The organism is Streptomyces sp. NPDC013457, from assembly GCF_043089925.1.
Taxonomy (GTDB): domain Bacteria; phylum Actinomycetota; class Actinomycetes; order Streptomycetales; family Streptomycetaceae; genus Streptomyces.
This window is the reverse complement of sequence record NZ_JBICBL010000018.1, coordinates 1-56,834: the sequence shown is the minus strand read 5'-3', so window position 1 is coordinate 56,834 and position 56,834 is coordinate 1. Positions and strand designations below refer to the sequence as shown.

Annotated in this window: 51 protein-coding genes and 8 pseudogenes; 19 read left to right on the top strand and 40 right to left on the bottom strand. The window is 68.1% G+C overall.

Going from position 1 to position 56,834, the window contains the following annotated elements:
- Positions 1–468 precede the first annotated feature (468 nt).
- Together ACF1G2_RS34385 and ACF1G2_RS34380 are read right to left on the bottom strand one after the other, a co-directional pair.
- Entirely contained in the window at positions 469–1,476 is a 1,008-nt protein-coding gene (locus ACF1G2_RS34385) for a hypothetical protein (protein WP_391802088.1), read from the bottom strand.
- A 602-nt stretch (positions 1,477–2,078) separates the two neighbouring features.
- The gene (locus tag ACF1G2_RS34380; RefSeq protein ID WP_391802095.1) at positions 2,079–2,948 is read right to left on the bottom strand and encodes a polysaccharide deacetylase family protein; all 870 of its coding nucleotides are present in this window, start codon (positions 2,946–2,948) and stop codon (positions 2,079–2,081) included.
- A 371-nt stretch (positions 2,949–3,319) separates the two neighbouring features.
- Between ACF1G2_RS34380 and ACF1G2_RS34375 the strand changes: the two genes are divergently transcribed.
- Positions 3,320–3,652 (top strand): winged helix-turn-helix transcriptional regulator, encoded by a 333-nt coding sequence (locus ACF1G2_RS34375; RefSeq protein WP_391802087.1) that lies wholly within the window; start codon positions 3,320–3,322, stop codon positions 3,650–3,652.
- Between the two features lie 342 nt (positions 3,653–3,994).
- Positions 3,995–4,123 carry a hypothetical protein gene (locus ACF1G2_RS34370; RefSeq protein ID WP_391802086.1) on the top strand — a complete coding sequence of 43 codons (129 nt, stop codon included), beginning with the start codon at positions 3,995–3,997 and terminating at the stop codon, positions 4,121–4,123.
- 61 nt (positions 4,124–4,184) lie between these two features.
- Here the strand turns inward: ACF1G2_RS34370 and ACF1G2_RS34365 are convergent, their stop codons facing one another.
- Entirely contained in the window at positions 4,185–4,940 is a 756-nt protein-coding gene (locus ACF1G2_RS34365; RefSeq protein ID WP_391802085.1) for a hypothetical protein, read from the bottom strand.
- A 188-nt stretch (positions 4,941–5,128) separates the two neighbouring features.
- Positions 5,129–5,743, bottom strand: coding sequence for a hypothetical protein (locus tag ACF1G2_RS34360; protein WP_391802084.1), 615 nt, complete (start codon positions 5,741–5,743; stop codon positions 5,129–5,131).
- 1,065 nt (positions 5,744–6,808) lie between these two features.
- On the opposite strand from ACF1G2_RS34360, the gene ACF1G2_RS34355 reads away from it, so the two are divergent.
- Positions 6,809–7,219 (top strand): hypothetical protein, encoded by a 411-nt coding sequence (locus ACF1G2_RS34355; RefSeq protein WP_391802083.1) that lies wholly within the window; start codon positions 6,809–6,811, stop codon positions 7,217–7,219.
- A gap of 1,212 nt (positions 7,220–8,431) precedes the next feature.
- Here the strand turns inward: ACF1G2_RS34355 and ACF1G2_RS34350 are convergent.
- From ACF1G2_RS34350 to ACF1G2_RS34290, 13 genes and pseudogenes are all read right to left on the bottom strand, one after another.
- Positions 8,432–9,469 (bottom strand): methyltransferase domain-containing protein, encoded by a 1,038-nt coding sequence (locus tag ACF1G2_RS34350; protein ID WP_391802082.1) that lies wholly within the window; start codon positions 9,467–9,469, stop codon positions 8,432–8,434.
- A 171-nt stretch (positions 9,470–9,640) separates the two neighbouring features.
- Positions 9,641–9,889: a hypothetical protein gene (locus ACF1G2_RS34345; protein WP_391802081.1), complete on the bottom strand. Its 249-nt coding sequence runs from the start codon at positions 9,887–9,889 to the stop codon at positions 9,641–9,643.
- Positions 9,890–9,987: 98 nt separating this feature from the next.
- Complete coding sequence (locus tag ACF1G2_RS34340) at positions 9,988–11,157, bottom strand: protein-L-isoaspartate(D-aspartate) O-methyltransferase (RefSeq protein ID WP_391802080.1); 1,170 nt, start codon at positions 11,155–11,157, stop codon at positions 9,988–9,990.
- 3 nt (positions 11,158–11,160) lie between these two features.
- The gene (locus ACF1G2_RS34335; protein WP_391802079.1) at positions 11,161–11,307 is read right to left on the bottom strand and encodes a hypothetical protein; all 147 of its coding nucleotides are present in this window, start codon (positions 11,305–11,307) and stop codon (positions 11,161–11,163) included.
- Between the two features lie 307 nt (positions 11,308–11,614).
- Positions 11,615–11,827 carry a hypothetical protein gene (locus tag ACF1G2_RS34330; protein ID WP_391802078.1) on the bottom strand — a complete coding sequence of 71 codons (213 nt, stop codon included), beginning with the start codon at positions 11,825–11,827 and terminating at the stop codon, positions 11,615–11,617.
- Entirely contained in the window at positions 11,824–11,994 is a 171-nt protein-coding gene (locus ACF1G2_RS34325) for a hypothetical protein (protein ID WP_391802077.1), read from the bottom strand. The genes ACF1G2_RS34330 and ACF1G2_RS34325 overlap by 4 nt, the downstream gene beginning before the upstream one ends.
- A gap of 174 nt (positions 11,995–12,168) precedes the next feature.
- On the bottom strand, positions 12,169–13,017 hold the full coding sequence (locus ACF1G2_RS34320) for a helix-turn-helix domain-containing protein (RefSeq protein ID WP_391802076.1): 849 nt from the start codon (positions 13,015–13,017) through the stop codon (positions 12,169–12,171).
- A 23-nt stretch (positions 13,018–13,040) separates the two neighbouring features.
- Positions 13,041–13,568, bottom strand: a complete 528-nt coding sequence (locus ACF1G2_RS34315; protein ID WP_391802075.1) for a DUF6879 family protein — start codon at positions 13,566–13,568, stop codon at positions 13,041–13,043.
- Positions 13,540–13,803, bottom strand: a complete 264-nt coding sequence (locus ACF1G2_RS34310) for a hypothetical protein (RefSeq protein ID WP_391802094.1) — start codon at positions 13,801–13,803, stop codon at positions 13,540–13,542. The genes ACF1G2_RS34315 and ACF1G2_RS34310 overlap by 29 nt, the downstream gene beginning before the upstream one ends.
- A gap of 174 nt (positions 13,804–13,977) precedes the next feature.
- Positions 13,978–15,012, bottom strand: a complete 1,035-nt coding sequence (locus tag ACF1G2_RS34305; protein WP_391802074.1) for a PASTA domain-containing protein — start codon at positions 15,010–15,012, stop codon at positions 13,978–13,980.
- 105 nt (positions 15,013–15,117) lie between these two features.
- A pseudogene (locus tag ACF1G2_RS34300) lies at positions 15,118–15,361 on the bottom strand (transposase); the annotation flags it as partial.
- A gap of 41 nt (positions 15,362–15,402) precedes the next feature.
- Positions 15,403–17,243 (bottom strand): annotated as a pseudogene (locus ACF1G2_RS34295) (TerD family protein).
- 111 nt (positions 17,244–17,354) lie between these two features.
- On the bottom strand, positions 17,355–18,647 hold the full coding sequence (locus ACF1G2_RS34290) for a helix-turn-helix domain-containing protein (RefSeq protein ID WP_391802073.1): 1,293 nt from the start codon (positions 18,645–18,647) through the stop codon (positions 17,355–17,357).
- Positions 18,648–18,833: 186 nt separating this feature from the next.
- On the opposite strand from ACF1G2_RS34290, the gene ACF1G2_RS34285 reads away from it, so the two are divergent.
- The 3 genes and pseudogenes from ACF1G2_RS34285 to ACF1G2_RS34275 all read left to right on the top strand — a co-directional run.
- Complete coding sequence (locus ACF1G2_RS34285; protein ID WP_391802072.1) at positions 18,834–19,295, top strand: hypothetical protein; 462 nt, start codon at positions 18,834–18,836, stop codon at positions 19,293–19,295.
- Between the two features lie 108 nt (positions 19,296–19,403).
- Positions 19,404–20,099 (top strand): class I SAM-dependent methyltransferase, encoded by a 696-nt coding sequence (locus ACF1G2_RS34280; RefSeq protein WP_391802071.1) that lies wholly within the window; start codon positions 19,404–19,406, stop codon positions 20,097–20,099.
- 71 nt (positions 20,100–20,170) lie between these two features.
- Positions 20,171–20,470: pseudogene (locus ACF1G2_RS34275) on the top strand (hypothetical protein); the annotation flags it as partial.
- A 98-nt stretch (positions 20,471–20,568) separates the two neighbouring features.
- On the opposite strand, the gene ACF1G2_RS34270 reads toward ACF1G2_RS34275, so the two are convergent.
- On the bottom strand, positions 20,569–21,111 hold the full coding sequence (locus tag ACF1G2_RS34270) for a flavoprotein (RefSeq protein WP_391802070.1): 543 nt from the start codon (positions 21,109–21,111) through the stop codon (positions 20,569–20,571).
- A 118-nt stretch (positions 21,112–21,229) separates the two neighbouring features.
- On the opposite strand from ACF1G2_RS34270, the pseudogene ACF1G2_RS34265 reads away from it, so the two are divergent.
- From ACF1G2_RS34265 to ACF1G2_RS34255, 3 pseudogenes are all read left to right on the top strand, one after another.
- A pseudogene (locus ACF1G2_RS34265) lies at positions 21,230–22,280 on the top strand (helix-turn-helix domain-containing protein).
- 147 nt (positions 22,281–22,427) lie between these two features.
- A pseudogene (locus ACF1G2_RS34260) lies at positions 22,428–22,837 on the top strand (transposase); the annotation flags it as partial.
- Between the two features lie 68 nt (positions 22,838–22,905).
- A pseudogene (locus tag ACF1G2_RS34255) lies at positions 22,906–23,094 on the top strand (IS30 family transposase); the annotation flags it as partial.
- Positions 23,095–23,308: 214 nt separating this feature from the next.
- Here the strand turns inward: ACF1G2_RS34255 and ACF1G2_RS34250 are convergent.
- The 5 genes from ACF1G2_RS34250 to ACF1G2_RS34230 form a co-directional block, all read right to left on the bottom strand.
- Positions 23,309–24,244, bottom strand: coding sequence for a polysaccharide deacetylase family protein (locus tag ACF1G2_RS34250; protein ID WP_391802069.1), 936 nt, complete (start codon positions 24,242–24,244; stop codon positions 23,309–23,311).
- A complete protein-coding gene (locus ACF1G2_RS34245; protein WP_391802068.1) occupies positions 24,234–24,947 on the bottom strand; it encodes a fumarylacetoacetate hydrolase family protein in 714 nt (237 codons plus the stop codon). The genes ACF1G2_RS34250 and ACF1G2_RS34245 overlap by 11 nt, the downstream gene beginning before the upstream one ends.
- A complete protein-coding gene (locus ACF1G2_RS34240; protein WP_391802067.1) occupies positions 24,944–26,125 on the bottom strand; it encodes an MFS transporter in 1,182 nt (393 codons plus the stop codon). Before ACF1G2_RS34240 ends, ACF1G2_RS34245 begins: the two co-directional genes overlap by 4 nt.
- A gap of 114 nt (positions 26,126–26,239) precedes the next feature.
- On the bottom strand, positions 26,240–27,589 hold the full coding sequence (locus ACF1G2_RS34235) for an amidohydrolase family protein (RefSeq protein WP_391802066.1): 1,350 nt from the start codon (positions 27,587–27,589) through the stop codon (positions 26,240–26,242).
- Entirely contained in the window at positions 27,579–28,352 is a 774-nt protein-coding gene (locus ACF1G2_RS34230) for a sulfite exporter TauE/SafE family protein (protein WP_391802065.1), read from the bottom strand. Before ACF1G2_RS34230 ends, ACF1G2_RS34235 begins: the two co-directional genes overlap by 11 nt.
- A 98-nt stretch (positions 28,353–28,450) precedes the next feature.
- Between ACF1G2_RS34230 and ACF1G2_RS34225 the strand changes: the two genes are divergently transcribed.
- Complete coding sequence (locus tag ACF1G2_RS34225) at positions 28,451–29,131, top strand: GntR family transcriptional regulator (protein WP_391802064.1); 681 nt, start codon at positions 28,451–28,453, stop codon at positions 29,129–29,131.
- 1,291 nt (positions 29,132–30,422) lie between these two features.
- Here the strand turns inward: ACF1G2_RS34225 and ACF1G2_RS34220 are convergent.
- A pseudogene (locus ACF1G2_RS34220) lies at positions 30,423–30,852 on the bottom strand (transposase family protein); the annotation flags it as partial.
- Positions 30,837–31,052 (bottom strand): LysR family transcriptional regulator, encoded by a 216-nt coding sequence (locus ACF1G2_RS34215; RefSeq protein WP_391802063.1) that lies wholly within the window; start codon positions 31,050–31,052, stop codon positions 30,837–30,839. The pseudogene ACF1G2_RS34220 and the gene ACF1G2_RS34215, both read right to left, overlap by 16 nt.
- A gap of 257 nt (positions 31,053–31,309) precedes the next feature.
- Between ACF1G2_RS34215 and ACF1G2_RS34210 the strand changes: the two genes are divergently transcribed.
- The 3 genes from ACF1G2_RS34210 to ACF1G2_RS34200 all read left to right on the top strand — a co-directional run bounded on the left by ACF1G2_RS34210 (position 31,310) and on the right by ACF1G2_RS34200 (position 34,182).
- Positions 31,310–31,888 (top strand): TetR/AcrR family transcriptional regulator, encoded by a 579-nt coding sequence (locus ACF1G2_RS34210; protein WP_391802062.1) that lies wholly within the window; start codon positions 31,310–31,312, stop codon positions 31,886–31,888.
- Positions 31,889–32,000: 112 nt separating this feature from the next.
- Positions 32,001–33,197 (top strand): Cmx/CmrA family chloramphenicol efflux MFS transporter, encoded by a 1,197-nt coding sequence (locus ACF1G2_RS34205; RefSeq protein WP_391802061.1) that lies wholly within the window; start codon positions 32,001–32,003, stop codon positions 33,195–33,197.
- A 109-nt stretch (positions 33,198–33,306) separates the two neighbouring features.
- On the top strand, positions 33,307–34,182 hold the full coding sequence (locus ACF1G2_RS34200) for an NAD(P)-dependent oxidoreductase (protein ID WP_391802060.1): 876 nt from the start codon (positions 33,307–33,309) through the stop codon (positions 34,180–34,182).
- 496 nt (positions 34,183–34,678) lie between these two features.
- Here ACF1G2_RS34200 and ACF1G2_RS34195 read toward each other — a convergent pair whose 3' ends face one another.
- Positions 34,679–35,311: a hypothetical protein gene (locus ACF1G2_RS34195; RefSeq protein WP_391802093.1), complete on the bottom strand. Its 633-nt coding sequence runs from the start codon at positions 35,309–35,311 to the stop codon at positions 34,679–34,681.
- Between the two features lie 151 nt (positions 35,312–35,462).
- Here ACF1G2_RS34195 and ACF1G2_RS34190 point away from each other — a divergent pair, with 151 nt between their 5' ends.
- Entirely contained in the window at positions 35,463–35,969 is a 507-nt protein-coding gene (locus tag ACF1G2_RS34190; protein ID WP_391802059.1) for a hypothetical protein, read from the top strand.
- Positions 35,970–36,038: 69 nt separating this feature from the next.
- Here ACF1G2_RS34190 and ACF1G2_RS34185 read toward each other — a convergent pair.
- Positions 36,039–36,272, bottom strand: a pseudogene (locus ACF1G2_RS34185) (DNA polymerase III); the annotation flags it as partial.
- A 38-nt stretch (positions 36,273–36,310) separates the two neighbouring features.
- On the opposite strand from ACF1G2_RS34185, the gene ACF1G2_RS34180 reads away from it, so the two are divergent.
- Positions 36,311–36,958, top strand: a complete 648-nt coding sequence (locus tag ACF1G2_RS34180) for an ABC transporter ATP-binding protein (RefSeq protein ID WP_391802058.1) — start codon at positions 36,311–36,313, stop codon at positions 36,956–36,958.
- A gap of 645 nt (positions 36,959–37,603) precedes the next feature.
- On the opposite strand, the gene ACF1G2_RS34175 is transcribed toward ACF1G2_RS34180, so the two are convergent.
- Together ACF1G2_RS34175 and ACF1G2_RS34170 are read right to left on the bottom strand one after the other, a co-directional pair.
- Positions 37,604–37,759, bottom strand: coding sequence for a hypothetical protein (locus tag ACF1G2_RS34175; RefSeq protein ID WP_391802057.1), 156 nt, complete (start codon positions 37,757–37,759; stop codon positions 37,604–37,606).
- Positions 37,760–38,068: 309 nt separating this feature from the next.
- A complete protein-coding gene (locus tag ACF1G2_RS34170) occupies positions 38,069–38,515 on the bottom strand; it encodes a hypothetical protein (RefSeq protein ID WP_391802056.1) in 447 nt (148 codons plus the stop codon).
- Positions 38,516–39,763: 1,248 nt separating this feature from the next.
- Here ACF1G2_RS34170 and ACF1G2_RS34165 point away from each other — a divergent pair.
- Positions 39,764–40,255, top strand: a complete 492-nt coding sequence (locus ACF1G2_RS34165) for a lamin tail domain-containing protein (protein ID WP_391802055.1) — start codon at positions 39,764–39,766, stop codon at positions 40,253–40,255.
- A 287-nt stretch (positions 40,256–40,542) separates the two neighbouring features.
- Positions 40,543–41,223 carry an HNH endonuclease family protein gene (locus ACF1G2_RS34160; RefSeq protein WP_391802054.1) on the top strand — a complete coding sequence of 227 codons (681 nt, stop codon included), beginning with the start codon at positions 40,543–40,545 and terminating at the stop codon, positions 41,221–41,223.
- Between the two features lie 163 nt (positions 41,224–41,386).
- On the opposite strand, the gene ACF1G2_RS34155 is transcribed toward ACF1G2_RS34160, so the two are convergent.
- The 4 genes from ACF1G2_RS34155 to ACF1G2_RS34140 form a co-directional block, all read right to left on the bottom strand.
- Entirely contained in the window at positions 41,387–42,388 is a 1,002-nt protein-coding gene (locus ACF1G2_RS34155; protein WP_391802053.1) for a hypothetical protein, read from the bottom strand.
- Complete coding sequence (locus ACF1G2_RS34150) at positions 42,385–42,624, bottom strand: hypothetical protein (protein WP_391802052.1); 240 nt, start codon at positions 42,622–42,624, stop codon at positions 42,385–42,387. Before ACF1G2_RS34150 ends, ACF1G2_RS34155 begins: the two co-directional genes overlap by 4 nt.
- Positions 42,625–42,902: 278 nt before the next feature.
- Positions 42,903–43,487, bottom strand: a complete 585-nt coding sequence (locus tag ACF1G2_RS34145) for a hypothetical protein (protein ID WP_391802051.1) — start codon at positions 43,485–43,487, stop codon at positions 42,903–42,905.
- 690 nt (positions 43,488–44,177) lie between these two features.
- Positions 44,178–44,360: a recombinase gene (locus ACF1G2_RS34140; RefSeq protein ID WP_391802050.1), complete on the bottom strand. Its 183-nt coding sequence runs from the start codon at positions 44,358–44,360 to the stop codon at positions 44,178–44,180.
- 46 nt (positions 44,361–44,406) lie between these two features.
- Here ACF1G2_RS34140 and ACF1G2_RS34135 point away from each other — a divergent pair, with 46 nt between their 5' ends.
- The gene (locus tag ACF1G2_RS34135; protein ID WP_391802049.1) at positions 44,407–46,629 is read left to right on the top strand and encodes a tyrosine-type recombinase/integrase; all 2,223 of its coding nucleotides are present in this window, start codon (positions 44,407–44,409) and stop codon (positions 46,627–46,629) included.
- Positions 46,626–47,186, top strand: a complete 561-nt coding sequence (locus tag ACF1G2_RS34130) for a DUF6262 family protein (RefSeq protein WP_391802048.1) — start codon at positions 46,626–46,628, stop codon at positions 47,184–47,186. The genes ACF1G2_RS34135 and ACF1G2_RS34130 overlap by 4 nt, the downstream gene beginning before the upstream one ends.
- Before the next feature lie 123 nt (positions 47,187–47,309).
- On the opposite strand, the gene ACF1G2_RS34125 is transcribed toward ACF1G2_RS34130, so the two are convergent.
- From ACF1G2_RS34125 to ACF1G2_RS34095, 7 genes are all read right to left on the bottom strand, one after another.
- Entirely contained in the window at positions 47,310–48,008 is a 699-nt protein-coding gene (locus tag ACF1G2_RS34125) for a hypothetical protein (RefSeq protein WP_391802047.1), read from the bottom strand.
- Between the two features lie 427 nt (positions 48,009–48,435).
- Positions 48,436–49,458, bottom strand: a complete 1,023-nt coding sequence (locus ACF1G2_RS34120) for a hypothetical protein (protein WP_391802046.1) — start codon at positions 49,456–49,458, stop codon at positions 48,436–48,438.
- A gap of 147 nt (positions 49,459–49,605) precedes the next feature.
- Positions 49,606–50,646 (bottom strand): ImmA/IrrE family metallo-endopeptidase, encoded by a 1,041-nt coding sequence (locus ACF1G2_RS34115; protein ID WP_391802045.1) that lies wholly within the window; start codon positions 50,644–50,646, stop codon positions 49,606–49,608.
- Positions 50,643–51,602, bottom strand: coding sequence for a hypothetical protein (locus tag ACF1G2_RS34110; protein ID WP_391802044.1), 960 nt, complete (start codon positions 51,600–51,602; stop codon positions 50,643–50,645). Before ACF1G2_RS34110 ends, ACF1G2_RS34115 begins: the two co-directional genes overlap by 4 nt.
- An 84-nt stretch (positions 51,603–51,686) precedes the next feature.
- Entirely contained in the window at positions 51,687–52,598 is a 912-nt protein-coding gene (locus ACF1G2_RS34105) for a hypothetical protein (RefSeq protein ID WP_391802043.1), read from the bottom strand.
- Positions 52,599–52,983: 385 nt separating this feature from the next.
- Positions 52,984–55,716: a Helicase associated domain protein gene (locus ACF1G2_RS34100; protein ID WP_391802042.1), complete on the bottom strand. Its 2,733-nt coding sequence runs from the start codon at positions 55,714–55,716 to the stop codon at positions 52,984–52,986.
- A 53-nt stretch (positions 55,717–55,769) separates the two neighbouring features.
- Positions 55,770–55,970: a hypothetical protein gene (locus tag ACF1G2_RS34095; RefSeq protein ID WP_391802041.1), complete on the bottom strand. Its 201-nt coding sequence runs from the start codon at positions 55,968–55,970 to the stop codon at positions 55,770–55,772.
- Positions 55,971–56,834 lie beyond the last annotated feature (864 nt).

The following is a 56,834-nucleotide window of genomic DNA, read 5'->3' as shown; positions in this document are numbered from 1 at the left end:
TCAGTCGGGCTCTGCTGTGCGAGGACTGAGAGCGGCAACGGTCGGCCGGGCTGTGCGACGCGTGCGGATACCGGCGCCGGGCCGAGGCGGCGATCGCGGAGGCCGGACTGGTCGCGGCCGCCTGAGGGGTCGAACTGACCGGCCCGGGCGACGTCTCCGCTGTCATCGCCGAGGTGCGGTCGACGATGGAATGCGAAGCCGCGGCCGCCCGCGCCAGTACCTGCGTGCCATCGAGCCTGCCGAACAGGAGGCCGCTGCACCGCGCTCGCCTACGGAGCCCTCTACCGCTCTCCGCCCCCTGAAGGCCAATCGCCTCCGGCCTCCTGACGCCGATGCCCAGACCCGGAACCCTTCCGCGGCACGGTCCTCCCGGACACTGAACAGGCATGGCTGGAGCGGAACAGAGCGGCGTTCGAGGTGGGCATCGGAGGCCCGGTCTGTAGCACCGGGCCTCCGATGTACACGAGATCAGAGCTGGGTGCTCATCGTCAGCGGCGCGATGTTCCCGTACTGGTCCGCCACGCTGCCGACCACGTTGATCTTGCCGTTGATGACGGCGATCCCCTGGACATGCGACTTCCTACCCCGGGTGTCCGGCACTGTCCGCAGCGACAGCCCGTCGGTGCCGCCGGTGAGGACCAGCGACTGCAGACGGGGCACGTCCTCGCCGACCGCGGTGATGCCTGTCGGTGTCAGCGCCACGGACGCCAGCCGGCCCGCCTCGCTCGGCGCCGTCACCTGCCGCCAGGCGGTGCCGTCGTAGTGCAGGACCAGCGAGTGACCCTGGTCCTCCTCGTCGAGTAGCGTCCGTCCGACCGCCCAGACGTCCTGCGGCCCACGGGCGACGATGTCCAACAGCTCCCCGTACAGGCCCGTGACGGGCAGCGGGACGGGGGTCCAGGCGGTGCCGTCGTAGTGCATGGCACGGGGCTGGTCGTCACCTCCGTACCCGATGGCCCAGACGTCGTCCGAGGCGGTCGCCTCCATGGCCGTGATGTTGAGCAGGTCGGCGGCGGCCGGGATCTCGACAGGCGTCCAGGTGCTGCCGTCCCAGTGCCGCAGGAGGGGCTTGGTCATCCCGGACTCAGGTATGCAGTACCAGCCCCCCGCCCAGGCCTCGTTCGCGGAGATGGCAGCGACGTGCTGCCCGGCCGAACAGTTCTCCGGCACGGGGATGTCGGCGGACTTCCAGGACGTGCCGTCCCAGTGTGACGCGGGGGCCACGTTGCCGGTGCTGTAGGTGCCGCCGACGACCCACACGTCCTGCGCAGAGGCGACGTCGACGTTGTTGTAGAACGCGTCGTCCTGCCCGCTGTCGGGCGTCGACACGACCTGCCACCCCCTGCCGTCCCGGTCATCCCGCCGGACGAGCACGGGCCGCTCGCCGCCGTTGGCCTGCCACTCATCCCCGACGGCCCAGGTCACATGCCCGTCGAGCGGGGCGACATCATTCAGATACCCCTGGGCGAAAGGCACCCCCTCAGCCACCCAAGCCTGCCCCGCACCGGCGGTTCCCACCCCCGCGAATAACACCGCGACTCCGGCGGCAACCCCAACAACTTGGGCCACTTGCATGCGCATACGTGTAACTCCATCCGTTCATAGCTGAGGACGTCGTCGTCTCATAGGTAACAATGCGCGAGTCCCAACGGAATGTGACACCTCTGCGCGAAGAATATTTCTGAGCCGCTGACGCTCGGAGGGGGTTTGTTGGTGTATCGGGGGCTTGTTGGCCTGGTGTGTTGTGGGTTTGTTGAGAGAAGCCGGGTGCACGGTTGTAGCGGGCAGTTCAGGGTGTGAGCTGGTTGTGTGTGGAGTGTGGCTGGGCTCGTTGTAGGTTTCGCTAGCGCGTAAAGGCTCGGTCGGTGTTTGCGTTGGTCAGCGCTCGCTGGCGGCGGCGCCGCCCAACGCGCCCGCCGCCTCCCTGCGCTCTCAGCCAGCACCGAAGACCTCCGCACCGCAGCACTATGCTTCCTCGACGTGATGGCGTTCCAGCGGCGCGAGGATCCGTCGCATCACGCTGGTGAACCCCATGCTCAGTGTGGCCGGGCGGCATCTGAGGCGGGTGTGCAGGCGTGTCAGGTGGTCGGGACCGTCGGGTCGTCGCTATGGGTCAGTGTGCGCAGGTCGACGACGTGGTAGCCGTGTTCGGTGTAGGCGTCCAGGATCGCCGGGAGTGCCAGGGTGTCGATGTTCTCGGTGCTCTCTTCGGTCGCGCCGATGTGCATCTGCAGGATGGCCCCGGGGCGCAGGGCTTCCACTGCCCGGTGCACGGCCAGGTCCACGGTCATGCCGCCGGCTGTGCCCTTCCACCCGTTGGTGTCGGTGGTGAACTCGATGTCCGCGTAGCCGAGGGCGTTGACCTCGGCGATGTGGGTGGGGCTGGTCTCGCCGTAGGGGAAACGGAAGAACGGCGTGAGGGCCTGCCCCGCCCCGGCTGCGCGCAGCGCCCGGTCGGTGGCCCGGACCTCCTCGCGTCGACCCGCTTCGGTCAGGTCAGCGAAGTACGGGTGACTGTAGGAGTGGTTGGCCAGCCCGTGCCCGGCAGCGGCGATCTTGCTCACCGCTTGCGGGTGGCGGTCCGCGAAGTCCCCGGTCAGGAAGAAGGTCGCCAGGACGCGGCGGCGGTCGAGCTCGGCCAGGATCGTGTCCAGGCCCGCTTCGTTCCACGCCGCGTTGAACGACACCGCCACCAGGCGCTCGCTCGTAGGGAACGTTCGGTTCTCCGACCCGAACAGCGACGACAGATCGCCCCCGGCTCCTAGGGCCGGGCCCGCGAAGGCGTGTACCGCCGGCGCGGGCACGGCCGCGGCGCCGGCCGGCACGGCACACACGACGGCCAACAGGGCGCCGGACACCGCGAACAGACGACGCAGGAGACGGCGACCAACGAGAGGAAGGATGTCGGTTCTCACACCACCGCCATCGGCATTTCGACACCCGCCCATGAACACATACCCCCAAGCGGGCGTGCACCACGGCAGCGATCGACTCCCCACCGCCCAAATGCACTCCGAAGCCGGGAGACAGCTGGCTCCGAGACGCCGGCCCGGTGCACCCGGCAAGCGACGGGGTACCTGACAATCACTTGGGGTCCCCGGGGACGGCGGTCCGGAACACCCCCGCTCGCGCGGGGATGGCTCCCTGGAGAGGGCGCCCCACCGGTTTCAATCCGGCTCCCTGATACGCACTTTGAAGTCAGCCAGTGACACGTGAGGAAGAGCCATGGCACGTTCCATTGGCACTGAACTCGAACAGCGCGGGGGCCGCGCCGGCATGCGCCCAGTCGACCGAGCTCGTCCGAGGCGTACTGGCACGGGTGGGTGACAAGTGGACGCTGCTGACCATCACTGCCCTGGCGTCCGGACCGCTGCGCTTCACCGCGGTGCATGAGCAGGTCGTCGGCATCTCCCAGCGGATGCTCAGCCAGACGCTGCGCGCCCTCACCCGCGACGGGCTGGTGACCAGGACCGCATACCCGGAAGTACCTCCGAGGGTGGAACATGCCCTGACGTCGCTCGGGCGATCACTGAGCGAGGCAGTGGAAGAACTCGTGCGCCGGGTCCGTGGTCACCAGAGCGACGTCGTCCGCAACCGCAACGAGTTCGACCAGGCGCCCACCGCGAACACAGCCAACCCACCCAACGTGTAGCCGTGACCCTTCACTCGCGACTGCCGCATCGCGATCTTCACAGTCCGAAGCACCGACGCCCCTGGCCTGTGGCTTCAAGCCCGGCCCGGTAGCGGCACCACACCCGGCCCTTCTCGCAGCACGGCGCGGCGGCCTCGATCATGCGTCCCCGGCGACTTGAAGCGCGAGTGCGCGGCACGCATAAGAGGTCGCGCGGAAAGGTCACGGGCGGCGGGTAGGCCGTGTGTCCCATCGGAAAAGTGCGTCCATGAGAGGGCTCCATTGCCGTTGTAGGTGACCACACACCAGACGAAACGACTCGGCGTCATGTGACACACGGGCAATGCGAGGTGCGTCTCACGCTTGCTGCTGAGCGGCCAGCGACGATGGGTCCAACTGCTGTCGACGGGGCCATACCCGGACGTCCTCAACCATCTGTTCCTGCGGCAGCCGGACGCGCGCACGGTCCTGGCGTTGCTGCGGGCGGCGTGAGGGCTCGACCCCGGAGCGCGTGCACCGGGGCGCGCCGCCGCGGGCCGCCCCCACGCGCGGTTCAGCAGACGGTGGTCACCTGCGGACGCATCACCCGCTGGAGCGGCGTCTGCGGCACGGCCTGCTCCAGTAGATTTACCAGCTCGGTCTCGCCCTTGCCGGACATCACTTCCGTCACCGGGAGGTCGATGATCTCGATGCCCTGCGTGTCGGCAGGCACGGTGGGCGCGGGAGCTTCCTGTACGGAGCCCTCGTACTCGCCCTTGTTGATCACGCCGCTGTCGAACGGCAGAGCCGAGCCGGCACCGAGGCCGACCCAGTGCGCGGGCTCGGTCGGGTCACCCTCGGAGCAGCGCTCGGGCTCCCAGTGCAGCGCGGCCACGTACGTGTGCCCCAGTTCCACGCGGGGCCGCTCGTGCAGGGCGAACTTGGCACGATCGGCGTCCTTGAAGACCCATCCCGAGGAGTCGCGGTTGAAGGTCTGCGGCGCGGGTGCGGCGGCCTGGGGGCTCGACCACAGGATCTTGTCGACGCGCATGGTGACCTGGCGGCCGATCATGCCCTCGCCGCGCTCGACCTCAGTGGCGTCCGCAGCGATCTCGGTCTCGGACATCGGGGTGACGACGGCGACGTAGTCGGCGTAGGTGACCCATTCGTTCGCGGAGCCACTCGGGTAGCGGTCCATCCCGTGACCCAGGACGAGTCCCGACTTCGGCAGCGCGCTGTCCGCGGGCGGCTCGGCCCGGGCCGTCCAGGCGGCGAGGCCCAGAACGGCGAGCACGGCACCGGATGCGGCTATTCCAGTGGTGTGACGCATGGTGCTTCCTTCTCGGTTGGGGCGGTGCCGTTGACGCGGCCGAGGTCGTCCTCGGGATGACGCACCGTGCGGCCGGGACCGCGCACGTTTTCGGGTGGCGCGGTGGTGGTGCGATCGCCGGGCGGTCCAGCGCCTCTCTGGGCCGGGGCGAGCCCGGAGGAGGCATGCGGGTTGTCCGGCCGCCCCTGTCAGTAGGTGGCGTTGATGTTGTTGATGTTGTTGGTGCCGAGGGTTGTCTCGTAGCCCTCGGCGATCATGCATCCCATCGCGGCCCGATCCGTCGCGGAGCGCTGGGGATAGGCATGGGACCCGTGCACCAGACCGACACCGTGACCCATCTCGTGGCAGGTGAGGCTCGGATCGATCCATCCACCGCCGCGGATGCGGATGTAGTGCTGGTCGCACTTGTATCCAGTCCCGTTGGGGTCGTTGCACCAGGCCATGCCGAGGACATCCGAGGGGAGGCCGGTGGAGCCCTCCTGCCAGATGTGGTCGGTCTCGGCGTCGCCGGAGAACGAGGGCGAGGAGTCGTAGCTGATGACGAGATCGGTTGGCGCGTAGTCTTCCGTGACCGTCTCGACGACATTGATCCGGTCGGGGGACTCGAGTTCGTACGTCCCGCCGCTGTCCATGTAGTAGGTCAAGGTTTCGTTGTCGGTCTGGCACACATCGGCGCTCGTGCAGGGGACCGAGTAGGTCTGCGTGGGCACCATGGTGTCGGTCGCGGCGAACGCGGTGCCCGTCAGCAGCACCCAGGACGCGGCCGCCGCCATGGCAACCCTGCCGCCGGAGGCTGTGCTCATGTATTACCTTCTGTCTCAAGATGACCGGCTTCGCGAGTGAATCGATCTCGGCCGGTCGTCGAGTGGTGTGGCGGACGAGCCCGTCAACGGGACGCGGCGCAGAGCAAGCGCGCCCCGCCTCCACGGCAGAGCAGGGCGGGGGGGCTGGTCGGCGACGACGGTGATCGAACCGAAGTCACCCGCCAAGGCAAGTCAGGGCAGGACTGTCCTGACGGTCAAGCCTCCACCGGGGGCATGGGCTTTGCCACTGGGAGTCTGGCACGGGAAGATTGTTACGGGTAGAAACCGGAGCGGTCATGGCGGCAATACGACTGCCGTCCTGGCAAATCCGGGGCTTATCGGTGGCGGTAGTGCGAGCATTCGCTGCTGCGTCCGGTGATGCTGACGCGTGAGCGCAAGCCGGACTGGCCCGGACGGGCGGCAGTTGTCGTGACAGTCAGGGCCGTCATCGTCAGCCTCAAGGACCGCGTCCCGGCGGCTTCACGAGGCAGGCAGGCCGCTTCTCTCGGATCGTCGAAGCCGGTGATGATGAAGCCGGCCCGCCGCTGAGCCGCCAGACGGCCGTCTCCCACCCCGGGCGCATCCGCTGATTACCGAAGACCTCGCCCCGGTTGACGACGGCCCCGGCACCCAGCTGTCCCTCGACCACGCTCGCGAGATGCGGCTGCGCCTGGAGCCGGTGATCGACAAGCTCAACGCCCGGTACGGGCTGTGCTGCTCGCCGCTTGGCTGGAGGCTACGGCCTCGCTGGAAGACCGGGCAGAAGAGCTCGGAGACCCGCGGCGCCGCTTGTCGAGCCGGCAACCCGCTTCGCGCGGTCCTACCTACGTGTGCCGGAGGCGTAGCGCACGACGGCCCCTCGGCCGACAGGATGGGTGGCTCCGCAGCAACTCGCGTACAAGGTACGGATCACGGGCACGCCCTGAAGCGTCAGTGTCGATCATGTTTACGGGTTGACAGTCTTATGGGACGCTGGGCCGCTTCCAGGCCGTCGGGGAACACGGTTCTCGGTACAGCAGCCAGGACACGACCCCGCCTGGTCCGCACGCGCGAGGAGTAGCGTCCATGCCCAACACCCTCCTGGCTTCCCGAATTTTGATTGCGATTACCAGTTATCCCGATCATCACGATCAGCGGCATTTCATCAACGGGGCCGATCGGCTGAGCGCGGATGAGGGACTCAGTTGCGGTACCACTCTGTGCGTTGCCGGCTTTGCCGCGCATCTCACCGGCCACACGATCCTCAACGAGGTGGAGGGAGTCGTAGCCATCCCTGTCAGCGATGGCACTTCCGTTTCCGGCGTTGCTGATGCACTCCCGGTCTCGGCCGTTGCCCGCCGCGAACTCGGGCTCGATGCCCGAGACACTGAGCTCCTCTTCAGTCCCTCGCGTACTTCCCAAGAAGCCCGGGCCGCCCTGCTGCAGCTCGTCGAAGGCGTCGACTCCATCGACTGGAGGGCCATCCTTCCCGAGTGACGAACGACTGATGGGCGGTACATTCAGAAGGTTGGCGGTTGGCTCTCGGGCTTGCGCACGACCCGGGCAAGCCTCGCGCCTGACGCTCAAGCGAGCGCTGTCACCCGCTGGGACTCTGACCACCCCGGGAGAAGCTCTCTCAGGCCGCCCCGGTGGAGGAGACTGAGCCCGAACGGAAACCGCAAATAGGCCGACAGGGCCGGCACCCGCCGGCACCCCACCCCTGTTTTCCTGTGGCCGACTGGACAGTGTGACGGTTGGGGGTTTCGCTGGATGTGTGCCGCGTTTGATGAGCGGTCGTGCGGCATGTGCGGGTCGGGCCCCTGGGGGTTCTAGTCGTCGCTGGAATCCAGGAGCCCGGCTCGCTGCACCGCCTGGCGCAAGGCTTGCATGCGCCGAGCGGTCCGTCGCGGTGCAGCATCAATCGCCGAAGACGGGCATGCCGCGCCCTGCGCAGGCGCGGCATGCAGGCCGGCTTTGATTTCGTCCAGCCGGACGGGGCGCCGGTCGGATCGGTCCTCGACATCCAGCTCCCGCACAAGAGGCTGCGCGTGCACCTGGGCCATGAATGGCGCCGGACTGGGACGCAGAGCACGAACCTGAGCTGGGGCTGTCCGGCCCGGTGGAACCGGACACCCTGATCCGCCGCTGGTATGTGCACCGCATCCGGCTGGACAGCGAAGGCACTGCCCGCCGAGTACACATCGGCACAGAGACATTCGCCTGGCCTACCGAGTGGTTGCCCCGGACACATGCGAAATCACCGATCGGGGTCTTTCCACCCCGGCGGTCGAGCGGATCGTTCAGGCCCGCAACGCTCCCTCCCCGACGCTGTGGACTCCAGGCCGGAAGCGGGAGGAACCGGCGCAGGATGCGCAGGCGCACAAGTTGCTGCGTCGGCTGCTCTACGCCCGTCAGACCGAGTCCACCGACCTGGCGGAAGAGGTGTGCGGCGAGATCACCGGACTGAAAGGGGTAACCCCGCAGGTCCAGCACCAGCTGGCCGTCGTCCCCGCGCCCGCGGGGGTAGCTCCTCGGCCTACACGGTCGACATCACCCTGTCGTTGTCACCGTTCCTCCGGTTCACTCCGGGGTTGACGTAAAGCGCAACCCCCTTCACTCCCGGAACGTCAACGGCCGCAATCTGTTACACCTCTCGCATCTCATGCAGCGGTCGCCCCTCCGGGCAGGAGGGGCGACCGCATTCCGGGGTCAGTACGTGAGGGCGAGGCGGCTTTCCCGCTTGGTGATCACGTGCCCCGGCTGGGTTGCCGGGTGGGATGCTGCCGGGGTGATGGTGAGGGTGGGAATCGCTGTGCGTGCTGAGCCCCAGGCGTCGATGTGCGTGATGAGGTCCTGGGCGAGCTTTGCGGCGTGAGGCCCATAGGCAGCCGCGCCGAGCCGGTGGGGCCGCTGCGAGTCGGCGTCTTCGCGGCGGACGATCAGGTAGGCGAGAGAGTCTCCGATCAGGACCGGGCTGCAGACGGGGATCGCCGGCCGTAGAACGTGTTCCCGGGCCATCGCGTCGGGCGTGACCTGCAGGCGGCATACGCGGTCGTCTGAGGCGGTGGCGCGCAGCCACACGCCGTCGAACGACTCCTCGCCGCCGATCCGCTGCTCGGACATGACCTCGATGCCGGTGGTGCTCAGGCTTGCTCCGAGCGCATCGGCGTCCACGGCCTGGTCCTCGTCGTGGATGACGCGGATCGTGTCGTCGGCGTTGAGTGGTGTCGTCTTCTCGCCGTCCTGCCCGATGACGGGGACGAAGCCGCACAGCTCCATCCCTTTCGATGTCAGGGTGTCGCCGCGGCGGCGCAGGGCTACGGAGCGGGTCTGGCCGCGCCACCGCAGTGGGAGGACGAGGCGCCCGCCCTCGGTGAGCTGCGCCCACCACGCCGCGGGCAGGTCCCACAGGCCGACGGCGGCGAGCATCCGGTCGTAGGGCGCGTTCTCGGGTGCGCCGACAAGACCGTCGCGCTCCATCACGTGGACGTGCTGGTACCCGGCGCGGTCGAGCATGGTCCGGGCGTGCAGTGCCACGTCGGAGTTGATGTCGATGGTGGTGACGTGTCCGCTGTCGCCGGTGAGTTCAGCGAGCAGTGCGGCGTTGTAGCCGGTGCCGGCTCCGATCTCGAGGATGCGGTCGCCGTGCTCGACTCCGAGCTGCCGCAGCATCATCCCGACGATGGAGGGAACCGAGGCGCACGAGAGGGGCAGGGGGCCGCCGAGCGGGTTGTCCTTGATGGACACGGCCTGGTCGGCGTAGGCCTCTTCGAGGTCGATGCCGGGGAGGAACGCCTCCCGGTACTCGGCGCATGACCTGCTCGACGTCGGCGGTCAGGCGCGCGCCCTGGAGGATGCCGTCGACGAGGCGGTTGCGCAGTTCGTCAACGGTGGGGGTCTGGCTCACTGGCCGTCCTTTCAGTTCAGAAGAAGGCATGTGTCCCACCCCAGGTCGGGATGAGGGGTGGTGAGGGTGTGCAGCGTGAGCAGAACGCCGGCGTTGCCTGTGAGTAGACCGGCGTTCTCAGGTATGTCGTGCCGCACCACGTGGGCATCGAGATGGGAGCGCATGGCGGGCAGTTCGTTGGCGATGGCCGGGGTTGTGGCGTCGGAGGCGATGCGGTCGCAGGTCAGCAGCAGACCGGCGGCTGCGCGTGGGAAGGCCAACAAGTTCCCGGGCAGCAGAGGTCGAATATCGTGATGCGAGCTGTGGGTGTGCGTCGGTCGCCTTCGGGAGGAGGCGACCGACACGTACCGACTGCTGTTCAGATGGTCCAGCTCGTTGCCGGGTCGTCGAGCCAGGCCTGCTGGCCGTCTGGGGTGATGGTCAGGCCGAACCGGTGGAATCCGGGGCGGCCCTGGTCTGTCCACCAGCGGTAGGCGGTTTCTGTCTCGTCCCACAGCGCGCGGGGGCCGGACTGGACGATCTCGAATTCCTCTGCCCCGGGCAGGTAGTCGGCCGATGCCCAGGAGGTGGTGTCCATGCTGTGCGTCCACAGCGTGTACGAGCCGTCGTCATACTGCTCTGTCCGCCAGAACACGTCCCGGACCCGGAGCCCGATGACGAACTGTTCCAGCCACCCACCACCGTCGACGGGGGAGAGCCGGGACGTGCTCCGTGTACCGTTCCCGGGCCATTGCATGCCGTGGAAGTAGGCCTCGTTCGGCGGGAAGTCTCCGCGCTGCTGGCGCAGTCTCATGAACGCGGAGGAGCGGGTGAAGTGGCCGCTCGCGGTGCCGCCGTCGTCGGCGACCATCAGACGCATGATCGCCTCGCCTCCGTACAGAGGCGCCCAGGGTGCGACGATCACCCCGCCGGGAACTGTCTGCTCGATCCACGCCGCCGGGACCTCGGTCACCGAGCAGGTCGCGATCACCCGGTCATAGGGGGCCCGGTCGGTGAACCCTGCCCTTCCGTCTGCGACGACGACCAGCGGAGACAGCCCTGCCTTGCGCAGATTCCCGACCGCGCCCTCGGCGACCTGCGCGTCGTACTCCACCGTGACCAGGTTCCCGGGCCCCACGCGGTGCGTCAGGAGCCCGGCGTTCCAGCCGCTGCCGGTCCCGATCTTGAGGACACGGTGCCCCTGCTTCACGTCCAGGTCCGCCAGCATGGAGAACACCATGCTCGGCTGGGACAGAGAGCTGCTCGGCATCGTGCCCAGCCCGTCACCCTGGTGACTGCCGTCGTCCCACTGCGTCGTGAGCGGGATATCCGAGTACACCGCCGCCACCCATCCGTCCGGGTCGGTAGCACGGTCGACCAGAGAGTTCTGCTGCGTGCCGGCCGCGATGCCCGGCCAGATCCTGTCCGGCGTGAACACATCGCGGGGGACAGCTGTGAACGCCGGCAGCCAGGCCGCATGCAAAGCGCCCGCCTCGACGAGCGCGGAGGCGAGCCCCTGAGGACCAGCCTCCCTGGTACGCGCGGTCACCGGCTACTTCTTCGCAGGGCCGGAGCCGTCGGAGCTGTTGCCGCCACTGGTCTCGCTACCACCGCCGCCGCCGTGACCGCGCCCGCTGCTGCCGTCATCCTGCTGACTGCCGCCCTGGCCGCTCCCGCTGCCGCCACCGTGCTTAGCCATGGAGTGCTCCTTCGTCTCGTGGATCCGATGGTGCCCAGGTCTCCCGTTTCGGGGAACAGGCGAACTGGGCCGGTCAGATCCGCTGCCGAAGGCTGCGGCAGCTCCGGATGCGTGTCTGTGGGGTCAGGCCAGGGCCGTGACTCCGACGAGGAAGTCCTTGGCGGCCTAGGTGTCGTGGCCGGGGACGAGGCCCTGGTGGGGCATGTCCGCGAGCAGGACGGCGACGCGTGCGAAGTTCTAGGCACGAGCTTCGCCGTTGACCTGGAATGAGACGGATGACGTCGCTGCTCCTTGGGTGTGACCTGGCTTATTGGACGGCCTGGATGTTGTCGGCTGCGGTGGTCCATTCGATCCCCGACGCGGGGCGAATATGGGCTACGCGGACGGTCCGCCCGTTGGTCTCTTCGTGGACGATTGCGGTGAGTTCGCCTTCGGCCTGGCTCGCGATGTCGCGCACGGTCTTGTGCAGCCAGGGGTGCTCGTCCTCGTGGAAGAAGGATCCGACGCCGACGCTGCTCACCGCAGGGTCTCCGCGTCGCTCTGGTGGACCTCCCTGTCGGAGCGCTCGAGGAACTTCGCAAGGCCGGACTCGGCGCGGGCGATGAGGTCCGGGCTCGGGATGCCGTACGGCTGCGGTTCCTCGTCGGGGCTGGCGAATGGCGTGCGGCGAGGGAGGGGCGCAGCCATGGGCTTCTCCTCGAGTGGAGTTGGGACAGCGGGGCCGCATCGCTGACGGGGTGCGGTGCAGCCGGCTGCTTCGGGGTAGCTGCCCGGAGGACCCGTGGACCCCGTGAGCGGCAGTCATCACGCTAGGGAGACCGGCGACTTGCTCTCAAGGAAGTTGCACGGGATTGCGCAACTTCACCCGAGGGCGTCGATCGCTGCGGAGATTCGTGAGCGGGCCTGCTCGCCGTAGACGGCCAGCTTCGACAGTCCTGCGAAGGCCTTTGCGTAGTCCTGGAGTTCACGTGGCTGGGTGATGTTGACCTCGGCGGTCAATGTCTCGACCACGGCGTGACGGTCGTCGTAGAGGTAGAACGCCTCCAACGGCCACACGGTGCGCTCGGCCCCGAAGGGGATGATGCCGAGGGAGAGGGACCTCAGGGGCATGACGGTGAGAAGGTGCCGGAGCTGGCCGGCCATCTCCGCGGGGCTTCCGATTCGGTGACGCAGTACCGCTTCTTCCATGACCACGGCGAAGCGGTGGCCGCCTTCGTACAGGAAGCGGCTGCGGGCGATCCGGGCAGTGACTGCCTCCGTCACGTCGTCAGGGGTGCCCTGGAAGCGAGTGATGGACCGCAAGAGAGCCGTGACGTAGGGGGCGGTCTGAAGGAAGCCGGGAACGACGTTGGAGACATAGGTGCGGCACAGGCGCGCCTGCTCGTGCAGGGCGTAGAAGTCCTCCTGCACCTTGCGCATGCCGTCGCGCTGGAGACGGCGCCACTCCAGATACATCGACTCAACGGTGCGGCTTGTGGCGATCAGGTCGGCGGTCTGGTCCTCCGCGCCGCAGGCCGCACACCAGAGGCGGATGTCGGAGTCGGACGGCGGGGTCTTGGCGTTGATGATGCGGGAGGTTTTGGCGGCGTTCCACCCACACCGGACAGCCAGCTCGTTGCCCTTGATCCCCGCGTCCTGCATCAGCTCGCGAAGGCGGGCCGCGACGGCCTCGCGGGCGGCCTGGGCACTGGACGAAGGGGACCTGGGCATGGGCTGGTTGTCCGGCGCTGCGGTCAGAGGGTGTACAGGTCGTGGGGGGTGCCGCGCTCCCACACCGCCTCGAAGGCGGTCGAGACCAGCTTGACCACGTCCGGGTCCTCGTTGAACTCGTGACCGGCCCAGTCCCCCTCACCGGTGAACCAGTGGAACAGCACGCGACGGTCGTCGATCAGCCACAGATCGTTTCCCGGCAGCATCAGGTCCGACGCACGGCTTCGCGGAAGCCAGCGCACCAGCTCGCCCGCGGCTACGTTCACGGGGGTGCCGGCGTGCTCGAACCGGATGTAGTCGGTGACCGGCTCCGAGACGATGCGGGCCCGGCGCATCACGACACCGCGCCCGACGGTCTCCCGGACCAGCGGCACCCAGCCGCCCCAGTCCGCAGTCGCGGGGTCTGCGTCAGGATGGATGCCCGTCCGCTTGAACTGCTCAAAGTCCGCGGTTTCGTCGCCGACGGAGTAGACGTCGCGCATCTCCAGGTGTACGGCCGTCCGCTCGGCGCCGCGCAGCAGTTCAGAGAAGTCCGGCACGTTCTGCGTCATCGCACGCCTTCCTCAGGATCGGCACCATGCGTGCCGGGATGCGGATCAAGGTCTCGTGGTCCGGGATGCCGGCGTCGTGTCCCTCCACCCAGGTCGTACCACTCACCTCGGCGGTGAGGGCGTCGCCGGCCTTCCACCCCTGAATCACCAGCTCGTTCCTCGTGTCGTCCACCCACACCGTCGGCGAACCGCCGCCCTGAGTGTTGGGGTCTATCCCGACGAACCGTAGCGCCATGACGATCTCCCATGTCCAGCCAGTTGCGCGCTTTTGCACGAACATTTCGCTCGGACCAGGGAACGTCAAGACGGTTGCAGGTCAAGCACGTTGGCCTCAGGCCGGAAACGATGAAGCCCCTGCTCCCGGATTTGCGCCGGGACCGGATCGCTCCGGGGGTGGGGGCTTCTGTGGTCAGCGGCGCCAGCGTTCCTGGCCGGTGCCCTTGCAGGTGTAGACGACGCCCTTCTTGCTGACCCCCGTCGATCCTGGTGTGGAGCAGTACGCGCCGGGCGTGACGGTGCCGGCGTCGCTCCCGCCGGACGACGAACCGCCCGACGAGGGGCTGCTGGAGTCGTCGTCATCGCCGCTCGGCGGCGTCGGGTCGGGGTGCAGCTCGGTGTACTCGGTCTTCGGGCATGCGGTCCCGGCGGCGGTCAGCTTGAGGTATGCCGTGGTCGTCTTCGGGTACTGGATCTCCTTGCCCTCTTCGGGCTCCTGGAAGCAGACCTTCCAGTTGTCGACGGAGGCGGGGAGCGTGACGTCGGTGTACGCGCTCTGGGGCTCGATCTCCTCGAAGCCGATCGGCTTGAGGGTCTCGGACGCCTTGACGAAGCTCTGGCCGACGACGTTCGGCATCTTCGGGTAAGGGATCGGCTCGCCGTCCTTGGCGGGGCACGGCCATTCCACGCGGACCACGCCGAAGTCCAGCGTGGGCTTGCCGCCCACCTTCTTCGCCTTCAGAGTCTGGAAGCAGACGCGCCAGTTGCCGTCATCCCACTGCCCGGCGTCCTGGTCCGAGGCGTCATGCGAGATCGAGTTGTACCCGGCTCCGTACGCCGCTGCACTGGCGTCCTTGAGGTTTTTGCCGACGAAGCTGGGCGGTCCTGTCGGGCTCGGCGAAGCGCTCTCGGACGGGGTGATCGTTGCCGAGGCTGTCGCTGCCGCCTTCGGCTTCGCGTCGGCCTTGTTGTCCTTCGGCGGGTCGCCGAGGAAGGGGGTCAGGAACCACAGGCCGGCAAGCACCGTGGCGATGATCTTCTTCGTCTGGCTCCAGCCGCTGAGCCACGCGAGCGCTATGCCGCCAGGCGGGAAGACGACCAGGGCTGTAATGATGACGGCTGGGTGCTGCCACCAGCGCCGGACCGGCGCCGGAGGATACGGATACGGCGGGTGGCCGTACGGCGGGGGCTGCTGCGGGTAGCCGTAGCCAGGCGGCGGTTGCGTCATCGAGTCTCTCCAGGAGCGGTGAACTGAGCGCCGCTCAAACTACACAGGATGTTCACATCCGGAGTGGTCGTTGCCCAGATCGAGACGCTCGCCCTCTGCGGCAGCATGGTCGCCGCGGTCGGCCAGCACCGCGTCAGGGCGGCGCCGGGGCCGGCCGTGCTGGCCGCGCACGGGCGGGATTTCCTGGAGGAGCGGGCTTAGCTGGGTGACGTCGCTGCGGTTGCCGCCGGTGAGGGTCGCGGCGAGCGGAATGCCCGTGGCGTCGGTGATCAGTGATGCTTGCTGCCCCTCCTGCCCCGGTCCACGGGGCTTCGTCCGGTCTTGGCTCCCCCTTTAACGCCCGGATGTGCGGGACATAGGACGGGCGACGTTCTGTGCGGTCGTCGGGGGTTACTCGATGTCGACGCCGTATCTACGGGCGACGGTTTCCAGGTCGTGGTCGTAGCCCTGTCCGACGGCGCGGAAGCGCCACAGGGGTCCTCGGCGGTAGATCTCGGCGAGCAGCAGGGTGCGCTCGCTTGTGGCGGCGTCGAGGGTTGCCTGGGCTACGGCCGGCGCGTCGCTGCCGGGCGCGAGGGTGACCTGGACGGCTCCGATGTCGCCGAAGGTGGCCGTGCCGTCGATGGCGGCGGCGATCGCGACGCGGTGGACGGCGGATGGCAGGGCGAGGAGATCGAGGGTGACGGTTTGTTCGGTCGGGCCGTCGTGGAGGAGCCGGGTGGCTCCATCGGGACTTTCCGGCGCTCCGTAGAAGATGAAGTCGCCGTCGCCGGCGACTTGTTCTTCGTCGTCGAGGACGAAGGTGACGACGTCGATCTCGCAACCCTTCTGGTGGGCCCAGGAAGCACTGACGTGCCAGAGGGCTGTGGCGGTCGGGGTGGGGAGGTCGATGACTCCACCGCGGGGAAGGATGTCTGCCGGCGTGCCGCAAGCGGCGGGTGTGTCGGCGGTGTGCGGTGCTGCGGTGGCAAGTGTGTCGAGCCACGTGGCGTCGTGTACGGGCAGCCCCAGCGAAGCGACGCGGCCCATACGGCGATCGCGTTCTCCGCCGGGCAGAAGGAGGATTTCGGTGACGCTCGCTGAGAGGTTGATCGCGGCGGCGCCGCCGAGCTCGACGACCCTGGCCCGGGCGGCGGACGCCTCGTCGTGCGTTCCTCCCAGCACCAGGATCCTGCGTCGAGCGAACGGCTTGACGTCGGGCGCCGCCTCAGTCCGAGGAGACGGCAGAGGAGGACGCACCGGTGCGGCTGGGGGAGCCGGCGCTGCAGCCGGGACGACAGCCGTCGGGGATGATTCCGAAACCTCGCTTCGTGAGATGTCCCGGGGCGCACGTCCTTCAGGAGGGCGAGGAAGCCGTGCTCGTCGAGGACCGGAACACCTTCGGCGATGGCGCGCCGCGCCTTCGTCGATCCGGAGGTCCGTTCGTTGGTGACGAGGACGCTGGTGTGCCTGCTGACCGACGTCATCACATTCAGGCCGGTGGCGACGGCCCGGGCCACCAGCTCAGCCCGGGAGGTAGCGGTCTCGCCTGTAATCGCGATCTTCATCCCCTGGACAAGCGGGCCGCCGGATGTGAGCCGGCCAGGGTTCCGGTAGGCACACGGAGTCTTCGGTGGTCTCGGTTCGAACTGCGAGTCCTGCCGCGGGGGGCAGGTGACCAGAGGTAGAGGGAGGTCCAGCCGGGCCGCCTGCGCGAGGGAGGCACGGAAGATCCCCGCGAGTACGCGAGTGTCGTCGAGCGCGTCATGCGCTCTCTTCTGCGCGATACCGTAGTGGGCGGCCAGCGACGCCAGGCTGAGGCTGTCGGTGGGCGGTTCAATGCGCCGGTTCAATGCCAGAGTGCACAGGCGCTTTCTCACCGGAAGATAGAGCCGGGCGCGAGCAAATTCATTGGCGAGGAAGTCGTAGTCGAACTGCGCGTTGTGGGCCACCATCACCCGGTCCTGCAACATGGCGCCGATCCGACCCGCGACCTGAGCAAAGGTGGGCGCGCCCTGCAGCCGCTCGCGGGTGAGCCCGTGGATGTGAACAGGCCCCGGGTCACAGCCGGGATTCACCAAGGTACTGAACTCCCCGGTTGACGCCCCGTCTGGACCGAAGGTCAGCACCGCGACCGATAGGATCCGGTCACGCCGGGCTGTCAGACCGGAGGTCTCGACGTCGATCAACGCCCAGTCGTATGCGTAGTCGGACAGCTGTGACACGTCGAGCGCGGGGCTACGGGAAGGCATGACGGTAAGGATGATCCGGAGGCGAGCACCGTTTCAACCCGAATGCCGATTTGTCCGCTGGAGTGGGAGCAGCCCCCTCGTCCTCCGCTGCGCTCCTCGTTCAGGGTGACGTCAGTTGACCCGAGCCAGGGCGGTGTGTAGTTCGCGTACGCCGTTGGTGTGGGGATGTTGTTTGGTGAGTTCGATGATGATGTTGCGGATCGCGGGCCGGTCGCGGACCTCACCGGGGCTGGCTCGGTAGGCGTCCAGGAGGGCGCGGGCGGCTTGTTCGGGCCGCTGCCATGCCCACCAGGCTCGCGCCATGTCGGTGCCCAGGCGGGCTTTTCGCTCTGCGGTGGGGAATTGGGCGGGGCGCAGGTTCTTCCCGGCTTCCAGAGCGGCGCCTGCGTCTCCTAGGGCCCAGTGGATGCCGACGGCGTACAGGTCGACTGCTGCCGGGCTGATGGGGAAGAGCCGCCCGGCCGGCGCGGTGTGAGGCAGTGACCGGGATGCGCGGCGGGCTTCTTCGATCATCGCCAGGGCATCGGCACGCTGCTTGCCGCGTGCGGCGGTGTACGCAAGGGTGCAGAGCATCTGTGCGTAGGCGGCGGCGCAGGCGTCGGTGCGCAGGCCGGTGGCTTCCACTTCGGCTGCTGCCGTCGTCATGAGGCGCTGGGCGGCGTCGTTCTGGTCCTGGTGCCGGAGAACGATCGCGAGCTCGCGGGCGGCTGCTGCGGCTGCGAGCGGGGAGCCTGAGACCTGGGCCCAGGTGCGGGCGCGGTCCGCGGTGAGGCGTGCGCGGTCGTAGGAGCCGAGTTTGATGAGGACGGCCGAGGCGAGGCTGTACACGGCGGAGAGCCGGGCCTGGTCGAGTTGATCGCGGGAGGCAACGGCAGCGTGTGCGTCGGCGAAGAGGCCTGGGAGCGAGGCGAGGAGCTGCTGGTGCTCGCCCTTGTCGTAGAGCGCGCGGGCTGCAGCCAGACGGGTGTCCAGCGGGCCGGCCCGCAACGGAGGGGGCGTCTGGGCCAGTGCCTCGTCCAGACCCGTCAGCAGGACGGCCGGTCCGGCCGCCACCGTGGCGGTGAGCAGCGTGCGGCGGCGCATGGGGTCCTCCTCGGCGTCACGCGGACTGGCCGTCACTCTAGTGGCCGCGGCTGCTGTCGCAGGCAAGGGCGCCAGGGAAGTCACCAGGATATTTGGAGGAACGCCGACTTCGAGCGCGGCTCGGTGCACCAGAGCGAGGTCGACGACCCGTGTGCGGCGCTCAAGCCGGGAGACCGTGGCGGGCGAGCAGCCGATTCGGTCGCCGAGAGCGGCGAGCGTCCAGGCGCGGTGCTCCCGGCCGAGTCGGATCAATGCACCGGGGCGCCGCTGCGCAGCGAACTCACGTGCTCTCGTGCTGTTCCAGAGCGGGTCACCGGGCACTGGCCCCTCCCACACACCGCACAACCGGGGCTTCCACGGTACGGGCGTCCGGGTGAGGCCGTCGAGACGATTTGCATGGCGTGCAAACAGCGTGCACGGAAGGCAAGTTGCCAGCCCATGCCCCGGGTGGCGCGGTGTTGTGGATACGTCGCCCCGATCCCCGGGGTCCGCCCCATCGGAGGAGCCATGACCACCCTCTCTCCCTCTCCGGCCGCTGACCCGACGAGCCGACCCGTTCGCTCCGCGCGTGAGGTCGTTCCGGCCGACCTGTGGGACAAGCAGGTCGCGCTCCTCATGCGCGACTACCCGTACGACTCGGTGATGGCGGCCCGTGTCCTCGGCCAGGGCTACGCCTACCTGCTGACCGCGATGCGGCACCGGGGCGAGTCGCTGGGACTGGCGCCCAGCACGCTCGTCGACATCGGCGTGCACACGATCATCCTCGACACCGTGACCTACGCCGAGCTGTGCGACAAGCACAACGGCGGGCGCTTCCTTCACCACGTGCCCGAGGTCGAGTTCAAGAACGACGGCTCCGTGATGAAGACGGCCCACCGCATCGCCGCCGACGGGTGGGAGGTGGACTTGCCGCTGTGGGCCGACGCCGCCACCTGCGGCCCATGCCATCAGGGCAACGACTCACACTGACCGCCCCTCCGCGCGGAGCATTCGGGGCCCGGCCGCCCGGCCGGGCCCCGAATCACGTGCGGGTGACTTCCCGCCGAACCCACCCGCAATCCGGCCGTTGCGGCCAGGATGAGGCGGGTGACCACCGCAGACCTCTGGCATCACTTCGGACGCACCCGCGCCATCACCGACCGCACCGTCCCGGCCGCCTTCCACTGGACCTGGAGCCAGGACGACGGGCCCGGGACCGAAGTCCTCGGCGACGTGACCGGCCTACGCGTGGGCGACCTCGGCGCCGGCGCAGCCCGGCACGCCGCACACCTGGCCACCTGCCACCAACCATCCTGGGTCGACGCGATCGACGCCTCTCCCGCGCAACACGCGATGGCCACCGACCTCTACAGCCACCTCGCACCGCGCCTGCGCCTCGTGCCCCGCGACGTGGTCGACCACCTGACCACCAATGGCACCTACGACGTGCTGTACAGCGTCTTCGGCGCGATCGACTTCGCCGATCCACACCGGATGATGCCCGCCGTATTCGGCGCGCTCAAGCCTGGGGGACGCTTGGCGTTCTCCACCCTCGCCCACTACCTCAGCGGTGCACCCGGCCAGACCGACGTCGTGCCCGCCGACATCCCAGCGAAGACACCTGACGGTGAAAGCACCACGATGCGCCGCTGGGTACTCCAGGAGCAGGTGTGGACCAAGGTTCTCGACGAAGCCGGATTCACCGGCATCGAGACCACCATCCTGCCCTCCGCAACACAGGGCCCCCGCGCCGCCGGCACTCTCCTGGTGACAGCCGTCCGTCCCACGGCCTGACCATCTCTGCTCACCTCCTCCCTGCATGTGTGCGTTGGGTCGGCGAGGCGGGCAGCATGGCGGTGTGGCTCGCGGAGACCGTGCTGTCCGGCCCGGCGGTTGCAGAGGGCCCGGATCTGCGGGTCTGGCCAACTGCGGATGGTCCGCAATCTTCCGTTTTCATGCCGGCGATGAAGTCGACTTCGACTTCAACCTGGGGAGTTACCGGGCCAGGATCGGCTTGCTGTGTTCTCCGGCTTCCTTCGGGAGGTCGGGCGGCGGCTGCGCAAGCCTGTGTGATGGACCCAGAAGGTGGCTATGGCCACCCAGCGCTCGCCTTCATTGTCGAGGCCGATTGGGCTGTTCTCGTCGCAGCCCCGCAGATCAGGTGACTGCGGCCGACGACTGCGAATTGTAGACGTGTCGTCGCGGAGCATCGCGAACAGCACGTCGGCCCGGGTGGGAGGGGGCGGTGTTGTCGTGTCTGGGGTCAGCCGACATGAGGCAGGTCGCGTACCGCGTCGAGGGCCGTCCGCCACGGGTATGCAGCCTTGTCTCCCTGGCCGGGCTGGTTCGGCACGAACCCGCCCTCGCCGTACAGCACCGTTACCCTTGCTTCCCGTAGCGTCTCGACCGACCGCTCGAACTGCGGGTGGACCGAATAAGCTGTGTTGACGCATGGCAGGACCGCGATCGGGATCTGCTTGCCGATGGCCTCCGCGACGACGCCGACGACGAACTTGTCCGTGATCCCCAGCGCCCACTGGTTGACGGTGTTGAAGGTGGCCGGCGCGACGAGGATCGCGTCCGCCTTCGGCCAGACATCGGGCTCGCCCGGCATTTTGTAGTCCCAGCGCACGGGGTGTCCGGTGAGCGCGGCGAGGCCGTCGAGGGACCTGTCGAGCCAGCGGGCCGCGGTGGGGGTGAGGCCGAGGCAGACGTCCCAGCCGTCGGCCTGCGCGTCCTCGACGACGCGGGCGATGTCGAACACCGGCGGGGCCGCCGAGCTGAACAGGTACAGGGTCCGAGTCATGCGCCTATCCGATCACATCCAACCGCGCCCGCTCCGGGTGGAGTCGTGTGCGGAAGAGGCACACCCGCGCGCGGACGCGGGTACCGTTTTGGATGATGAGTCAGGAACGGAGACCCGTATGCCCTCCACCGACGACGACCACACCGGAACGCGTATCAAGGAGCAGCGGCGCCTCGCCCGTCTGAGCCAGCGTGAGTTGGCTGACCGGCTGCCGTACTCGTACAGCTGGCTGACGCAGGTGGAGTGCGGCGCCCGCCCGGCGTCCGCCGACTTCACCGCTGCTGTCGCGCGCGTGCTCCGGATCGATGTCACCGTCCTGACGGGACAGCCCTACATGTGCTGTGCGGGCAGGTTCGCGCCACTCACCTTCACGCCGCCGCGTCCGCGCTCCCCGACGTCATCACGGAGCTGACCACACTCGCGTGGCGCAACCCGGCCACCGCCCTGTGGCAGGCCCTCGCCTCGACGTACCGCACCGCGCACGACATTTCGGTCAAGCTCGGCTACTACGACCTGTCTGCCGTCGCCCTCGCCGCATGGACTGGGCAGCCCAGCGCGCATCCGACCCGTGCCTCGCCGCCGTCCGCCAGTACATGCGCGCCCTGGTGTACTTCCGTGAGGGCGAGTACTCCATCGGCCGCCGGCTCATCGGCTCCGGACACGGCACGCGGCAGGCCGGGGAGTCACGCGAGTCGCTGGCGGTCGCCGGGCAGCTGCACCTCGGCGCGTCGGTCATCGCCGCCCGCGCGGGCGACAAGGCCGCGGTCGACACCCACATTGCCGAGGCGACCGGCTACGCGGCCCGGGTGGGAGATGCGTCGGATGTGCACTGGCTGAGCTTCGGCCCGACGAACGTCGCCATGCACCGCATGTCCGCCGCCGTGGAGATGCGACGGTTCGACGATGCCCTGAAGCAAGCCAAGGCGATCAAACCCCCGGCAGCCATGGCAACCTCGCGCCGGGCCCACTTCCTCACCGACCGGGCCCGCTCCGAGATGGAGCTCGGCAAGGCGGACGCCGCGCTGAAGAGTCTCGTCGCGGCCCGCCGTGCCGCGCCCGAGCAGACGCGGTACCACCCGGGTGCCCGCGAGACGATCCGCGGCCTGGTCCACCTGTCCCGCCGGACCACGGAGACGCTCGGCAGCATGGCCAACTGGATCGGCATGTAGATCCGGAACTCTCCCCGAACTGAGAGAGTTCTCGCCCCCACGGCTCGTCACGATGGACGTAGTACCTGATCAGCGACGAGCCGAGGGGGTCCCACGATGAGAATGAGGGTGTACCGGGTGACCCCGGGAACCGGCGAGACGCAGCCGGTCGGCTCCCTGCACCGCCGACACCAGGCCGAGGAGTTCAAGAAGTTTCTGATCAAACTCGACCAGGAGATACCGGCGGGCCTGGACGTCCACCTGGTGCTGGACAACTACGCCACCCATAAGACACCGGCCATCAAGACCTGGCTGCTGACTCACCCCGCTTCCACCCGCACTTCACGCCCACCGGCTCGTCCTGGCTCAACCTGGTCGAGCGGTGGTTCGCCAAGCTGACCAACAAGCAGATACGGCGAGGCGTCCACAAGAGCGTCCAGGCCCTGGAGAAGGACATCCGTACCTGGATCACCGCGTGGAACACCGACCCCAAGCCCTACGTCTGGACCAAGACCGAGGACGAGATCCTCGAACGCCTCGCCAACTATCTGAACAGAATTCCTGACTCAGAAGACTAGGGCGGCCAGCCATCACGCGCTTAGCGTCATCACCGGCATCGACGGGCGGCCCCCCTCTCTGCTCCCCCAACCCCGGCGGACCCTGGCAGTGCAGGTCGAACAAGAACTCCAACAGCCTGCTGCGACAGCACTTCCCCAAGGCACTGACCTCACCCTGCGACGCCGTCGCTGCCGAACTCAGCGGCCGCCCACGCAAGACGCTCGGCTGGGGAACCCCAGCCGAGCGAGCATACAGACTGCTCCTTGCACCTCAATGATCACGTGGGGGACGACCACTGGGATCCGCCGAGCGGGACGCGGGCTCGACACGTCGACGGCACCACGCTGCTCGTCCTCGGACGCCTGCTAGTACCGCACGTCTATTGGACAGGCGACGATGCGCACCACGTGGCTCAAGGCCTCGAAACGTGATTCGGCTCCTGAGCGCCTGCGGCCGCTCGCCGTGCGGCCGGGCTACTCGCGCGGTCGGACTCAGCCGCCGGCTGCAACATCCATACACGTGTCCTCGGTTCGGACCGTGGTTTGCTCGGTGTACCAGTCGTGGATCTGTTCGCCTGTGCAGAAGGTCGCTTCGTCGTGGCCGACGATGTGCTCCAGGGCCAAATCCAGGTACTTCAGCCGGTGTGGCGCGCCCATGATATAGGGGTGGACGACCAGGGCCATGACGCGCGCGGAGTCGTCAGCACGCGCGTCGGCGAGGAGTTGGTCGAATTGGTCCGTCGCGCGGCGCCGGTACTCATCGGCCGCGTGGTGCTGGATGAGCATCATCGCCACGTCGTTGCACTCCTGGGTGTAGGGCACGTTGACAAGCGGGGCGGTCCGGGTGCGCAGCCGGGTCGGCTGGTCATCCAGCACCCAATCGCAGACGTACTCGTATCCCTCCTCGACCAAGAGGTCGGGAGTCTCCCAAGTCTCGGTGAGGCCGGGGCCGAGCCAGCCTCGGGGCGACTTCCCGGTGGCCGCGACGATCGCCTCACGCGTGCGCCGGATGTCGGACCGCTCGTCGGGTACCTTTTGCATGTTCTTCTGCGTGAAGCCGTGGCCTACAAATTCCCAGTGGCGGTGGACGGCGGCCTCGATGATCTGCGGATAGCTCGTGATTGCCGCGCCGTTCACGGCCAACGCCGCGGGGATGCTGTGCCGGTCGATCACCCGCAGCATGCGCCAGAATCCGACGCGGTTGCCATACTCGTGCCAGGCCCAGTTCGGTACGTCCGGTGAGGGCACCCCGCCGGCCGGCGGGGTGAGCACAGTGCGCGGCATCGGCTCGGTGTCCGACCACTCCTCGACGTTGACGATCAGCCAGACGGCGACGCGCGCACCGCCAGGGAGGCGCAGGGGTGGGCGTCCCTCGATGGGGTCGTAGTCGATGCGTTCAGTGGGCTTCATGCCGGAGTTAATGGTCATCGTGAGAGTTCCCGTTCTCGGTGATGGTGACGGACAGAGGGGCAAGGCCGTCGACTTCGGCGCGGACGACATCTCCCGGGACGAGGGCGCCGACGCCGGCGGGAGTGCCGGTGTAGATGAGGTCGCCCGGCCGGAGTCGGTAGTCGGTGGACAGGTGGGCGATGATTTCGGCGACGTTCCAGATCATCAGCGCTAGTGGTGTTCTCTGGTGCACCTCGCCGTTGACCGCTAGCCGCAGCTCGGCCCCAGCCAGGTCGCCGGTTTGCGTACGGGGTGTGATGGGCCCGCAGGGGGCGGAGGCGTCGAATGACTTCCCGGCTTCCCAGGAGATCTGCCGCTCGCGGCAGTCACGCTGACGGTCGCGGCGAGTTAGGTCGATGCCAGCGGCGTAGCCGAACACCAGTTCCATCGATTGTTCGGTCGTCACATTCACGCCCTCGGCCCCGATCGCGACGACCAGCTCGCCCTCGAACTGGAAGTCGGCAGTGCGGGTCGGGTACGGCACCAGGGCGCCGTCTCCGGCGACCGCGTCGGTCGGCTTCTGAAAGAAGAAGGGGTCGTCGCGTTCGTTGCCCTCGCGCATCTCCTGGATGTGGTCGACGTAGTTGCGGCCGACGCAGTAGACACGGCGTACGGGGAACCGCCCGGCAGTCCCGGCGACGGGTACTGACACTACAGCCGGCGGAGTGAATAGAAATGTCATGAGGTTTCCGATCTGGGGGTAGCGCTGAACGAGGCTGGGCGCAGCAGTAGGGCCAGCAGCGCGCCCGCGAGAGAGAAGCCCGCGACCTGCACGAGTCCGGCGTCGACCCAACCGAGCCCGGTCACCAGGTGGCTGAAGACGTAACCCGAGACGCCGGCGGCGACGTACACGCAGGTGATGAACATGCCCGAGCCTTGGCCGGCGATGGCGGGGTCTACGGACCTCACCAGCAGACCGGCGACGGCGACGTATACGCCGCCGCTGGCAAACAGCCCGAACAGGAACGAGAAGGTGACGTGCCACGCCGGGTTGGGCGGGCCAAGGAACAGTGCTGCCGCCGCAGCGGCCGTCAGCACATTCATGGAACCGAGGCAGAAGCGCGGGTCGAGCCGGTCGATGAGCCAACCGCCGAGTGGCGAGGCGAATGCTGCCAGGCCGGACAGCCCGACGGCGAGACCGGCCTGGCCAGGGGTGAAGCCGAGCTCGTCCCTCAGATACGTTGCGTAGAGGCCGATGTAGGCAAAGTCCGCCAGCCCGAACAACACGGTGATGCCAGCGAGTACCATCGGGTTCCAGCTCAGCAGCGAGCGCGACCCGCCGACACTCTGCGTTTGATTTTGCTGTTCGCTCGCCTCGGTGAACCGGCGGGACACGACGACCGCCACCATGACCGTCACGAGCAGCCCTGCAAGGCCGAAGACGAGCATCGGCGAGCGCCAGGTGCCGTGGCGCTCCAGGAGTTCCGCTGCCACCACAGGGCCGATGACCGCCCCGGTGGCGAACGCCACGTTCACCGCGCCGATCGCCAGCCCGCGGTTGCGTGGAAAGGCTCCCGCCGCCACTGTCAGGATCGCAGCAAGCTGAAGCGCCTCACCAACACCGGAGAGGACCCGCCAGGCCAGCATGTCGACGAAGCCCACGCTGACGACGGTCAGCAGCGTGGCGACGGAGAAGATCACGGTGCCGACGACGATGAGGAGCTTGCGGCTCAGTCGGGCGAGTGCGATCCCGGCGGGAATACCGGTGAGCCCCATGCCTAGGGCGAAAATGGTCGACTGCAGGCCGGACTGGTCGAGGCTGAAGCCGTACTCGGCCCGGACTTCGGGCAACAGGACCGGAAAAACCATCCGGTCCATCGCATTCACCGAGTACGCCAACAGAAGCAGCCCGAACATCATGACGGCGGGGGCGCCCGTAACGCGTCCCGGTCTAGTCGAAGTTGTGTCAGTGGTCATGACTTCACCGCCTGGTTCGTTGGTGCGAGGGGAATGCGGTGGAGGCCGGATGGGGTCTCATTTCCAGTCGCCCGCCGCGCGGGCCCGCTCGACGAGCGCGTCACGGCGGTCACCGGCACTGGAGGCCGCGGCCCGGGCCGAGCCCTGGGTGAGCCGGCCGTTGTCAAGCAGTACGCGGCCGTCGACGACGACGGTGACGATGTCGGTGGCCCGGCCCTGCCTGACCAGTGCCTCGGCCAGATCACCCGACGGCTGGAGACCGGAAGCCCGGGCGTCGAGCAACAGCAGGTCGGCTCGTTTGCCTGGGGTGATCGAACCAGTCACGTGGTCGAGGCCCAGGTCGCGGGCGCCGTCGAGGGTCGCCAACTGCAGCAGCCGACGCGGGGTGACCACGGACGAGCCGATGCGGGCGGCCTCGACGGCCTCTACTGCGCGCAGGGTCGTGAATACGTCCGGCGAGGTCGGCATGGCCAGGGTGTCCGTCGACAGTGAGAGCGGGACACCGGCCTCGAGCATCTCGCTGACCAGCGGAAATCCCATAGTGCGGAGCTCGGTCATCGGGCTGAGCGACACACGCGTACCGGTCTCGGCCAGCGCGGCGACATCGGCCTCGGAAGCGTGGACGGCATGCACGATCTGCACGTCGGGGCCGAGCAGGCCCTCGTCGGCCAGGCGGGTGAGCCCGCAGGAACGACACCCCTCCTCGCGCAGACAGCGGTCGCAATGCATGGTGATCGGCAGCCCCAGCTCCCGTGCCGTCTCCCATTCGCGCTGGCAGACTTCTGCTGGGGTGCGATAGGGGCCGCGCAGCGCCACACCGAAGTCGAGCAGGCCGTCGAGCCGCTCGTCGGGCCAGCGTGCCGAAAGCCGCCGGAGGTCGTCGAGGTCCATCAGCTCCTCGGCGGGGGTGGAATCGCGCGGGCCGTAGGAGAACCGACCGCGGACACCCGCGTCGAGTTGGGCCCGGATGTTGACGTCGGCGTCCTCAGGGGAACGGACATTGTGGTCCCAGTTGTGCACGGTAGAGATGCCGGCAGCCACCGCTTCGGCGAGCGCGAACCGAGCGGCCCAGTAGAAATCCTCAAGCTCGTGGTGCGGGCCGAGGGCCCGTTTGACCGTAAAGTAGTCGCAGCCGGGTGCGTCGCCGACTGATCCGCGCAGCAGGCTGTTCCACAGATGCCAGTGCGTGTCGACGAATCCCGGCATCGCTATGAGACCGCTTCCGTCGATCACTCGGGTGCCCGGTGCGATGTTCATGGGCGCATCGGTGTCGACGGAGGTGATCACACCGTCGGTAACGGTCACCGTTGCGCGTTCCAGGTCACCCAACTGCGGATCCATGGTGACCGCGGACACCCCGACGAGAACAAGGTCTTCGCGTACGGGCAGATCGGTTTCAGGCAACATGCCTGCTCACCTCCAGTGCTATAGCTACGCCCGCACCCCAGGAAGCGACGGTCCGGCGCAGCGCCGCGGGCGAGATGCGCCGCGCGGCCAGTACGCCCAGCCGACCGCCGACCAACCCGGTTACTGCCAGGAGCCCGGCCGGACCCCAAGCCACGGAGGTGAGAGCGATGAATGCGATTGCCGACACTGACCCGACGACCAGCGACAGGACACCCTTGAGGGCGTTCAGCCGATGAGTTGTCTCGGTCAGAAATACGCCGAGGAGCGCCAGCATGACGATGCCGAGCCCGGCGACGAAGAAGCCCCCGTAGAAGGCCATGACAAACTGTGCGGGCAGAAGTCCGACCGGGCTCGAGTCACCGCCGCGTCGTGCCGCCCATGCGGCGGCCTGGGGCTGCACCGCGAGCAGTGCGGCGGACGCGAGCACCAGCCACGGTACGACGGCGCGGAACATCTCGGCGCTCACCGCCAGTAGGGTCAGCGCCCCGGTGACCGCACCCGGCACACTGACCGCCGCGAGCCGGACGAGCCGCCGGCCTTGGCCGGCCAGCTCGGCCCGATAGCCAAGCGTGCCACCGATGTAGCCCGGCAGCGCCGCGACCGAGTTCGTGACGTTCGCCGTGACCGGTGGGACACCCATGACCACGAGCATCGGGAACGAGATCATCGACCCCCCGCCGGCCACCGCGTTCACTGCGCCGGCCATCAGTCCGGCCACAGCCAACAGCCCAAGCTGCCACAGACTCAGTTCTCCCACATCCACCACCTCCCTCCGTAAATGAAGTATGCATTGCATGCAATGCATGTCAAGGCTTCGGGTGGGTCGCAAATATGCACTGCATGCCTTGTATGCTTCAAACTGTGAACTCCACCGGATCGCTTCCCAGTGCCGCGACGAGCAGCGCTCACGCGGTATATCTGACCTTGCGTCGGCGCTTCACGGAAGGGGAGCTGGCGCCGGGCGAGCGCCTCACTGAGGCCGCGCTGGCGCAGGAACTGGGTGTCAGTCGAACCCCGGTGCGTGAGGCGCTGGGTCGCCTTCTGGTCGACGGACTGGTCGTGCCGGCGGTCCGCGGCGTCGTCGTGGCGACGCTCAGCAAGATTGAGATCGAACAGATCTACGAATTGCGAGCCGCGCTGGAAGGACTTGCGGCGGCACAGACCGCCCGCCTGCAGGCCACCGGGCAGATTGCACCCGCACAGGTGCACGCCATAGAGCAGGCCGCGGAAGAGGTCGAACGGGCGGTCGCCGAGGCCGACGCAAAGCAGTCTGCCCGGGCCAATCTGGCCTTTCACCGCGCGTTCGGAGAAGCCCACGGCAACACGTTCTTGACCGACTCCCTGCACCGGGTGTGGGACCGCATCGCGGTCTCCACGGTCTCGAACCTCGCCGACGGAGAGTGGGCGCGGGTCGTTCTCACCCAGCACCAGGAGATCTGCCGAGCCATTGTCGCCGGCGACGAGGGCGCCGCTCGTCGCGCCGCCGAAGAGCACATCCGCTCGGCGATGCGCGTCTACCGTGCCACCGACAGCGGGCGCTGACCCCCCTGTTCGTAGACAGGTTCGCCCTCGCCGCCTCGCGTATTCGGAGTGTTGAGCAGACCATAGCCATCACCGCGCCCCTCCTACGGCATCGCAAAGGTGGCAGCTCGGCACCGCCTGCGCCCGTATCTCCGACATGAAGCGAGGATGGACGGCCAAGGACCGCTGCCTCCCATCAGCACGGCCTTCGCGGGCGCCCAGCGGCGAGGTGGACGGGCCGGTCCGAGCGGCAGGGGCAGAAGCGGACCGTGGGTGTCGACGCCGAGGTGACGCCTGCCGTCTGCAGTCTCCTTGCCCTCGCGCGCGGGTCCACTGGCCGTCGGCAAGCCCGGCAGCCCCGGGTTCGGCGTGCTGCGCGGACATCCGCTTCAGCGTGCGGACGCTGATTCGCTCCAGACCCAGCTGCTTCGCTTCGCGGGCGTCGAGGTCATTCAGCTCGGCGACCTTCGCCAACCGCCGCTCCGTCAACGTGGGCCGCGGCTCGTCCGGCCGGGCCCAGAACTGGCTCCCGCTCCGGTAGCCGGTCTCGCCCTCAAGCAGGTGCCTCGCGGATCCGGGCTCGGGCGAGATTGTGCTCGGTGAGGTCCTCTGCCCGGCGTACTTGGTCGCCCTGCTTCATCAACCCCTCCTCGGCAGGTAGATCCACGCCTTGTCTCCCAGCGGCAGGGCCAAGTCCACGGTCAGCCGCCGCGACGAGAGCAGGTGGAGCACGTAGGTCCGCGCGAGTGCCGGCCACGACGTGCCTTCCACGAGCTTGCTCAGCGGTCGCGGCTCATGAGGACCAGTTCCAACCGGTCCCGTGGGCCAGCACCAGCTAGTCCGGGGTGTGCCGCGCGGCGCCGTGGCGGGTAGCGAACGTCAGGGTGAAAGGCTGCGACAGCAGCTCGTTCACGCCGCCCACAAATTCGAGTGCCAAGAGTAGACGCCGCTCGGCCAAGCTCTCGAAACCATGCAGCCGACCCGTTGTCGACATGAACGCCAGACCGGGGTGGTGTCGTTGCCCAGCCCGCCAGGTGAACGTGCGCGGGGCGCGAAGCCGACCACCTGAAGGTATCGCGATCCCGAGCAGGACAAGCGATCTCTCCGTGGGCCGACACAAGACCGAAACCCAGGCGTGGGACTTGGTGCACCCCAAGCTCACCCTCCGCTTCTCCTGGCTCGACCACGATGGCCAACTGCCCGTGTTCGAGAGCACGTTGATCCGGCGGAAGGTTGAGCACCTATCGAAGGATCGAGATGCCCCGCCGGTGGCATCGGGCACCGTCACGATGTCGGCAAGACCGCCAAACGCCCCGACCACCGGCCGGGCCGAGGCCCCTACCAGGCGGGTTTCAGCGTCTCCGATGACCTGCACGTTGGCCGAGAAGCGGTAATTGCGCGAGGACGCGCCGACCTTGCGATCGCGGACGGGACGAGGGTGCCGTCGACGATTCACAGCCGCTCGGCTGCCTCGCCAGAGGCGCGGGCCGAGTCCTTGAATCACCCGGCACGGTCGTGGGTGAGACGCCGAACAGCGGGGCGAGCTGCCGCATGGTCAGGTTCGTGCGGTACTACGCGGCCACCAGCAGCTCCCGCTTGGCCAGCGACAGGCGCCATGGAGGGCCCCAGCCACAGCCCTCGCCACGTTCCCGGACCGCCTTCAGTTGCCGACCGACCCGATTGATCCGCAGCCCCGTGACCGTCTCCACCCACGCCCGCGTGGTCCTCAACACCCCACCCATACAACCGAGATGCCCTGATCACGGCCCTCTGCAACACCCTTCGGATCGGCGCGCAACCGCTGGCCGAGTGAGGTGCGGGCGATCCGGCGGCTGGTGCGGGTGAGCAGCGCGGCGCCGACTCGGCGTTCGAGGCGCTGCACCAGCTGGCTCACTCGGGCCCGGGAGAGCCGCATCTTCTCGGCGGTGCGACCAAAGGGCAACTCTTCGGCTAGCAGGACAGCGTCTCCAACGATGCTTGCCGGCCCGGTGGCACCCCCAGGTCATCCGTTCGGGGACCTGCCCGACTGCGTGCGCGAGTCCGGCCGGGGCCATAGTCGACCATAGCCGCTCGGGCCGTCGAGTGAGTAGACGGGCGAGGCGGGCGCCTGGTTGGCGAACGTCTTCAGTAGGCAGTATTCGGGCGGTTCTTCTCGGGCTCTATTTTAATGACCGTTCCATAACTGCTACGCTCCCGGGCATGTCCCGCCCAAGAGGTTTCGACCTTGATCAAACGCTCGATGTGGCCCTTGCCGTCTTCTGGAAACAGGGCTACACCGCCACCTCGGCCCAGAACCTCGTTGACGGCACCGGGCTGGGACGTGGCAGCCTATACAACACCTTCCACAGCAAGCACGGCTTGTTCGAAGCCGCGCTGCGCCGCTACGACACGGTGTGGACCTCGCGTCAAGTGGAAGTCCTGGAGGGGGAGGGGTCGGTCCGGGACCGCATCCGGACAGTCCTGATGACCGTGGTGGACGAGGAGTCGACCCCCTCGCCCGAACGCCGGGGCTGCCTGGCCGTGAACTCCGCAATGGAGCTGGCAGGGCACGACGAAGAAGTCACCGCCCTCGTGCGGCACATCTTCGCGCGCATGGAGGAGGCGCTGTGTGCGGCCATCCAGCGGGCACAGCTTGACGGGGAGATCGACAAAACTCAAGATGCCCGACAATTGGCGCAGTACCTGCTCAGCTCAATGTACGGCTTGCGCGTCTTGGGTAAAGTGGCCGACCGCCAGACACTGACGGGCATCGTCGACCAGGTCGTGCGAACCTTCTGAGCGCCGCGCTGGAGCCACATCAGCAACAGACCGTAGACGACCGACGGTACTGTCGGCTGTTCTTTTTGACAAAATTCTGTAACGAGCATTCAAATATAAGGCAGGAGTGGCGATGCCTGTCGCCGTGTACGTCCTCGGTCTGACCGTGTTCTGCATCGGGACGACCGAATTCATGATCTCCGGGCTGCTACCGGACCTGGCCCGTGACCTGTCAGTGTCCATTCCTGCTGTGGGCCTGCTGATCTCTGGCTACGCACTAGGTGTGGTCATCGGCGGCCCAATACTGACGGTCGCCACCCTGCGCATTAACCGAAAGACCTCCCTGATTGGCCTCATGTTGCTGTTCGTCCTGGGGCAGACCATGGGGGCTCTGGCTCCGGGCTACGCAGTGTTGATGACGGGCCGAGTGATCGCAGCCCTGGCGCAGGGGGCCTTCTTCGGTATCGGCTCGGTGGTGGCCGTCGAGTTGGCCGGACCGCAGCGGCGCGGGCAGGCCCTGGCCATCATGTTCGCCGGCCTGACCCTGGCCAACGTCTTCGGTGTGCCTGCGGGCACCTTCCTCAGCCAGCACGCGGGATGGCGGGCGAGCTTCTGGGTGGTGGACGCCCTGGCCATCGTGGCGTTGCTCGGCATCACCTTTTTTGTGCCGCGCCGGTCGGACGGACCGCACGGGAGCATTCGCGCGGAGTTCGCCGCATTCTGCAACCCGCGGGTCTGGGTGGCACTGGCCACCTCTATGCTGACCCAGGCGGCCATATTCTGCTGCTTCAGCTACCTCTCGCCTCTATTCACCGACGTCAGCGGCTTTCCTGAAGGAGCTGTGCCGCTGCTGCTGATCGTCTTCGGCGCCGGTTGCTTCGTCGGGAGCATCCTGGGCGGAAAATTTGCCGACCGCTACCTTCTGCCCAATCTATACGTCGGCATCGGCGCCATGGCACTCGTGCTGGTCCTGCTGACACTCGCTGCACACAACCGGATTTCCACAGTGGTGACCATCGCGGTCTTCGGGGTGGCGGCATTCTCCATCAACCCCGCCCTGCAGGCGCAAGTGATGCGCGAAGCCGGTGATGCCCCGACGCTGGCCACCACCACCAACACGTCGGCCTTCAATGTCGGCAACACTATCGGCCCGTGGATCGGCGGCAGCGTCATCAGCGCCGGCTTGGGGTACACCGCTCCTGCTTGGGCGGGCGCGCTGCTGGCCGTGGCGGGGCTGGGGGCGGCAACCGTATCCGGTGTATTGCACCACCGTGCGGCGCCTGATGGAGAACGTGAAACGAACAGTGCGCCTGTGCCCACGCACGCCTAGTGCGGGTGACACCGGGACTTTCAACCGTGCCGGATCCGTCACTTCTCCAGCGGACGGACCGACGCGCTTCACAACCTTTCTACCTATCGAACCGCAAGGAGTGGATGAAGTGACCACCACACAGCCGGTCATCGCGGTGCTGGGCACCGGCATCATCGGAGCGCCCATAGCCCGCAACCTCAGCAACAACAGCTTTACGGTCCGGGCGTGGAACCGTACCGTCAGCAAGGCCGAGGCACTGAGCGCCGACGGCGTCCACGCCGCCGCCTCCCCTGCCGAGGCCGTCAGGGGCGCCGATGTGGTGCTGACCGCTCTCAACGACGGCCCCCGGGTGCTGGAAGCCCTCGAAGCTGCCGCGCCGGGCCTGGCCGAAGGCACCATCTGGGTCCAAGTCAGCACCGTCGGTGAGGCCGTCGACGAGCTTGCCTCATATGCCGCCAGGACCGGGTTGACTTTTGTCGATGCCCCGGTGCAGGGCACCCGTCAGCCGGCCGAGTTGGGCAAGCTTGTGGTCATGGCCGCCGGCCCGCAGCAAGTGCGCCCCACCGTGCAGCCGATTTTCGATGCTATCGGCTCACGTACCTTGTGGGTCGGCGAGGACGGAACCACCGGCGCGGCGAGCCGCCTCAAGCTCGTACTCAACACCTGGGTGGTGGCGCTGACCCACGGCGTGGGCGAGGCCCTAGCGTTGGCTGAGCAGCTGGGGGTGGACCCGCAGCACTTCGTCGACGTCGTCACCGGAGGCCCGATGGACAACGGCTTTTTCCAGGGCAAGTCCGCCGCCATCCTTTCCGACGACTACACCACAAGCTTCTCCGTTGACAACGCCGAGAAAGACGCCAGGCTGGTGCTCGAGGCAGCACAGCGCGCCGGCGTCCGCTTGGACACTGTCGAAGCCGGCCACCATCGCTTTCAGCGCGCCTCGGCCCAGGGTCACGGCGACAAGGACATGGCGGCCGGCTACTTTGCCAGCTTCCGCGCTTGACGTTTGTACTGGGTTGACATGGCACGACTGATTTGGATTGCTGAAAGCCCGTTCCTTACGGACGAAGGCGTCCAGGACACGGCCGCCCGCTCCTGCTGCTTCCCCTCTTCACCGACCCGAACGTGTCGGACACGGCATCAGCAAGGCTTATCGCTGCCCTGACCGCAGTCGGCACGCCGGGAGACACAGCCTCTCTCACGGCGGAGCACCTGCTGGCGCACTGGTCTGGGACGAGGAGACCGGCTGGCACACGGCGGACAGCCGCCGGCACCCCGCACCCCGCTCCTCGACGGCCACATCCACCCGATCCCACAGCGCTCCTCGACGCCCTCACCAACTGACGGCATAAAGCCCACCAGCAGCCTCCAACCACCCCCAGAGCCCCCGGAAGCCCTGCGCGGGGATAGCCCTGTCGGCGTACCTGCCGAACTGCCCAGCCAGGTACACGCCGACGTGCCCACCGCGCTGCCGGCGACAGTGACCGTCGAGCTGTTGTCTATCCGTTCGGTGGCGCGGCCGGAACGGTCAGGCCGAAGAGCGGAGCGAGGGCGGCGGTGACGCAGTCGGCCTGGTGGGGCAGGTGTCTGGGGGCCCAGTCGGCCGCCAGCGTGAGGAAGTCGGCCAGGTCACGTTCGGCGTCGGCGAGGAGGCGGCTGAGTCTGGTCACGGGCAGTTCGATCAGCGGGCTGTCGCGCTGGCAGGCGTCGACGGTGAGCCGAACAGTGTCGCCGGTCCGTTCGGCGAGCGGTGACATGGGATCGTGGCCGAACCAGAGCTGGCCGCCGTCGTTGATCAGCCGGTGCCAGTCCCGCCGGTCTTCCAGCCCGTCGCAGCACCCGGGCAGGAAGACGACGCCTGTTGACGTGTCCGTCACCCGCAGGCCGCCGGCTGCGAAGAGCGGATCGAGGGTCAGCAGTCCATGGAGGAAGGAGCCGAGCGGGTCCGCCGGCCGCGGCGGGTGGTCTCCGTCCGGTTCGGTGGCGTTGCAGCGGATGATGCCCATCGCTGCTGTCGCGACCTCGGTGGGTGAGAGCTTGCCGTTGAGAGGCTGGAAACTGAAGGGCTCGACCTCGGCGACAGGCCAGAGGTCGAACGCATCGGGGGCGACTATCTCCACAACGGGCTGCATCACGATCACCCCGTGAAGTGTCCAGCATTCTGCACTCGGATCGCATGCCTGTTTCCGGAGCACCCAACCCCGTCGAGCTGAGCGCGTCCGGCTGAAGCGGGGCCTCCGTCCCGAGCCTGGAGGAGGTGATCGGTGCAGTTAGCCTGACGGCGTGTCCATCTCCTGGCGGTCCAGCGCCGCAGCGTTCGAGCAGATACTGGGTCGGCATGGTGTCGCCGCTGGTGCCTGCACCATGGAGGCGGCGTGGACTGCCTTTGAGGAGTTCGTGCAGGTACCAGTCGAGGGGATCGAGGGGCCTGAGGACGACGGGGACGGCTTCATCGTTGAGTGGGGTGTTTGGGACTGGACCGGGAATCGGCCTGCGGTCTCTCTGGGGCGACTGCTGGCTGTCAGCGAGGACGGCGACCGGAATGATCCGTACTGGCAGGCCCAGCTCTGGAAGGTGGAGTTCCAGGCGTGCTTCGCCGAGAACCCCGCCTGGGCGGACCTGCACATTAGCGGTGGCGGAGACAGCGGCTTCGATCACGCTGCCATCGGCGAGCCCAGAGCGGAGGCACTCGCTGACACGCGCCGTTTCATCGATCAGGACCCCCTCCTCAGCATGATGTGGCGGTCTGCTCCGATCGACATCGAAGTCACGCTCGACCAGGCAGGCTAGGCCCTGTCCGGTGGACAGGAACGCAGGCGCTTACCCCGGTTGCCGGCGAAGTCCGTCGCGGACGCGCGCGAGGCGCCGCGGCGAAGGCCCGTGGATGTGAACAGGCCCCGGGTCACAGCCGGGATTCACCAAGGTACTGAACTCCCCGGTCGAGGCCCCGTCTGGACCGAAGGTCAGCACCGCGACCGACAGGATCCGGTCACGCCGGGCTGTCAGACCGGAGGTCTCGACGTCGACCAACGCCCAGTCGTAGGCGTAGTCGGACAGCTGTGACACGTCGAGCGCGGGGCTACGGGAAGGCATGACGGTAAGGATGATCCGGACGCGAGCACCGGTTCACGGTGCCGCATGGGCTGTCCATCCTCCTCGGTCCTAACGGCGCGGGGAAGTCCACCCTCTTGAAGCTCGCTGCCGGCGTGCTCACCCCCAAGCCAGGGAAGGTGACACTGGACAGGACGCCGTCGAGCGCGGTGGAATACCGCCGAAGCGTCGCGTGGATGCCGCAGCACGTCACGCCGATGCCACGGCTGACCGCTCGCGAGTACACAGCCTACGCAGGCTGGCTGAAGGGCATGTCCACCAACCATGCTTACGAAGCGACGAAGATGGCGCTGAGTCGCGTGGATCTCACTGATCAAGCCGACACCCGGACTCACCACCTTTCCGGAGGACAACTCCGACGGCTCGGCGTGGCCGCCGCGCTCGTCCATGACGCCCGAATTCTTCTCCTCGACGAACCCACCGCCGGAATGGACCCCCACCAGCGGCGCATTTTCCGTGACCTCGCTCGCGATCTCTCAAGGCACGTGCACGTGCTCATCTCCACGCACGACATCGTCGACCTCGCCGAGGAGGCAGACCACGTCGCTGTCCTCGTCTCGGGGAGCATCGTCCACAGCGGCACCACTGCGGAATTTCTCGCGCTCAGTCCACCAGACGTGGCCCAAGGCCGCCGGGCAGAAGCCGCCTACAGCGTGCTCATGGCCTGAGCGGGCATGCCGCGATGCTCGCCGACGTCGCGCGCTGCCACCTTGCGGAGAGCCTGTTGTCCCCTCCCATCGGCCTTGCACGACCACGAGAATCGGATGCGCAGGTGCCGGGGGAGAGCGAAGGGCGCAGCTCCATGTGATGCAAGCTCACACCCAGGAAATGTGCTGAACAGTATCGGTAGGCCGTGGTCCACGCCTGGTCCGCAGACGGTGATTCAAAGCGGCACAGGAGTGGTTCAGGGTGAGAGAGGCTCCACGGCGAAGGGGCGCCCCTGATTCGGGACGCCCCCTTCTGGCCTGCACAAACTCTGACCTGCAAGCGGTGGGTGTGGGAATTGAACCCACGGTGACTCGCACCACGACGGTTTTCGGGACCGGCCGGAAACCATGTGAGCGGCCTGCGGGTTCTGGCGGCCGGGCCGAAAAGGACAGGACGCCGCGCTCGGGACGGCTTCACACTGGCGGACGTGCCCATGGACCGGCCGACCTGCCGATCGTCGACGTGGATGTCCCCGCTACCTGGCCCCGTCCGCTCGCCGACATTGCCGGCCGGCTCGCCGACGACGCCCGCCGCGTGGGTCACGCCCCGGAGTACTACCAGCACCTCATCGGCGCCAGGGCGTTCCGCGGGATCGACGGCAGGATTTACTCGGCTGTGGCAGGCTCTGGCGCGGTCGGTGCCTGTGCGTGGAGCGTGGCCGCGAGTCCGGCCAGCTCCTCGGGGAGCTTGGCGGACTCGCTCCGGCCGAGACCCGCCATCTCGACGACGGTGACGCCGTCCTTCCCCCGTACGGCCCGCACCCGGACTCATCCGCGTCGACGCGCTTGTACACCGCCCGCTGCCCGCCGACACGACCTGGCCCAGGCGGTCGCTTTCCTGGCCCGCGCACAGATGCCCGCGCGAGTCAGAGCATGGGCCGTCCAACTTCGGTGGGCCGCGGTCAAGACCACAGCAGGTTGGGGAAGAGCGCAGCCGAGACTCGCCGTGTGCTCGACGATTTGCTTCCCAGGCCGCCGAACTCAGGGATGATCGGCGTCCCCGCGTGAATGTGCTCGAACGTCACAGGCCCCCTGAATTGCCAGGGGGCCTGTGACGTGTGTGACCGAAGGTCAGGGGGTCACTTTACCACTCCACCAACCGCAGTCCCCGCGAACTCCGTTGTTGTAGTAGCAGACTCGGAACTCAAGGCCATGGCCCTCGTAGTAGTTCTTGTTGCACGTGGCCCACGAAGGCGCGCCATTGCTGTTGATGCAGACGCCCGTACGGTAGATCGTGGTCGAGTCGTTGTAGTCGACGTAGTCATGCCACTCGACGGCCACGGACTTACCGTCAGCCGTTTGGTCGAAGACCCACCAGTAGTCACCTGCTGACTCGTAACAGGCTTCGCCGCCGAACCCACCCATGCCCTTGCATACTTCGCCGGTCGGGGGAGAGCTTGACGTCTTCACCGCGTGGTCGACTTCCCAAGCCACGGCCATAGCAGGCGAACTCGAGAAGCCGATGGACACAACAAGAACGGTGAATAGGGTCAGGGCCCAGGTGCGTATCTTCTTCATCTTTCTCCAAGCGAAAGCCAAGGATGAAGCAGTGGACGTCACAATCACCCCGTACTGTGCTGCCCGAGGGCTAGTCGGAGTGAGTCACCCGGTGTTCGGAAGCTCCGGGTGATATGTGTGACATGAGGTGCAGGACGCCGGTAACCGCGTGGGCTGCCTCGTCGTGCGTTGATTTTGGCAGACTCGACTCGTCCCCGGATGGTGAGACGATGGCGGTAATACGCCACCCGGAGGCGTTTCCTCACGGATAAGCTGTATCCCCGTCGGAAGAATTTTGAGGCGCGACGGAACCGCCGCCACCGTTCCGGCCGGAGCAGTCACCTGGCCCTGTTGGTGCCGAGTCGCCCTGCTGCAGCGAGCGTCATGAAAGTACTGCAGCCCTCGTGTCGGCCGAGGCTGTACTCGGTGCCAGAATGCCTGCTGGCTTCGTTCCCACCAGCCCAAGATTCCCCTGCACCTCCTTCAGCCAGGCCCGCACCCAGCTGCGACCAATCCCGACAAGCAGTCCGCCACCGCTCAGAAGCTCCCCCCGGCTGCCGAGCCAGAACACATGGAAGCGCTGGCGGGACCGCCCGGACTCGTCCTTGTCCCCGCTCCCGTGCTGCCCAAGGAGTACGGACCTGTCACGACCTCCAGCACGACGCGGGAGCGACCCCGACTGACGGCGCTTACCGGAGGGCTGACCTTGCCAGTGCCCGATCTGAGTCCGGAAACCGCCGCGGCCCCCTGGTCGTCCACGGTTCCATCGACTTGCGGGGCGAGCCGTGGTGGTGGTGGGGCTCAGTGCCCTGCGCCCGGCTGTCCTGACCGACATGGCCCGCCACAGCAGCACCCCCGCAGTTGTCCCGGAGCGGTGGCAGACCACGCAACGGGCGCGAGACCGGCCTGCCCGGCCGCGCCTCCAGCGTCGCCCTCTCCCTGCCCGTCCACGAGCACCCACGCCTCGTCGACGCCGCCACCACCCTCAGCACGCGAGCCACCGGACTCCTCCCGGTGCACCTGCTTGCCGATGCCACACTGCAGTCCGAAAGAAACGAGTGGTCGCAGGCAGAGCCGCCACTCCGGCGCGCTCTGCCCTAGAGCTGTGCGCTCCTGGGCCCGGCGGGCGCCGGGCCCAGGAGCGCGTCATCAGCAATCGATCTTCTTCAGCAACCGGAACATAGCCATGTGATCGAAACCCCCAACACAGAGACGCCGCATCTGTAGGCTCTGGTCCCTCATCACCACTCTTGAGGGGGGACCTCACTCTTGCGTAGCTATGCCGTCATTCTCGTTGTACTCGCCACCTGCGCCGTCGGCGCGCTGTCTGCCGCTCCGGCGCATGCCGCCGAGTACTCCTCCGCGCTGAAGGTCCGCGGGGTCCAGTACGACGCACCCGGTAGGGACTCCAACAGCTGCACCTCCGGGAACACGCGCGACGAGTACCTGACGATCACGAACTTCTCGCGCACGGCGACCGTCAACCTGCGCGGCTACGTGGTCAAGGACGCCGCTGGCAACCGGTTCACGTTCACCGCGAACCACTACCTGCAGCCCGGCGACTACGTGAAGCTCCGCGGCGGCAACGGCACCGACTCCGACGGCGGCAACGTCGTCTACCGCGACAACTGCAACTTCATCTGGAACAACGACCGCGACACCATCTACCTCGTCAAACCTGGTGGCGCAGCGGCAGACACGCACTCCTACACCAAGACTGCCAACGACCGCGACGGCAACGGCTTCATCACCTTCCACTGACACACCACCACATGGATGCCGCCCAGGCGTGGCCCGGGCGGCATCGTTGTCCGCTCCTGACAGCCCACGCCGTCCCCGGCATGGACACGGAGCGCAGTTCGAGTATTAGCCCGGCAGCCGCGGGGGATGGCACGACGGCAGTGGCAAAGGCGGAAGGCGCATGGCATCGCGTCTGCCAGACGGCGCGACGCGGCGGACCGTTTCCCCGGTGAACTCCTTCGCCCGCCTGGCTGAGCCCTGCGCGAAACCGTTGGTCAACGCCTGGTGTTGGCCGGTATCCAGCGTTCGTGATCAAGAACATGGCTCGCGGCCTCGCCGCGCTTTCCCTCGCCCTGACCCCGCTCGCCGTCCCTCTCGCAGCGCAGGCCGCGCCCGATGCGCCGACGCGTGCGGAGGTCCTTGCCCTCGCCGACGCCCTGGAGCTTGTCCAGATCGCCGATGAGTCCCGCGCCGGCTACCAGCGGGATTCCTTCAAGCACTGGAACAGCGGCCTGGACAAGGCCGATGGCTGCAACACCCGCGCCGAGGTCCTCTTGGACGAAGCGACCGAGGCACCGACCGTCGCGGCGGGCTGCAAGCTGTCGGGGGGCGAGTGGGTGTCGTACTACGACGGCCAGGAGGTCGCCGATCCGGCGAAGCTCGACATCGACCACATGGTCCCGCTCGCCGAGGCTTGGGACTCCGGCGCCTCCGCGTGGACACCGGCGCGGCGTGAGGCGTACGCGAACGACCAGCACGCGGCCACGAGCCTCGTAGCAGTCACCGCACGCTCGAACCGCGCGAAGGCCGACCGGGACCCAGCAGAGTGGATGCCACCGCTCCCGGACGCGCACTGCCGCTACGTCGGCGAGTGGACCGCCACCAAGCTCCGCTGGGGCCTTGCCGCAGATCAGGCCGAAGCCGACGCGCTGAAGGTCTACGCCGAGGCCTGTGAGACCACGGTCGTCCACTACACGCCCGCCCCGTAGCTGAGCCTTTGGGCCGTGCCCCTCAGGCGGGTCGGCTCGTTGGTCGTGGTGAAGCGACGCACGCTTCCTTCAACGGGTCTGCCATCGATAACTGGCAGAGCCGTTCCGGCCCCGTCAGCCCACCATCTCTGACGGGGCCGACACCCCCTTCTGCTTGGCCCGGTCAGCTGGCGTGTCGGTAGGCGCTGGCGGGTCCGGCGAGGCGGCGGCCGTACTTGGCGTTGATCCGGTCGACCACTGGTTCCAGGCGGAGCCGCATCTCGCGGGCCTGGTCGAGGGAGAGCTGGGTGCCGGGTCCTTCGTCGGCTGGGCGGAGGTCTTCGGCGATCAGTGTCAGGCGCCGGATCCGTGCGCGCTGGAAGGCCATCGCGTCCAGGAGCCGCAGGGTGCCGACGCGGAGGTCTTCGGTGTGGGCGGAGGGCTGCGGGAGGCGTTTGGTGCGTTGGGCGGTTGCGCCGCCGGCGAGCCTGACGGCAAGGGTGAGGCCGCGGGCGATCTGGGCGCGGCTGCGGATCCGGTCGCCGAGTTCCACGGCCAGATCGAGGAGCGCGGCGCGGACGAGGACGGGGTCGAGCATGCCGTGGTCGAATCCGAACGATGTGCTGGTCGACTCCGGCATCCGTGCGACGGCTACGGCGCGGGGGTCGATGCCGCGGGCCCGGTTGCGCAGGATGCGGCCGGCCTTGCCGCCCAGGATCCTGCAGACGACGGTCTCGTCCATTGCGGCGAGCGCGGCAACCGTGTGCAGGCCGTAGGCCCGGAGCTGACTGGCCTGGGCAGGGCCGATGCCGTGCAGGGCGTCGATGGGGAGCGGGGCGAGGAACGTCTCGACGGCGCGGTGGTCGGGCAGGTGCAGCACTCCGGAGCGGCCCACCCTCGCTGATGCGGTAGCGGCGGTCGCCCAGGTATCGGCGACGCCGATGTGCGTGTCGATACCGGTCTGCAGGAGCGCTCGCACCCGGAACTGCTGCGCGAGCTCGCCAGCGTCCACGCCGAACAGACGCAGCCTCCCCTTGACCTGCGCGAGCCCGGCCGTGGGCGGCAGCGGCTGGACGAGCGGGGTGAACCCCGCAAGGAGGTCCAGGACGAGCCGGTGATCTTCCGAGGAGGTGTCAGGGCGGCACCGGACGTGCCACAGGGTGTGGGACGGCGTCGGCCCGGTCATGCCGCGCTCCGGGTGTGCTCGCGCTCGGCCCGCACGTGAGCCGCCAGCTCCGCCCTCCTCGCCGTCGGCCGCGGTCGTGCCCAGTAGGGGTGGAAGTAGACGGCGGTCGACAGGCGCAGGAGGTGGCGGCGCAGCCGGGTGGTGGCCGTGGTGCCCCGCCGGGCGAGGGCCTCGTACGTCGCGGCCCAGGATCGCTGGGCGGCAACGAGGTCGTCGGGGAACGGGTGGAACCTCATACACCGATTAGAGCACCTGTGCGAATTCTTTCGCACGTCATGTCACACCGGTTCCAGGAGGCGAGATCTCCCCTCGGCCGCGTTGGCACCTGACCGCCCGATCTCCGAGGAAGCGCGCCATGACCGCCCCCGCCCAGCCGGTGAACCTCCCACCGCAGATGTGCCCGCCTCACCTCCTCGGCCGCTGCGCGAAGTGCGCCGTTCTCTGCACCAGTCAAGGCGAGCTGATCTGAACGGCATCCGCCGTAGCAGACGGGGTGGCAGTGGATGGGCGGCGATCACCAGTCGCGGGTGGAGTTCGCGCCTTCGATGAGCGTCGTGCGAGCGGCGGACAGGTCGCGCCCGGTAGCTGTCTGTGCTTCGTCCACCAGGAAATCCAGAGCGTCGAAGAGCTCCTCGCGTTCCACGGTCTCGATGCAGGGCGAGCGTCTGTCCAGCGCGTTGAGGGCGGAGGCGAAGGCGCGCCCGATGTCCTCGATTTTGCCATGCTGCTCGCCGCTCGTGACCTCGGCGAGGAAGGCGTCCCTGGTGGCCTTGTACTGGGCAACGGCCTTGCGGTAGAGGGTGCGGGGGATGTGCTCGCGGCCGTCCCAGTCGCGGAGCGGGTTGGCAGTGTTGGCAGCGACCCATTCCGGCTTGCGCGCTCCGCGGACGTCGAGCTGCACTCCGTGTCGCACGTGGGGACGCCAGGTCTTGCGCATCGCGGTCGCATAGTCCGCCGGAATGCCGTACAGCGATACCTCCTCCACGTCCGGGACATGGTGCGGCAGAAGACAGTCTGATGCGTCCATCCCGAACAGTTCTGTGATCGTGAGCCCTTGCAACCGCGGCAGTCTGTTCAGGGCTGCCGCCGACGTGAGCATTCCGAGGTTCCCCCGCAGCGACAAGCGGGTCAGATCAGGGAAGGCAGCCACGAGGAGGGCGCAGTCGAGCTCGGTGATCCCGCGGACCGTCAGGTGCTCGACGCCCGCCCGTACGTTGCCGCTGGTGCTTTCGGCGTTCAGCTCGTCGGCCGTACACGTCAGCGCATGTGGGGAAGTCCAGTCCTCGCGGTCGCCGCTGTCCCGGTGTCGCTGCCGTGCCAGTTGTTCACCCCCCCCATGCCGGGCTGTAGGCAGATGAGGGTCTGGTCACCAGCGGGGGCAGGGAGCCGACCACCGTGAAGCTCTTCGGAAGGAGCCACCCATGGTTGCAGTGGGCGAGCTTGCCGCCCCAGCTGTGTTGCGTGAGCTGGAGCGGCTGCACGTCGTCGCCCAGGTCGGCCACGGTCGCAGGCTCGGGCCCGGACCAGTTCAGCTCGAGAACCGCAGCACACTTTGCCGCGACGTCGATGCCGGTGACCTGCGAGGCGGTCCAGGCACCGAGCGCCTCGGACTACACCGCGACGACGTCGCCGACGGCAACCGGCCTCGGTGGTTGGTCTCGTCTCATGCCCGGATGCTAGCTGGCTGCGTCCGAGGGACGGCCTCGCTCATCATGCATGGGCCTGCGGTCAGCCACGTAGATTCACAAGTCGCGAGCCGAGATCGAGCTTTCGGATCGACGATTCAGGTTCACTCGGGCCGGCGAGTGGTCGGGATTCCGAGGGCGATGGGTGCCCGTTGGGCAGTTCGGGCGGCGTCGGCCTGCTTGGTGCGGACGAAGGTCAAGGTCATGTCGATGCCTTCGATCTCGCCGAGCCACTGCTCGTCCTCGGCGCGTTTGCGGCGGAGGATCAGATCCTTCTCGATCTCCATGAGCCGCGACAGCATTTTCGGGTCGACCCGAAGCATGGGGCATCGGATGCAGGAGTTCGCCCGCACCTTCGTGCCCGAACGCAACCGGGTGTCTTTCGGTGGGGTACCGGACCAGTGCGGCTTCAGCAAAGACGGGCATCGCTGTGTCCGCCCACGCCACTGCAAGCAGTTGTGCCTCACGCACTACACCCAGTGGAAGACCCACACCCGCCGCAAACTTCCCGGCCGGTGGGAAGACACCGCAGCCCCCTACACCGACACCCCCGCATGCCCGGCTCCCGCGTGCCCGCTGCCGGGCCTCTTCGGCCGTGGTCTGTGCCGCCACCACGCGCAGCGCTTCCGCGAACACCGCCGTTCCCACCCCGACGCCCCGGTAGCCCCGTGGGCGGCACAACAGCCCCCGTACCTCGCCCCGCACCAGTTCAGCCTCCTTCCTCTGCCCGAGCCGCTGCGCCTTGAGGTCCTCTACGGCCTGCAGCAGGCAGAACCCTGGCTGCGGATCTTCGAGCCCGCTCAGGTCCGCCGCATGGTCCGCGACCTGGCCGGCACCGCCACACTCGTCAGCGCCGTCACCGACGAGCAGATGTGCCCGCGTTCCACCGTCGCAGTCCTCAGGCTCCTCACCCGCGTCCGCACCGCGGTCCAGGCCGCCCACGCCGAATACACCGGAACAGCACCGGCCCAGGACGACATCCTTGACCTGCGAGCCCTGGGCCAGCGATCCCGCACACCAGCGGGCATCAGAACCCCCAAGACCGTCGACCTGCGCACCATCAAACAACGCTGGCTGCGCGACCTGCTGCGGACCTGGACGATCCAGCAGCGCCCCGGAGCGGACGAGTTCGGCCGCACGCTGCGCGGGGTGGAGCTCGCTTCCCGGGCCCTCGCGCCCCGCCCGGGCACCGACGACCCCGCACGGCTGCGCTACGACGACGTCACCGCAGTGGTCGAGGCGTTCCGCACCGCGCTCAAACTGGACGGCGAACCCGCCGGCTGGAACTACCGGATGTCCATCGCGAGCCACTTCTTCGCCCTGATCGACTACAGCCGGCGCTCCGGGACCACCGAAAACCTCTCAGCCGCCTTCGTCCGCGACCCCGCCACCCACCGCATCGCACAAGAGGAAGCCAACGAGGACGAGATCGGCAAAGCCATCCCCGAGCCGGTGATCCGCCAGCTCGACGCCCACCTCGACCTCCTCGGACAGGGCAAGGCCCGAGGCCAACGCACCCTCGCCCCCGCAGACCTGCAACTGATGTACCGCACTCTTTACATCCTGCTCAGGGACACCGGACGACGCCCCCTTGAAGTCCTCTCCCTGCCCCTGGACTGCCTAGAGACCCGCAACGACCAGATCTCCCTGATCTGGAACAACCACAAGACCCGCCGGTACCGCCGACGCCTGCCCATCACCGCATCCACCGCCGAAGCCATCCGCACCTGGAGAGCCCGACGCGACCAGCTCCAGCCCACCCTCCCGCCAGCCGGTGCAGACTTCCTCTTCCCCGCGCTGACCCACCTCGCCACCCGCGCCTACCTGCACACCAGCTACCTCGGCGAGACCCTGCGCCACTGGGTCGACTCCATCCCCCACCTCCACGGCGAAGGCGCCGACCCGTACGGCAACCCCCTGCCCTTCGACCGGGCCCTCATCTACGCCTACGCGTTCCGTCACTCCTACGCACAACGCCACGCAGACGCCGGAACCCCCCTCGACGTCCTGCGTGAACTGATGGACCACAAGTCCGTCAGCACCACCCAGCGCTACTACGCCGTCTCCCTCAAACGAAAACGCGACGCCGTCACCAAACTCTCCGCACACGTCGTCGACAACCACGGCCGGCCCAGCCCCTGCTCCGAGTCCGCATACGAACTGCGCTCCGTCGCTGTCCCCTACGGCGGCTGCACCGAACCCAGCAACGTCAAAGCAGGCGGCAGCTCCTGCCCCATCCGCTTCCAGTGCGCTGGCTGCGGCTACTACCGCCCCGACCCCTCCTACCTCACAGCGATCGAACAGCACGTCAACGAACTTCGCGCCGACCGCGAAACGGCCCAGGCCATGGACGCTGCCGAATTCGTCACCACCGCCCTCACCGCACAGATCAGCGCCTTCGAGCAGGTCACCGACCGCATGCGACGCCAACTCGCAGCCCTCCCCGCCGCCGAACGCCAGGAGATCGAAGAAGCCAGCGCCGTCTTGCGCAAAGCCCGCGCCGGCACCCACACCCTCCTGCCCCTCACCGTGATCACGAGGACGGATCCGGCATGAACCCCCACGGCAACGCGCACACCCTCGTCCAGGCCCGCCGCCGCGACAGCCTCGACAAACGGCAGCGCGCCCTCACCGCCCTCACTACTCTGGAACAACAGGGCAAAAAGATTACGCACGCCGCGGTCGCCCGCACCGCCAGTGTCTCCACCTGGCTCACCTACACCGAAGGCATCCGCGAACACATCGAAGCCGCCCAGCGACGCCAGCAGCAAAGCGTCCCGCAGCCTGTACCTGCCCGGAATCCCAGTGCGACGTTGCGCACGGAGTTGGAATTGGCCAGACAGGAGATCCGCGCCCTGCGCGAAGAGCGTGATCAGATGAGGCAGGCTCTCCAGTATCAGCTCGGGCAGCAACTCGATGACCTGAGCGCTACCGCCTTGAGCGGACGGGTTGACGAGCTCACGTGTCACAACCAACGGCTCGCTGACCAGCTCCGGGAGACTACCGACGAGAACACTGCCCTCAAGGTCCGCATCGCATCCCTGGACCAAGACCTCGCGGCAGCGCGCACCAGCCTGCGTCGCATGATCCGAAACGAGAACACTGCACGCTGATGCCTTGGGGTAGAGCCAATCAGAGAATGGATACATGTTCGGCCCGAAGCGTTCTCACTCCCGGTCGATTGATACAAGTCGGACTCGACCCGGCAAGTGTGTGCGACAGGCGCTCTGGTGCTTCTACCTGGACCACCACGGCTTTTTGAGTGTGCGCAGGTGCTCCCGGACGGCAGCGATGTAAGCGGTCTCCAGCGTCTGCAGCGCGCTGAGGTCGATCTGTGCCGGCGGGATGTTCATGGCCGTGTCGCTCTCGATGGGGGACGCTTCCCACGCTGCGTGCATGGCCGCTCCGGCCGTCTTGCGCAGCTCCTGGACGAGGTCGGCGTAGGCACGGCCCACCGCTTCGGATTCGATCTTCGTCCAGGCAAGGTGGTAGGAGAGGTTGCCCTGGATCTCCCGCAACGTCTCCGACAGCCGTACGCGTTCCTCGGACGCGGCGTCGAACCGGCGCCGCCTGATGGCGTAGGGCATCTCCTTGTAGGCGCTGTGGGCGGCGAAGGCCTCGGCGAAGGCGGTCCGGAGCCTGCTGAGCTCCTCCTCCCGGGTCTTTCGCTGTGCGAGCCAGATGTTGATGGCCGCGGTGAGCGCGGCGGCGAGGAACGCCCCGGACACCACGGCCGGCCACACCGAGGTGGCATCGGCCGCAGCAGGAGCCGCGGGCGGCGCGGAAGGCACCACGGTGGCCGTCGACACCGCCGGGACCGGCACGGAAGGCGCCGCGGGCGGCGCGGAAGGCACCGCTGCTGCGGCCGACGGAGTAACCGCCGTCTGCACGGGCGCCATGACAACCTCCAAACTGATACCGGGCACGCCGCTCACGGGCCGTGGGGAGTTTCCTGGCCGGGCCACTCACCCGTGCCGCGCCACCATTGTTCACGCAGCAGATGGGCCACTACATGCCCCAGCAAGGCCTCCGGCCCGTCCGCGCGGACCCAGCGCTGCTCAGGCGCATCGTACGGGTACCACATGCACAAAGCGTCATCGGAATACCGGTGAGGCGACTCCGACGGCCCATCGGTGTACACATGCGGCACGTCGGGGGCCCCTGGGCCGAAAACGATCGAGACCGTCTGCTCGACGACGTCCGCGACCCGCAGCTGGACGGCCAGGGCGAAGCCACCGCGGTAGCGGTGCGGAGGCGGGATGACCCTGACCGCTTGGCCGCAGGCGGCCAGGCGTCGCTGGAAGGCGATGCGGGCCGCCGGCCTGGCGAACCAGGCCGGCGCACGCCAGGCAGGACGGCGCCTCACGCGTGATGCCCCGCGCCGTAGGCCCGGGTGGGACGTACCTCGGCCGCCGGCCCGCTCAGCCCCAGCGTCACCGTTGTGACAGGCGTGCGCTGCCGCAGCGCCGCGATCTTGCCCGCGAAACTGTCGGACACCGGGGCCTGCACGTATCGGTAGAACACCCCCGACAGCGCCGACAGCACCGCCTCGCGGTCGTCGTCGACCGCCAGAGCCTCGGCCACGCCGTCCGCCGCCCCGCGCAGCCGCCGGGCCGCAGACTCACGCCCCACCAGCAGCTTCACGTTCGGCGAGACCCCCAGAGGGTCCTTGGTCGCCGTACCGGCCTCCACCCGGGCCGCAGCCTCGGACATCACCGTGGCCAGCGCCTTCGCCACGCCCATCCCCGGCTCGATGAACTCCCACGCCCACACCGTCAGGTTGTGCGAGGAGAAGCCCGGCTGGGAGTACTGCTTGTTCCACGCCTTCAGCAGGCGCACCACCCTGCGGCGGGTACGGCGCATCGACTGCGTCCCGCTGGTGAAGAGCGCGACGTGTCCCTCCGGGTCGGACGCCTCCCACCGGTCGGTCTCCAGGTTCGGGATCCACAGCCCGCCCCCTTCCTTCCGGGTGAGGGCCACGACCAGGTCCACCGTCGGGTCCTGGCCGTCGACCGGCTCGCCGAAGGTGATCTTCGGGCCGCGCTTGGAGGTGCCGCAGCGGGCCTTCGGGTACACCTTGCGCACAGCGGGGCCCAGCAGCGCGCACAGCTCGCCGGTGATCGCGGCCGGCGTCTCGCCGCCCCCGTCCGGTCCGAGCCGCGGATACACGCGCCGGTCCAGGACGACTCCGCCGTCACCGTCGCCGACCGGGTGGGTGAAGGTGTGCTGGGGCAGCGAACCACTGCGGTAGGTCCGCAGTGCGCCCGTGAAGCCGATTGCGCTCGAGCTGACCAGGTCCAGCCGCGTACGTGCCTGCGCCAGCGGCTCAGGGTGGGCGTCGATCTGGGCGCGGATGTCGTTGAGGATGTCCTCGGTGTATCCCATGAGGATGTGTCCGTTCAGGTGAGGGGCGCCGAGCGCCGCGCATCGCCCGGGACTTCCCCGGGCGGAGCCGTCACTCGGCGGCTCACCCTCCTCTGACGTCACACCGTCGAGATCGTCCGGGCACCCCTCACCCCCGCTGCGATCAGGTCAGGAACAGTCGCGGCAGACGGTGCTCGCACCCTCGAACCGGGACGGGGCCAGGACCATGAAGCAGCGCTCGCAGGGACGGTCGCTCCGCCTCCTGGCGGCCGTGCAACCACAGTGCCCCTGCCCGCACGCAGGCTCCCCGCAGTCCGCACACGCCGACTCGGTGATCTTGAACGGCTCCCCGCACGTCTCGCACTCCCACCAGGAACCGAACCGGGAGCTCCCGGTCCGCGGCCGCGGCGCCGTGAAAGCACGCCAGGCCACGTTGTCCTCGGCGAGCACCGCGATCAGGTAGTCCTCGTCACACCAGGCTGCCTGCCCGTACAGCAGATCGCTCTGCTGGCCGGACCGGTAGAGCACGAACGTCTTGTCGCGCTCGACCGTGTCGTGGGTCCCCAGGGCCGCGGCCAGGAGCGGGGTGCCCGACTGGTCGGAGCCCCGAGTCGGCGGAATCATGCCGTGAGCCGCGGCGAACAGCACCCGGCCCGCGGCGTCGAACAGGACGACCGCGCCTCCGCCGGCCAGGTACTGCGCCGCACGCACACAGCACGCCTCGCGCGAGGCGCGGGAGGTGCGGAACATGGCGACCACATCGTCGGCGCAGGGCCCGCGGCGGCGTACGTCCGCGGCAATCTGCCCATCCGGCACGAGGATGCGCGCGGCGAAGGCGTCACAGGCGGCTTCCTCGAACGTTTCGGAGTCCTCCCAGTCGAACAGGCGCTGCCCCAGCTCGGGGTCGGTCTGCTGGAGATGGTGGCCCAGCTCGTGCAGGCCGGTGAATCCGCGGCGCCGATGTGAGCGGGCCGCCCCGACCACCAGCGTGGGGGGATCGGTCTGCGACCGGTAGCTGCCGGCGACCGAGCACCGGCCACCGCCGTCCGACGCGGCCTCCAGCGACACCTGGAGGTCCGTCCAGCGGCCCAGCTCGGCCAGCGGATCCGCACGCAGTGCTTCCACAGCGCCGGGGTGCAGCCGCTCAAGAGCCGAGATCATCGCCTCCGCCTGACGCGGAGCCTCCTGGTCGAACCGGCGCCGTGTCACGCGCCGCCCTTCGTAGTGTCCTCGTCGCCGAGGAACTGCCGCAGACGGGCGTCCCAGTCGGCCGCGCCCCCGCCTGTCTCGCGAGCGGCCAGGGCAAAGGCGCCGTAACTGCCCCAAAGACGCGCCTGGGCTTCACTGATCTCCATCTGCCGGGCGCGGCGTACCCATACCGAGCGCCACCGCGGGTGCTCTATGGCCTGGACGAGATCGGCGGGCAGGGGACGGACCGTCCGGGCGATCTGCTCTGCGCTCAGCCCGGTCGCCGAGGCGATGGCACCGATCCGGTCGGCAGGCAGCGGGGCCTTGCCGCGAAGCAATTTCATGACCTCGGGCTGCGGCATATCCAAGGCAGAGCACAGCGTCCTCAAGTCCAACCGGTCGCCGAGCAGCGACGCCAAGGTCCCGGGAGGCCGTCCGCTCTCCTGAACCGGCAGACCGGGCGCATGTTGTAGATGCTCCAGATCATCAGCGAGGCCGGCTCGCGTCTCGGCGTCCGGCTCCAGGGCGGAACGGATCATCTGTCCCTGGCGTACCCCTGCCGCGGCCGGCGCCGGTCGGCCCTGGGCCCGGGCCGCCGCACACCCCACGATGTCCTCGTCCCAGGCATCGACCACGCGCTCCAGCACGCGCATGGGGACACTGGAGACCAGCCCTGCCCACACGGTGGCCTCGACGCCGAACGCGGTATGTGCCCCGTCCACGACCACGCTGGTCTCATCCTCACCGGGCGGGTCGATCGTGATGGGGACGGCGTTCACCTCACGGGCGCCCACCTCCAGGATCAGCACAAGCATGCGGACCTCGTCCCAGCGTGCCCGCCATACCTGACCAGCATTGATCTCCGCCTGAGCCGGATCACCGAAGCGCTCTCTCAGCCCTGCCTCCGACAGAGCATGCGGCCCACGCATCTTTCGAGCCAGGTCCAGGAACCGCTGCGGCACTTTCGAGTCACTCATGGCGTCCTCCCGCATCCATCGACTGAGCAGGCCTCCACCATCGACTGACGTCATACCGACCAGGACGTCCGGCCCCGACCGCGCTCATCGTGCTTGCGCCGCTTCGCTGCACAGCCGGATCACCTCCGACCCCACCGAACGTACCTCGTGCCCGTCTCCGTTCCCGACGAGCTGCTGCAGTTTCTCCTTCAGCCGTGTCCTGTGGTGATACGCCTGGGACCGGCCACAGCCCAAAAACGCCTGAAGCTCTCCCGGGCGCTCCAGATACGCGACCATGCCCCGCTCCTGGGGGCTGAGCATGGCCACGATCTGTGCCGCGGCCGATGTCGCACCAGCCTCGTCGTCGCGAGCAAGCACGATCTCCTCGGGGGAGGCGTGCGCACCGGCGGTGATCTGCGATCCCGCATCGTCGGGGAGCGGGAGGACTCCCGGATCCAGCGCCACAGGAAAACGGGCAATGAACACCTCGACGAGCTGTGCGACCTCCATCGATCCAGCAGCGGTGGACAAGACCGCACGGATCACGGCTTCCAGCGACTTCCGGTCAGCGAGAGGGGCACGACGCGTTTCACTGGTCCACTTCGGGATCTTGATGTTCGGCACAGCGCACGCGGCGTCGACGAGCGGGCCGGGGGGACCGGACCAGGTCTGAACCGTCGTGCCGGCCAAGCGCCACCTACCGGCTCCCGCCTCGCCCGGCGGCACCACCTCAAAGGCACCGCAGTCCGTCAGCACATCTTCCAGCGAGCGCCTGACCGAACCGAGCGCGGTTTTGCGGGCCTGGTCGATCAGCCAGCGACGGATCGATTTTCGCAGCAAGCGTCCGACACTGTCATCGTCGTCGGCCTGAGCCAGGAGATTGGCGGTGACCGCCTGGAGGCGGTCTGCCAGAAACTCATACAGCAGATCCTCCTCGTCGGCCTTCTGCCAGCCGGCCGGAGGAGCAAGAACGGGGAAGCGCCGTGCTTCCTGCCGCACCAGCTCGCCGGTCAGCATCAGACACGCGGGGCCGAAGCACCCGAGTTCGTGCAGTTCGTCGAATACGGAAATAGCCGGTACCTCCCCTTGATGGGCGAACCGTACGTCAAGAAGAGCTCTCGGAACAGGAAGTTATGGATTCCCCCTCGTACGTCCATCCCACGCTTGAACCTGAGCGAAGGCACGGATGCCTGCAGCCCCCTCGACCGGGTTGATGTGCCGGGTGGGGGACTGATGCCGACGAGCAGAAAGGGGAGGCCACCGGCCTCCTCTTTCTCGCTGGCGGGGCGTGCGCCAACACGTGTTCCGCCTGATGCCCGTAGTTCTTGGATGCACCCAGTGGACTAAGGGCCTTGCCAACTTCGCTGTCCCACATTCAGTTTGACCAGCGTGCCATTGCATCCTAATGACCAACCTGCCCCCTGCCAGCCGAGCCCTCGGGCTGGCTCGGCACCGGCGCAGCCACCGCCCACGGGACGTCCAGTGCAGTGAGGGCGGCCTGCTGCTCCTGGGCGAGCTTGCCCCACCTCGATTTGGTGTTCGAGACCCACACGCCCAATCTGACGGCGATCGGCTCGGTTTCGCCGTCGACCATGATCTGTTCGGTGTGGCCGCGCGGGACGGGCCGGTGGGCGCCTTCCCGCTCCACCCATTGCTTGAGGGCCGCGAGGCCGCGCTGGAACGCCTGCTGCGCTTTACTCAGGCCCTTCGTCGTACGAGGAGCAGCGGGCGCGTGAGACGGCGCCTCAACGGGCTTGATGCCCAGCTTGGTCAGTCGTTCCTGTTGTTCGGCGGAGAGTTGTGTCCATGTGCTCGCTTCTCTTTGCCGCGTGAGCCATCGTCCGATGTCGTCGCCGTCCATCAGCACGCCGGGTGCGATGTCGGGCAGGTAGCCGTCGGCGTCGACCAGGTCCGCGAGCACCTTGTAGTGCCGCTGCCAGTCGAGTGGCCAGGGGCAGTTCCAGTCCGGGTCGATCTCCGCGAGCTGCGCAGCCCGGGTCTCCGCGCGCTGCGGGTTCTTGCCGAGGCCGTTTTTGCGGCGGAGGTTGGCGAGGAGTTGTCCGATGGCCAGCTGCTCACTGTCAGCCTCGCCTTCGCCCCACACGGTGTCTTGTCGGGGTGCGAGGTGTCCGGTGGCCCGGTGGTAGGAGCGGAGTGCGGCGAGTTTGGTCTCCCAGGCTTCGTCGCCGGGTTCCCACACCATCCCGGCCTCGTCGAGGAGGGTTTTGCGATGGAGGTCGAGTTCACCGGCCCGCAGCGCTTTCCGCTGTTGATGGACCCATCGCCCAAGCGGAAACGCCTTAGTCGTCCCGACCTCGGTCTCGGTGTCATAGGGGACGGCGTACAGGCCGGCGATCTCGTTCTCGGCACGCCACCGGACCAGGGCCTGGTAGCCCTCGAGCCAGACGAGGGACTGGGGGCGGATGACGCGGCAGCGGGTGAGGGCTGCGATGTCGGCGGCGTGGCGGGGGGAGGCGAAGTTGATCACGATCGAGGTGACCCGGTCGACCTCCTGCTGCGCCTCGCCGGCCTCCTCGGGCATGTCCCCGTTCTCCGGGCCGGCCCCGGCCGCGAGGGCCGGCCGGACGTGGATACGCCGCCGTTCGGTGCCGCGGGTCAGGGCGCGGGAGGCGAGCTGGTCGACCATGCGTTCCGAGTGCGAGCGCAGCGCTTGGAGGATGTCGACCAGGGGCTGGTAGCTGGCGGAGGCGACCATGTCCTTCGGGTCCTCCCCGGGCTGCAGGAAGACCGGGATGATGACCCGCGCCGTCTTCACACTGCCGTCCGGGTTGGGCCGCAGCGCCCGCCCGATGTTCTGGACGATGTCGACCTGGGAGCTGCGGGAGCCGACGATGCACACGGCCTCGACCCCGCGTAGCCCGGTGATGTCGACCCCGACCCCCAGTGCTCGTACCGAGGAGAGGAACGCCCGGTGCACCCGCCGGCCCTCGGCGTTGATGCCGTTGGCGAACCGGTGGATCACTTCACGCCGGTGGGCGATGGGGTGGTCTCCGCACAGCCAGTCCGCCCACACCCGCCCCGGCGGCACGTGACGCCCGTCCTCGAGCTCGTACAGCTCGGCGTCGATCGACGACGCGGGCAGCTCCTCCGCCCCGGCTAGCGCCGCCGCGGAGGCCTCAGCCGTATACAGTTCGGCGGCGGTCGCCGGCATCTGCCCGGCGAACGCCGCGGCTTCCTCGACCCGCTGGTGGAACACCATAGTGGTGTGCAGATTCTGCTGCGCCGCGTGCTCGAGCAGTGCGGCCTGGAGCAGGGCCAGGCGTCGGCCGCGCAGCGCGTCCTCGGACAGACCGAGGATCGGGTCGGGGTCGCGGATCTCGAGCACGTCGATCTCGAAACCGGCAAGGATCGAGCGTTCCACCGCCTCCGCCAGCCCAAGATCGAAAATCCGGGTGCCGTACGTGTGGGAGTCGTCCTCCATCGACGCGATGACCAGCTCCCGGCCGTCCCGCCCGCGCTGCGGCCGGGGCGCGGCGAGGATCCGCGGGGTGGCGGTCAGGTAGAGCCGGAAGTCGACAGGAATCCGGGTGTTGTCGTGGATCGCCGCCCACGGCCGCCCCATGTCCCCGGCCGTCATGTGCCCCTCGTCCAGAATGGCCAGGTCGAACGGAGCCATCCGCTGCCCATACAGCCGCTCCCCGCCCGCCAGAGCCGCCTCCAACGGCCCGCGCACCGTCCGCTGGCCCGAAGGGTCCTCCGGGTCCTCTCGATCGACCAGGGAGGCGTACGTGGCGAACACGACCACCGGCCCCGATCCCGCCCACAGCGCGAGCTGGATCGGGTTGGTCGTGGTCCGCACTCCGAGCCGCTCCAGGACCTCGTCCCTGTCCACCGAGCAGACCGCAACCATCGGCGCCCGGTGTCCGACCCGCCGCCAGGACTGGGCACTCTGCACGATCAGATCCAGGGTGGGCACCATGACGAGGATCCGGCCCTCGGGGAAGCACTCCAGGGCACTCGCAGCGGCTGTGATCGTCTTCCCGGACCCTGTCGCGGACACCCCCATGGCACGCGCCCCCTGAGGGGGAACAGATGATCTTGCAGAGAATCCCACCCATTTTCGGAAGGCCGACTTTTGAGCGACCTGATGTTCCCTGAGCGAGATTCCCTGCATTTTTTGGTTCCCTTTCCGGGATGGAGACTCAGGTAGCGGTGATATGTCCGGCCTCAGCCCGTAGTGCCGAGGCCCCTGAGCCCCCACTCGTCGAGTCCGGCATAGACGGTGGCAGTGAGGCATTGAGGGGCGTCCATGACTTCGGCTTCACCGCGGTAGACGGCGACCAGCGAGTCGGTACCGCGCCACCAGGTGTCCGCAAGGCCGGCAACCTCCTGCACGGCCTCGAACCCATCGAGCTCGAGCTCGTCCACGGCAGCGCCCCTCAGCTTCGTGGTCGTACGCGCCCACCGACGCGTGTGGTACGCCAGAGCCAGGGCCTCCACCCACCCCTCGACACTGGCATGTAGCGGCACCCACTTCCCGGCGTGAAGACCGAACTCCCCGTTCGGGCCGACCATGAACGCGTAGGGAAGAGCCGTACGCTGCGTACCGGCTCCGAAGTGCCAGTCAGGATCGGGCCCCTCGGGCACATCCCCACTGAGCGTCCGCGGCCCCCCGTCATAGTGAGGAGAAGGCGGAAGAGCCAGACCGCCCCAAGCCGCCTCGAAGGCCGCCACCCGATCAACCTGAGCCGCAGGCACCCCATGGCCCATCCACCGAACCCTGTACCGCTCCACGTCGTAACGACCGGTCCAGTACCCATGAGCCCGGATGAAGCCTTCCGCCCTGCGTGTGAGCCCCGCAGGGATATCTGTTTCGATCGCCATCTCCCCACCCGAGCCTATGCCACGTTTTCGCCAACCCTACATGCTGCATCATATGATGCAGCTGACGCTACCAGAACCTGACACACAGACAGACCCCACTCCTCCAGCCAGCCAGGCCCGCGTCAGCGGGCCCATGGGCCCTGGAGGCGCAGCCGGAAGGGCCCTTAAGGCGGGGGAGCGCAGCGGACCCGCCGACCCTGGGCAGAGCGAAGCGAAGCCCAGGGCCGGCGGGGCGAAGCCCCGCAGCTCCGGAAGCGCAGCGAACGGAGCGTCACCAGGCTTGCGAAGCAAACCTGGTGAGTGGGACGCGCAGCGTCCCACCAGCGCTCCCGCGGAGCGGGAGCGCAACACCCGCGCGCAGCGCGGGTGTTCGCTTGCACATCGCGCAGCGATGTGGTACCCGCTCCG

Coding starts and splice junctions, on each gene's coding strand:
- ACF1G2_RS34170 (WP_391802056.1), bottom strand. CDS start 38,515: ATGAAGAAGATACGCACCTGGGCCCTGACCCTATTCACCGTTCTTGTT.
- ACF1G2_RS34150 (WP_391802052.1), bottom strand. CDS start 42,624: ATGAGGTTCCACCCGTTCCCCGACGACCTCGTTGCCGCCCAGCGATCC.
- ACF1G2_RS34315 (WP_391802075.1), bottom strand. CDS start 13,568: ATGACGCAGAACGTGCCGGACTTCTCTGAACTGCTGCGCGGCGCCGAG.
- ACF1G2_RS34285 (WP_391802072.1), top strand. CDS start 18,834: ATGACCACCCTCTCTCCCTCTCCGGCCGCTGACCCGACGAGCCGACCC.
- ACF1G2_RS34355 (WP_391802083.1), top strand. CDS start 6,809: ATGCCCAACACCCTCCTGGCTTCCCGAATTTTGATTGCGATTACCAGT.
- ACF1G2_RS34245 (WP_391802068.1), bottom strand. CDS start 24,947: ATGACATTTCTATTCACTCCGCCGGCTGTAGTGTCAGTACCCGTCGCC.
- ACF1G2_RS34130 (WP_391802048.1), top strand. CDS start 46,626: ATGAACCCCCACGGCAACGCGCACACCCTCGTCCAGGCCCGCCGCCGC.
- ACF1G2_RS34205 (WP_391802061.1), top strand. CDS start 32,001: ATGCCTGTCGCCGTGTACGTCCTCGGTCTGACCGTGTTCTGCATCGGG.
- ACF1G2_RS34145 (WP_391802051.1), bottom strand. CDS start 43,487: ATGCTCACGTCGGCGGCAGCCCTGAACAGACTGCCGCGGTTGCAAGGG.
- ACF1G2_RS34110 (WP_391802044.1), bottom strand. CDS start 51,602: ATGAGTGACTCGAAAGTGCCGCAGCGGTTCCTGGACCTGGCTCGAAAG.
- ACF1G2_RS34140 (WP_391802050.1), bottom strand. CDS start 44,360: ATGGAGATCGAGAAGGATCTGATCCTCCGCCGCAAACGCGCCGAGGAC.
- ACF1G2_RS34210 (WP_391802062.1), top strand. CDS start 31,310: ATGTCCCGCCCAAGAGGTTTCGACCTTGATCAAACGCTCGATGTGGCC.
- ACF1G2_RS34250 (WP_391802069.1), bottom strand. CDS start 24,244: ATGACCATTAACTCCGGCATGAAGCCCACTGAACGCATCGACTACGAC.
- ACF1G2_RS34135 (WP_391802049.1), top strand. CDS start 44,407: ATGCAGGAGTTCGCCCGCACCTTCGTGCCCGAACGCAACCGGGTGTCT.
- ACF1G2_RS34120 (WP_391802046.1), bottom strand. CDS start 49,458: ATGGGATACACCGAGGACATCCTCAACGACATCCGCGCCCAGATCGAC.
- ACF1G2_RS34155 (WP_391802053.1), bottom strand. CDS start 42,388: ATGACCGGGCCGACGCCGTCCCACACCCTGTGGCACGTCCGGTGCCGC.
- ACF1G2_RS34195 (WP_391802093.1), bottom strand. CDS start 35,311: ATGCAGCCCGTTGTGGAGATAGTCGCCCCCGATGCGTTCGACCTCTGG.
- ACF1G2_RS34280 (WP_391802071.1), top strand. CDS start 19,404: ATGAGGCGGGTGACCACCGCAGACCTCTGGCATCACTTCGGACGCACC.
- ACF1G2_RS34305 (WP_391802074.1), bottom strand. CDS start 15,012: ATGACGCAACCGCCGCCTGGCTACGGCTACCCGCAGCAGCCCCCGCCG.
- ACF1G2_RS34100 (WP_391802042.1), bottom strand. CDS start 55,716: ATGCAGGGAATCTCGCTCAGGGAACATCAGGTCGCTCAAAAGTCGGCC.
- ACF1G2_RS34325 (WP_391802077.1), bottom strand. CDS start 11,994: ATGGCTGCGCCCCTCCCTCGCCGCACGCCATTCGCCAGCCCCGACGAG.
- ACF1G2_RS34310 (WP_391802094.1), bottom strand. CDS start 13,803: ATGGCGCTACGGTTCGTCGGGATAGACCCCAACACTCAGGGCGGCGGT.
- ACF1G2_RS34365 (WP_391802085.1), bottom strand. CDS start 4,940: ATGCGTCACACCACTGGAATAGCCGCATCCGGTGCCGTGCTCGCCGTT.
- ACF1G2_RS34335 (WP_391802079.1), bottom strand. CDS start 11,307: ATGGCTAAGCACGGTGGCGGCAGCGGGAGCGGCCAGGGCGGCAGTCAG.
- ACF1G2_RS34105 (WP_391802043.1), bottom strand. CDS start 52,598: ATGCTGACCGGCGAGCTGGTGCGGCAGGAAGCACGGCGCTTCCCCGTT.
- ACF1G2_RS34240 (WP_391802067.1), bottom strand. CDS start 26,125: ATGATGTTCGGGCTGCTTCTGTTGGCGTACTCGGTGAATGCGATGGAC.
- ACF1G2_RS34380 (WP_391802095.1), bottom strand. CDS start 2,948: ATGGGCGGGTGTCGAAATGCCGATGGCGGTGGTGTGAGAACCGACATC.
- ACF1G2_RS34270 (WP_391802070.1), bottom strand. CDS start 21,111: ATGACTCGGACCCTGTACCTGTTCAGCTCGGCGGCCCCGCCGGTGTTC.
- ACF1G2_RS34360 (WP_391802084.1), bottom strand. CDS start 5,743: ATGAGCACAGCCTCCGGCGGCAGGGTTGCCATGGCGGCGGCCGCGTCC.
- ACF1G2_RS34235 (WP_391802066.1), bottom strand. CDS start 27,589: ATGTTGCCTGAAACCGATCTGCCCGTACGCGAAGACCTTGTTCTCGTC.
- ACF1G2_RS34320 (WP_391802076.1), bottom strand. CDS start 13,017: ATGCCCAGGTCCCCTTCGTCCAGTGCCCAGGCCGCCCGCGAGGCCGTC.